Below are 57,671 nucleotides of genomic sequence, written 5' to 3'. Positions count from 1 at the left end.
GCTTTATGAATTATTTCCTCAATACAAATAAGGAACGCTTCCCGAGTGCTCCTGAAACTGCTTTTGCCCACCTGGGTGCAGGAACCAATATGGTGTATGTTGATCCGGAGCATGATTTAGTCATTGTTGCCCGGTGGATTGAAAGCAGCGCGTTGGATGGCCTCATTGCGAGGGTGCTGGAAAGTATGGAAGATTAAGAGGATTCCGCGAGGAAGAGAAGCTGCTGCCAGTAATGCTGTTTGGGTGTACTTGCTATTACCTCAGAGGGCGGTGGCATTGTATTGGCTAAAATATATTCTGGCGGAGCTTCTTCTTCTCAGAGTGCTTCTTCTTTTCATTCAGCCTCTTTTTAACGGAGCTTTTGGTGGGTTTAGTCGCCTTCCGGAATTTTTTACGGGCAAAGGCTTTTCCCATCAGCTGGTTAAACTTAATAATGGCGGCCTCTTTATTCTGGAGTTGTGTCCGTTTGCTTTGAGCATTAATAATAAGGATGCCATCATTACTTATTCTGGAAGAAAGCTTATCGCTAATTTTCTCTTTTTCCTCTTCCGTGAGCAACTGTGAGTTTTTTACATCAAAGCGAAGAGTAATTTTGCTGTTTACTTTATTGACATTCTGCCCGCCAGGCCCGCCACTTTTTGAGGCGTTAAAATCCAGTTCGCTGGTAACATCTTTATTTCTTACTCTGGCTGTTTGTATCATATACTTATATCAACGGGTTTGCTTCGGGAGATGTTGGACTTGGGGTGGGAGACCTGTCCTTGCTGACAGTTAAGTGGCTGTGCTTTGCAGCGCCGGGTTTCTTATGACAGTTGCCATTGGAGATGATTTAATGCTTGATATTTAAAAGCCAATACCCAGTACTAAAAATTATCGGCAACCACCAACTAACAACTAACTCTATATTCTCGCCTGGTAGGTGTACAGCTGGTAATACCTTCCTTTCTTTTCAATGAGCTCCTCGTGTTTGCCTCGTTCGGCAATCTGGCCCTGCTCAATCACCAGTATCTGGTCGGCCTGGCGAATGGTGCTCAGGCGGTGGGCGATAACAAAGGTGGTGCGGCCCTTCATAAGCTCTTTCAGGCTGGCCTGTATGAGGGTTTCACTTTCCGTATCGAGATTGGAGGTGGCTTCGTCCAGAATAAGGATGCGCGGGTCGGCCAGTATAGCCCTGGCAATGGCAATGCGCTGGCGTTGCCCGCCCGATAGTTTGACACCCCGCTCCCCAATGAGCGTATCGAGTCCATCTTCGAAGCGGTCGGTAAATTCCTGCACATGGGCAGCATATACCGCCTGCATGAGCTGCTCCTCACTGGCATTCGGCCGCGGAAAGAGAATATTTTCGCGGATAGTGCCTTCGAACAGAAAATCGTCCTGCAGCACCACACCCAGCTGGCTGCGATAGCTCTGCAGGCTGATTTGGCGGAGGTTATTTCCATCGACGGTAATGGTGCCGCTATTGGGGTTGAGGAAGGAGGCGGCCAGCCCGGCAATAGTGGTTTTGCCGGAGCCCGAAGTGCCAACGAGGGCGGTAACAGAACCGGCAGGAGCTTCAAAGCTTACTTCTTTTACTACCTCCTTTCCTTCTTCATACGCAAAGGATACACGGTCGAAAATTATTTCGCCATGGATTCTCTCTGGTTTGATGGTCCGGGTGGTTTCGTCTTCCTCCAAAGGGGTATTCATGATGTTTTCGGTACGATCGAGTCCTGCAAAGGCCTCTGTAAGCTGGCTGCCAATATTGCTCATCTGCAAAATAGGGGCAATCATAAAGCCGAGGTAAAGGGTAAAGGCCAGGAAGTCGCCAAAGGTCATTTCCCCGTTCATAATCATATACCCGCCAAGGCCCATAATGCCGGCAGAGGCCAGCCCCAGCAGGAGGGTGGCAGAGCTGGTTACCAGGCTGGAAGTGACCAGGCTTTTTTTGATGTTGAGGAACAGGCGGTTTACGCCCTCCTCAAAAGTTTTTGTTTCCTGCTCTTCCGCATTAAAACCTTTTATAACCCGTACTCCACCCAAAGTTTCGGTTAAGCGGCCGGTTACCTGTGCATTAATGACGCCACGTTCCCGAAAAATAGGACGAATTTTGGCAAAAGCTTTAAGCGAGATAAAACCAAAAATGGCTACAGGAATCAGGACGTAAAGCGTCATCCAGGGGCTAATCATTATAAGGAGCACGAGGCAGATGGCAGAGGTGATAAAGCCGCCTACCATTTGGGCAAGGCCGGTGCCCACCAGGTTGCGGACGCCTTCCACATCTATCATAATGCGCGATACGAGCTCCCCGGTTTTGGTATTATCGAAAAAGCGAACGGGCAGCCGAATGATGTGCCGCTGCACCTTCGCTCTTAGCTGAGCAATGAGGTTCTGGGCCTCCACACTCAGAATTTGAGTAAGCGCAAAAGAAGTGACGGACTGGACAACAATGGCGGCCACCACGGCAATAATCAGCCATTTGAGTAATTGTAAGTCATTATTTGGAATCACCTCATCTATCAGGTACTTACTGGCCCCCGGCAGTACCAGCCCGGCCAGCCTGCTGATAATGATGAGGCCCAGCCCGAGAAGCAGGTGCATTCTCCTTGGCCAGATGATGGTCTTAAATACATGGGTAATGGTAACTTTCTTTTCCTTATCTATAGGTTTGGATGCTGACATCGGGTGGTGCTAAAAGGTATGAATTATAAAGTGAAGAGGCACTCGCTGCTTTTTAGCAGGAGTGGAGACCATTTTGGTTCTGGCCCGGCTGGCAAAGGTTAATTTTTATTCTGATAAGAACAGGCTGCAGCACTCTTTAATTGTGGTTGTTGTAGTTAGCAACTTCTAATGCTTCGAGTTTTTGATAGCAGTAAGAATAAGCGCTCATTCGTATGGAACAGGTGCTTTTAATTTTTGCGGCTAGCTTTCAGCGCCCTCTTTGGTTTGCTTTTCTTTCCACTCCAGGTAATCGGCTATGGTTTTTTTGCACTGCTCTGCCTTCCAGCCCGCCGCTTCTTCTACACTTACATTTTTAGGTAAATTGGCAAAGATCTTACCGTCGGTAACATACAGGCCCCATTTGCCATTGTGGATTTGATATTTCTTCCCTATTTGTGCAAGCAGGCTCTTCTTACGTTCTTCCATTTGAGCCCGCTTAGCTTCAATTAAGGCAATAGCTTCTTCAAGAGAAACAGCATCAGGCTCCTTATCTTCTACATTGATATACTTTTTCTCGAAGAGCACATAGGTGCCGAACTTACCCTTCCCTGTCTGCACGGCTTTTCCTTCAAAAATGCCGATTTCGCGGGGCATGGTGGCGCGCTTCTTTTCAATAGCGGCAATGGCATCTTCTACAGTAACGGTCTCCGGTTTTCGGCGGTCATCCACAGGATAGTAGGTGCCTTTATGGCTTACATAAACACCAAATTTGCCCTTGCCGACCAGCAGTGGGTGCTCTTCGTACTGCCCGATTTCGAGTTGGTTTTCGGCGGGGATATCCTGGTAATTTTCATTCACATGTTCCACCCATTTGGCCAGACGGCGGTCGAAGGCAGGAACAATCTGGGCGAAGTTTCTTTTTCCTTCTGCAATTTCGTCGAAGAGGTCCTCACATTTGGCCGTAAACTGGTAATCGACTACCTGGGCGAAGTTGCTCTCCATAAATTCGGTAAGGCGGATGCCTTTTTCCGTAGGAATGAGCTTGTTTTTATCGGAGCCGAGGGTTTCGGTTTTTTCGGAACGGGTAAGCTCGCCATTTTCAAGCGTGAGCAGGGCAGCGGTTAACTGTTTGCCTTCGGCATTGCCGGTTTTTACGTACTGGCGGTACATAATGGTGTTAAGAATGCTGGCATAGGTAGAAGGCCGGCCTATTTGTTTCTTTTCCAGCTCGGCTACCAGGGTGGCCTGATCGAACCGGCGGGGGGGCTTGGCATATACCTGGCGGGCTTCCAGCTTCAGCATTTCCAGTACTTCTCCCACCTCAACCGGCTGTATGGTATCTTCATCCTCTTCCTTATCGTCTTCTTCTTTTTCTTCCTGGTACACCTTCAGGTAACCGTCGTAGGTCATAATTTTAGCCTTGCTGGTGTAGAGGTCGTCGGGCTGTTCAGATTCAATACTGATGATGGTTTCGTCGAAGCGGGCAGCCTTCATTTGGCTGGCAAGTGCCCGGCGGTAAATAAGGTCGTAGAGGCGGCGCTCTTCCTCTGTATCGCCTGCCTGTGCATTATTCCAGTCTGTTGGGCGAATTGCTTCGTGCGCCTCCTGTGAGCCGGCCTTGCTTTTAAACTGGCGCTGTTCGAAGTAGTCGCCGCCGTACTGGTTGGTGATCTGTATTTTGGCCTCGGCAGTGGCCGATTCCGACAGGTTTTGGCTATCGGTACGCATATAAGTAATATGACCACCCTCGAAGAGCTTTTGCGCCACATCCATTACCCGCTTAACATTCATCTTCAGCTTTTTTACCCCATCCTGCTGCAGGGAGGACGTAGAGTAGGGCGGCTGCGGCAGCTTTTCTGCCGGTTTGGTCGTAATGTCGGTAACCCTGAATGTTTTAGAAACAGAGTTTTGCAGGTAGGAGTAAGCATCTTCTTCGGCCTGAAAGTAATCTTTCTTTTTGGCCTTTAGAGTATCGCCTTTAGTGGTTTTAAACCAGCCGTTGAGCTGGTAGTTAAAGCGGTCGGCAAAGGATAAAATCTGCTTTTCGCGCTCTACGCAAAGCCGGAGGGCGACAGACTGTACACGACCTGCTGAAAGGCCGCTTTCGAGCTTGCGCCAGAGTACCGGACTTATTTCGTAGCCCACCAGGCGGTCAATGGCACGGCGGGTTTCCTGTGCCGACACCAGGTTCAGGTCAATAGTACGGGGCGCCTCAATGGCCTTTAGCACCGCCCCCTTTGTAATTTCCTGAAAGCTTACCCGCTTGCTTGTTTTATAATTGAGCCCCAGGGCGGCACATAAATGGAAAGAAATGGCCTCGCCTTCGCGGTCGGGGTCAGTAGCAAGATATACATTTTCTTTGCCGGCTGCCTTTACCTTGTTCTGTAGGGCTGCTACCACTGATTTTTTGTCATCGTTCAGCTGATAGAGCATTTTATAGCCATTGGCTTTATCGATGGACAGGTTTTTGGCCGGCAGGTCGCGGATATGTCCAACGGAAGCCGCCACTTCCCAATCCTTGCCCAGTAAGGATTTTAGTTTTTTAATTTTGTTGGGAGACTCTACAATTAGTAAATTCATACGATAACATCACATAACCCGACTTACAAATATACTGATTTCTGCTCATCCAAGCTCCTGGCCAGAGCCAGTATTGCAGATAAATTACATGTAGTTCACGGGTTTGGCGGAGAGACTGAAATAAAGAGACTACAGGGGCAACAGGTTTTTATTCTTTTACTTCCGGTATTTAATTTTTGTACTTTTAACAGAAGTTTGTCTTCATCATTGGTGGTGCTGTAGGGTAATACTATATTAGTGTCCTGAAATTATTTACCTGAACAGTTCCCCTGCATGACTCTTATACAAGCAATTGTACTGGCTGTGATAGAAGGCCTAACGGAATTCCTGCCTATATCTTCCACCGGCCACATGATTTTAGCCTCGGCGGCTATGAAAATGCATGAGGAACCTTTTGTAAAAACTTTTGAGGTGGCCATTCAGCTTGGGGCTATTATGGCCATTGTGCTCCTCTATGCCAAGCGTTTTCTGCAAAGCTTAACAATTTACTTTAAGCTGAGTGCAGCATTTATTCCTACGGCTATAGCGGGTTTTCTCGCTTATGAGACCATAAAGTCTTATCTCTTCAACCCTACTGTTGTGGCCATTGCCCTTATTGTGGGTGGCATTATCCTGATATGGATTGATCGCAAAGTAGTCGCAAAAGATTCGGAGTATATCGACCTGGAAGATATATCCTATAAAAATGCCCTTTTCATAGGTCTGTTCCAGTGCCTTTCCATGATACCGGGAACTTCCCGCGCGGCTGCTACCATTATTGGAGGGGTTTTCAATGGCCTGGACAAGAAGCAGGCAACGGAATTTTCCTTTTTGCTGGCGGTGCCTACTATGATTGCAGCCACGGGTTATGATTTGTACAAAACACCGGCCGACTTAACCAGCCATGAATTTTTTCTTTTGGGAGTGGGCTTATTAGTGGCTTTCCTCTTTGCATGGCTGGCTGTAAAAATATTTTTAAAACTGGTGGAGAATTATGGATTTAAGCAGTTTGGCTACTATAGAATTATACTTGGAGTAGTATTTCTGCTCTTTATGGAGACATTCTAGGGTTATAGTTCAGAAGAGATTTGGTACACAATAAAAGCCAGCAGGTGTATTCCCGCTGGCTTTTTATTTCCTGCTTACGCAGGTGTTAAACGAGGTTTATTTTTACATATCGTCACCTTCCAGTACCTCATCCTCATCTTCAAGTATCCCTTCTTCTTCAAGGACTCCTTCTTCTTCATCAACACCTTCTTCTACTTCAACATCTTCCTCTTCTTCATTAAAGAGTTCTTCATCGTCGTACCAGGCGTCGTAGTTAGATTTGGTATATTCCCTATCGTTCAGGAATCCATCTTCGTCCTCATCCCAGGTGCTGAAAAGTCCGGTGTTAAATTCATCTTCACTGAATAATTCGTCATCATCAGTATCCCATTCATCATAGATACCGGCATCATCTAAACCTGCATTATACTCTTCAGTATCAATGATGTTATCATCATTGGTGTCCCACTCGCTGAAGTTGTCGCCGAAATCGTCTTCCCAGGCAGAATTACCTGCGGAATATTCATCATAGTCAAGTTCGCCATTCTCGTCTTCATCCCACTGGTCGAAAAGCCCGGTACTAAACTCATCGTTAGAGTAGAATCCGTCATCGTCAGTATCCCAGTCGTTAAAAATACCGTTATCTCCTAGGCTGGAGTCAAATTCGTTTTCATCCCACATTTCGTTTGCATCGGCATCCCATTCCGTAAATTCATCTACTTCTGTATCGGAAACCGGCTCATAGTCCTGTGCAAAGGTGGCGGTACCAAAGCAAAACAGAAAGGCAGTAGCTACTCCACCGAATACTTTCGCGGCAGACCATTTGCTTGTTTTTTGGTTATCTAAATTTTTCATTTCAAAAAAGTTTAAGTTCAATAAAAAAATTAACTACTTATATATACGGTAAAACGCAAGATTGTTACGAAAAGCTGCTGTTATTTGTTGCTTAAGGTATTGGTATGCAGACCGTTAGTTCATGGTTTGTATTCTTAAACAGAAAGTGAATTATTTATTCTAAAAAAGGAAAATCCGCCTCTGAAACACTGTTCAGAGGCGGATTAACTAAGACTTTCTACAAGCAGTGATATTTAAATCTTACTCATCTACTTCATTATATTCATCAAACTCCAGGTAACCATCTCCGTTTTGGTCCCAGCTGTTAAATATTCCCGTGTTTACCTCATCTTCTGTTAAATTGCCATCTCTGTCAACATCCCATTCATCAACAAGACCGGTTTCTCTCATTCCAGCTTCATACTCGGCAAGCTCTAACCTGTTGTCCTGGTTTAGGTCCCATTCAGTGAAGTTTTCAGCATAATCGTCTCTCCAGTCTCTGTAGCCTACGCGGTATTCGTCGCTCTCCAGATAGCCGTCATTATCATCATCCCATTCATCGAAATAGCTGCCATGGAATTCATTTTCGGAGAAAACCTCATCGTTACCCATATTCCACTCCTCGTACAGGCCTACATTTTCTACCCTGGATCTGAATTCCTCCGAATTCCAGCGCCGGTCGTTGTCTTTATCCCACTCATAAAAGGCTTCTTCGGTAACAGGAGTGATAGGATTCCCCTCCACTGCGCCCTCATCGTTCTCTATTTCTCCTTCTTCCACTTCTTCCACGTCATTTCCCAGGTTCTGGACGTCATCCCTTGCCCATTCCGGCTGCTCTTCCAGCCCTTTGTTTATTTCTGCAGTTTCCTCGGCAATGCTGTCGTCCTCATCTACTCCGCTGCCTGCATCGCAGGAAATAGCTCCCCAGGAGAAAAGGAAAATCGTAAAAAGAGTGCCAAGCTTTTGAAGAGAAAAAGGCTTACGGTTTTTTATTTTAAATGTTCTTATTTTCATAGTTTAAAAAGTTAATTCAGAAAATTAGTTTTATGCTATAGTATACGTTTCTGGACTACAGGGTTGCGTTAAAGCTGAAATGATTGAGGTGAAGACACCCTGGGGTAATGGAAGAACAAAAAAAAAGCCCCCATTCAGCTGGAGGCTTTTTTTTTATCTCTTTTCAGAGTTCAGTTAAAGTTCATAAGGATTATATACCCCAGAAGTTATAACCGATTGTGTTATATTCTTCATCGCTCAGGTAGCCATCATCATCGGCGTCCCAGGTTTCGAAAAGGCCACCTTCCAACTCGTCGTCGCTGTAAAGGCCATCACCATCTTCATCCCAGCCTTCGTAGAGGTCAGCTTCGTTAGTGCCTTCAAAGAACTCATCTTCGGCCAGCACACCATCTGCATCGGCATCCCATGCTTCGAATTCCTCTTCGTACTCACCGCCCCAGGCAGTATTCCAGGCAGAGTATTCTTCTTCATCAAGGAAACCATCATCGTTTTCATCATAAACTTCGAAAAGACCTGCGTCTACTTCGTCCTCTGAATATAAGCCGTCTGCATCTTCATCCCAACCTTCGTATAGACCAGCGTCATTGGCTACGGTTTCAAACTCATTATCATCCCAAAGTTCATCATCATTGGTATCCCACTCATTAAAATCACCCTCTGCTAATGCTTCGTCCTCGGCAAATGCCTCATCTTCAGCAAGTGGTTCCTCATATACTTCGTCTTCTGCTACTGCATTTTCTTCATTTGCGGGTCCGCAGGAAGCGGCGCCAAAAAGGAAAAGTCCGGCAGTTAGCAGGCTTCCGATGGTTTTGGTTGGAAGCAGAGAGCTTAATTTTGTTTCATTTGTCAGCTTTTTCATACGATAAAAATTTTGGTTCAACAAAAAAAATGTTTTAGTTATTATACGGCTGATAGCCATACAGTTACTATTAACCCGATAATTATTTTAATGTTTCAGGTGTAACAGTTTTTAGAGGCAGACTTTTAAATTCTAAGGTTTAGGGACTTTTTGGCCGCTTTTTCGCCTTATCACTCCTCTTCAGACTCGTGGCTTGTTTATACCGTTCCTGCGTTTAAGGGTTTCGCTTATCCAAGAAATTATTTGTATTTACCCGTTTGTCTGAGCCGATTTTTGCATGAATATGGGCAGATTATATTTATTAACTCCTCTATTTTTTTATCTTTGGACTTTTCAGTCTCCAATGGCCTCTTCTTCTATCAGAAGAAGGGTTCGATAGGAATAATTTTTAATTTTGGCGATAAACCCCCTGTAGCATGAGCGACGATAAACTGAATGAACGTAAATACACCTTCCCGACGAATAAGGAAAAATACGAACTGCTTAAAAAGAAAAATGAAGAAGCCCTGCAGGGCGGAGGTGCCGAGCGGATAGAAGCCCAGCACAAAAAGAATAAGCTTACGGCAAGGGAGCGAATCCATTTATTAATGGATGAAGGTTCTTTTGAGGAAATAGGCAAATTTGTGATGCACCGGGCCAAGGACTTTGGTTTAGATAAGCAGCACTACCTGGGCGATGGTGTAGTAACCGGCTATGGTACAATAAACGGGCGCCTGGTATATGTATTCTCTCAGGATTTTACTGTTTTCGGAGGCTCTCTTTCTGAAACCCATGCCGAAAAAATTGTTAAAATAATGGACCTGGCCATGAAGAATGGCGCACCGGTAATTGGCTTAAACGATTCCGGCGGAGCCCGTATACAGGAAGGGGTCGTGTCGCTTGGTGGTTATGCCGATATTTTTTACCGCAATACACTTGCCAGCGGTGTTATTCCGCAGATTTCGGCCGTAATGGGGCCCTGTGCAGGTGGAGCCGTATATAGCCCTGCTATTACCGACTTTATCATGATGGTGGAGAACTCTTCCTATATGTTTGTAACAGGGCCTAATGTGGTAAAAACCGTTACGCAGGAAGATGTTACAGCCGAAGAGCTGGGGGGTGCCAGCACGCACAGCAGCAAAAGTGGCGTCACCCATTTCAGCTGTGCCAATGAGGTGGAGTGTATTAATTACCTGAAGAAGCTCCTGAGCTATGTGCCGCAGAACTGCGAGGAAGATGCACCTATGCTGCCATACGAGCCAAAAGCCGACGAAAGCCGCCCGGCGCTGAATGACCTTATACCCGATAATCCTAACCAGCCTTACGACATGCGCGAAGTGGTGGAAGGGGTGGTCGATGAAGGAAGCTTCTTTGAGGTACATAAAAACTTTGCCGAAAATATAGTTGTAGGCTTTGCCCGCCTTGCCGGTCGCAGCATTGGTATTGTTGGGAATAACCCTGCTTCCCTGGCCGGTGTGCTCGATATACAGGCCAGCACTAAAGCAGCCCGCTTTGTACGCTTTTGCGATTGCTTTAATATACCCCTGCTGGTATTTGAAGATGTGCCGGGCTTTTTGCCGGGTACCGACCAGGAGTGGAATGCCATTATTACCAACGGAGCCAAGCTGCTCTATGCCTTTAGCGAAGCAACTGTTCCACGTGTTACTGTTATTACCCGCAAGGCATATGGCGGGGCCTATGATGTAATGAACTCCAAGCACATTGGGGCCGATATGAACTTTGCCTGGCCTATGGCCGAAATTGCCGTAATGGGAGCCAAAGGTGCAGCAGAAATTATTTTCCGTCGCGAGATTGCCGCTGCCGAAGACCCGGAGGCGAAGCTGCAGGAAAAGGTGGATGAGTATACTGTCAAGTTTGCAAATCCTTACAGGGCAGCACATCGTGGTTATGTCGATGAGGTAATTATGCCATCGGAAACCCGCGGCAAACTTATTAAAGCCTTTAAAATGCTGGAAAATAAAGCCGATAAGCTGCCCCGCAAAAAGCACGGCAATATTCCTCTTTAAGGAGATAAGAAACAGGAAAGCCTGGTATACCTATAGGGTGTATCAGGCTTTTTTTATCGCCAGGCTGCCCCGTTTTCTAAAAATGAGGGAGCACAGGATGAGGCTGAGCATGGCTGCTGAAAGTGTGCTGATAATTAGCTGGGCGGGCCCAAAAACGATTGGCAGGAACTCAAAGGAAGCAATGGTGCCGCCTGCCATAAAAATGGAGAGCAGGCTGAAAAACTCTACCTTCTCCCGAAAGCGCAGGATTCTATAGCCTGGCAGCGGAACGTTGGTTCGCAGGAGCAGGTACAAAATAAGTAACATGCCGACGGCTGAAAAAGCTTTTTCCAGTGTGTAGAAAGGGTGTTCTCCGAGTGCTCCCATCATCAGGGGCAAATCCCTCCGGCTCCCCAGTTGTTCAAGCCGTTGAAAGGTATCCATCATAGCAGCCGGACTGGTAACAGTATCAAGTACGAGATGAGAAACGGCTCCAACTATCACCGAAAGGATGTATATCCATGGGTGCCGCTTAAGGTAGTGTAAAAAATCAAAAGTAAGGAAACCCGACAGTCGCCGATCGAAGGGGGAGGGGAGATGGCGGATTAATGGATTCCGCACCAACAGGTGAAAGAGCAGGCCAAGTACAATGGACATGGGTAAGTCGAAAATAAACACCCCTAAAATAGTTTCTCCGATAGGGTTAGCGGTCCCCTGTACCAGCAGGAAGTATTCAAAGTCAGGCGTAATGCTGCCTGTTACCAACCCTGTGAGCGAGAACCAGCGGGCATTCATTTTCTTTAACGGCAGCACAATGGCCGGGTGTGCGAAGGTAAATGGCATAGCTTAAAAAGTGTAAACAATTGCTCCTGATATACATTGACTGTAGTACGGAACTGATAAAATTAAGATATGGAAAAAAACATTGAATTTCTTTATAAATACCTGAACAACACATCTCCTACCGGTTTTGAAAAGTCAGGCCAGCAAATTTGGCTCGACTATTTAAGGCCCCATGTCGATGAGTGGTTTTCTGATACTTACGGTACCGCAGTCGGTGTCATTAACCCACAGGCTAAGTATAAAGTAGTAATCGAGGCCCATGCCGATGAAATCAGCTGGTTTGTAAATTACATTACCGACGATGGCTATATTTATGTCCGGCGTAATGGCGGCTCCGATTACCAGATTGCCCCCTCCAAACGGGTGGATTTCCATACCCGTAAAGGGCTGGTAAAGGGCGTGTTTGGCTGGCCGGCTGTGCATGTTCGCCATGATGAAAAAGACCTTAAACCCACCAGTAAAAATATCTTTATCGATGTTGGCTGCAGCAGCAAAGACGAAGTGGAAGCCCTTGGCATCCATCCCGGTACGGTTGTTACCTTCGACGATGAGCTGATTGAGCTAAACGGTCGCTACTGGTCCGGCAGGGCGCTTGACAACCGCATTGGCGGCTATATGATTGCCGAAGCCACCCGCAGGTTAAAGGAACAAGGGGTAAAGCTGCCCTTTGGCTTATATGTAGTAAATGCGGTGCAGGAAGAAGTAGGTCTTCGCGGAGCGCAGATGATTGCCCAGCGGATTAAGCCTGATGTAGCCATTGTAACCGATGTGTGCCACGATACCAATTCGCCTCTTTACAACAAAGTAGTAAGCGGTAACCAGAAGGCGGGGCTTGGGCCGGTACTTACTTATGGACCGGCAGTGCACAACAACCTGCTCGATATGATTATCGAAAATGCGCAGCGGGCCGAAATTCCTTTTCAGCGGGCATCTGCCAGCCGCGCCACCGGTACCGATACCGATGCTTTTGCCTACAGCAACGAAGGTGTCGCCTCTGCCCTCATTAGCCTGCCACTTAAGTATATGCACACCACAGTGGAAATGGTGCATAAAGAAGATGTGGAGAACGTGATTAAGCTGATGATGGAATTTCTGCAGCACCTGCCCGAAGGACACGATTTCAGATATTTTAAATAAAGCTTTAGATGTGAGAAATGAGACTGGAGACATTAGAAAGAAAGGTTTAGTTTTTTGCGTCTCCTGTCTCAGGTCTCCCATCTCTAATCTAAAAAAAGATGCCCCTCTATACCGACCAGATGCAGCGCAAAGTAGAAGTGCCGGACCGCCCACGGCGTATTATATCGTTGGTGCCCAGCCAAACCGAATTGCTTTATAGCTTTGGACTTGAGCAGGAAGTGGTGGGGCTTACTAAATTTTGTGTACACCCGGCCCACCTGCGCAAGGAAAAACAGGTAATTGGCGGCACTAAAAACTTTCATTTCGACAGAATACGGGCCCTTCGGCCTGATTTGATCATTGGCAATAAAGAAGAAAACTACCAGGAAGGAATAGAAGAACTGGAAAAGGAATTCCCGGTGTGGATGAGCGATATTTTTACCCTTGAAGATGCCCTGCAAATGGTTACTCAGCTAGGGGAGATAACAGGCAGAGCCGAAAGGGGAGCTGCACTGGCACAGGAGGTTAATGATAAATTCAACAACCTCCAGGCGATATCACCCCTTAGCTGCCTGTACTTTATCTGGCGAAAGCCTTATATGGTAGCAGGTGGAAATACCTTTATTGACGAAATGCTGCAGCGTTGCGGCTTTGCCAATGTACTCAAGGAGCAGGAGCGATACCCGGAGCTTTCTGCCGAAGATATCCGACAGCTAAATCCGCGCCTGATCCTGCTTTCCTCCGAACCATACCCTTTCGGAGAGAAGCATGTTCAGGAGTTCAGGGACCTATGTCCGGGTGCCGTAATCATGACAGTCGATGGAGAGATGTTCAGCTGGTATGGCAGCCGCTTATTAAAGGCAGTGCCGTATTTTAAGCAGCTACAGCAGGAGATTTCCTCAGCCCTCCACCTGTAGACTAAAACCGGCCTCTTCCATATTCTGCCAGAAGCGCGGGTATGACTTCCTTACTACATCCGGCTCTTCTATTACCAATGGCAGTTGGGTCGCTAATGGGGCGAAGGCCATGGCCATTCGATGGTCGTCGTAGGTGTGGATACGGATCGCTCCTTCCGGCATTTTATCTGTTGGGTGTAACTCCCATTTACCTTCTTCCGCTTCTATGAGGCGTGCATTTATTTTTGCTAACTCGGTCTGCAGTGCAGCAATACGGTCGGTTTCTTTAATCCGCAGGCTTTCCAGGCCGGTAAAATAGCCTTTGATGCCCTTGGCAGCACAGGCCACTGCCACCGTCTGAGCCAGGTCAGGGCAGTGGGTAAAATCTACTGAAATTTCACCGGCAGCTTCCTTTTTAAACAAATGAAGCATACTGCCTTCCCACCGGTAGCCAACCCCTGCTTTCTCCATGATTTCAAGGATACGGATATCGCCCTGCAGCGAATCGGGACGAAGGCCGAGGAGGCTTATCTCAGCCTCTTCAGCCAGGGCGGTAAAGCTGAGCCAATAGCTCGCACCCGACCAGTCCGATTCAATGGTATAGCTTTCCGTTTTATAGCTCTGGCCGGGTTTTACCCTAATAATGTTACCGTTCCACTCCGCCTCTATACCAAAGCGGGTCATGAGCTGGAGAGTCATGTCTATATAAGGGCGGCTGCCGATTTTTCTTTCCAGCTGCAGCTCGAGGCCTTGGGAGAGAGCAGGGGCTATCATGAGCAGGGCCGAAATGTACTGGCTGCTTACATCGCCTCTTATGCTAAGCCTTTTTATTTTTTGCTCAAAAGGGCCGCTGATATGGAGAGGAGGGTATCCTTCCCTGGCGGTATAGTCTACCTGTGCTCCGAGTAAGCGGAGGGCATCGACCAGCAGGCCTATAGGGCGTTGCTGCATTCGTTCAGTCCCGGTCATGATCTTTTCCTGCCCGTTTACGGCAAAAAAAGCAGTAAGAAAACGCATAGTGGTGCCGGCATCCAATACATCCATTACCCGTTCATCCGATTGCAGGAGCCGCTGCATGGTTTGGGTGTCGCGGGCTTCAGAAATATTGTGGAGTTCGGCGCCACCGGGACAAAGTGCCGCAATAATAAGTGCCCGGTTACTTTCACTTTTAGAGGCCGGTAAAGAAATGGCCGCAGGGCGAATATTTTTTTGCAGGTTAATACGTACTATAGGAGTAAACATGGAGTAATGGTTTAGCAAAGTAAGGAGCTGTGATTTAACTTTTTACTGAATCTTTGAACTTCCTTCTTACTTTTACGTAAATTAAGCGTTGGCAATCCGTCAAAACAAGTTTGCATCCAAACCGTTAAGTAGATTAAATAATTTTTATTCCTTAATCCTCAATTCTTATGAATAATTCAGACAAATCACTTTTTGCCTTTTTAGCTGGTACTGCAGCAGGCATTGCTATTGGAATGCTAATGGCTCCCGACAGCGGACGAATGACCAGAGATAAGCTAAGCCGCCAGGCCGATGCACTGGTAAATGACCTTGAAGACCAGTGGGAAGTGGGCTTTGAAAAGATCAGAGACCTTACCAACAGCGCCCTGGCCGAGGCTGAGAGACTCAGAGAGCGTGGTGAGCGCGAAATAGACGATTTAAAAGGCTAATCTGCTTTAGCACATACTTACCAACTGCTTTAGGCTGGATAATTAATTTATCCAGCCTTTTTTATTGTACCATTGGAAGGCTTCTTCTATATCTTTCCGGCTAATAGCAACATCGTACACTGCTTTCCCTACCTGGCTTAAAAGGGTACAGTGAATAATGCCTCTTTCATTCTTTTTGTCCTGCAGAGCAAGGCTGATCAGCTGCTCAAAAGCGCTTTCGGGAATAGAGGCTAAAGGAAAAATTTCGCTGATATAGCTGCAGCAGTTCTGCAGTTCCTCAGCAGATAGGCCGGTTTTTAAGTAAGAAAGGTATGCTTCGGCCACCATGCCAATGGCCACCGCTTCCCCATGGAGGAGTTTGGGGCCGTTCTCCAGAAAATAGCTTTCGACCGCATGGCCGATGGTATGGCCGAAATTAAGGATTTTGCGCAATCCCTTTTCCCTCGGGTCGGCTAAGGTAATCTGCTGCTTTAAGCCTATGCTGTGCCTGATGATTTGCTGCCAGTCTTGTTGCTGCCAGTCCTTCTCCTGCAGTTGCTGCCAGTGATGGGCATCGGCAATAAGGGCATGTTTTACTACCTCTGCATAGCCAGACCGTAGCTCCTGCAGCGGCAGCGTGCTTAAAAAATCAGCATCGATTAATACCGCCTCTGCTTCCTGGAAAAGCCCGATATGATTTTTGAACCCCATAAAATCAATGCCCAGCTTTCCGCCCACGCTGGCATCGACCTGCGAGAGGAGAGTGGTAGGGATATTGATAAAGCGGATTCCTCTTTTATAGGTAGCTGCACAAAAGCCCCCCATATCGGTTAGCACGCCCCCGCCAAGGTTGATAAGAATGCCTTTCCGGTCGAAGCCGGTACTGGTAAGCGCTTCCCAGATGTGGGAACAGCTTTGCAGGTTTTTATTTTCCTCTCCACTTTGGATTTCAATGGAGGTAAATGACTCTGGTAATGCCCGCTTTATTTTAGGAAGGCAATGTCGGCTGGTATGCTCATCGGTGAGGACAGCCAGTTGCGAAAAGTCCAACTCCAGCAAAAGCTTTTGCAGTGCTTCCGGCGCTGGTAAATGGGTGTGGATGCTCGAAGGAAGATTCAATATTTTTCCTTTTTGTTGTTAAGAATGTTCGTCTGCATTTTAATGGAGGCCTGATGGACCAACTTATACAGTTCTTTTATAAATGATTTCTTCAGGCCAAACTTTTTTCCCCATTGCGGGCGACTTTCAAAAATCTCGTTCCAGCGCTTCAGGTCCAGGATGGCAATATTATGGTTTCGCTTATACTCGCCAATTCGCCCGACCAGTTCCATACGCCGGTGGAGCGCCTCCAGGATTTCCCGGTCAGCCTGGTCAATCTGGTCGCGGATTTCCTCCAGCTTATCAGCAAACTCCGGGTGCTGACTGGCCGGGTCGCGCTTCCGCAGGCGCGATAGAATTTCCTGTAGCTGAGCAGGACTTACCTGCTGTTTGGCGTCGCTCCAGGCTTCAGCAGGAGTCGGGTGCGTTTCAATCATAAGCCCGTCGTAATCCAGGTCCAGGGCCATTTGAGAGATGCCTTCGATCATAAGGCTATCGCCCCCAATATGGCTGGGGTCGCAAATAAGAGGCAGGTCCGGCATAAGCCGTTTGAGTTCAATTGGAATTTGCCAGGCAGGAATGTTGCGGTAGCGGCTTTCAGCAAAAGAAGAGAAACCCCGGTGAATGGCCCCCAGCTTGTCGATGCCTCTGCCTTTTAGCCGCTCAAAGGCACCCATCCAGAGCGAGAGGTCGGGGTTAATGGGGTTCTTAACCAGCACTGGTTTATCAGTTCCCTGCAGGGCATCGGCAATTTCCTGTACGGTAAAAGGGTTAACAGTAGAGCGGGCGCCAATCCAGAGGACGTCTATATCGTACTGAAGGGCAGCTTCTACATGCAGTGGATTGGCCACCTCTATTGCAAAGGCAAGTCCTGTTTCTTTTTTTATCTCCTGTATCCATTTCAGGGCTTCTACGCCTACTCCTTCAAAGCTGTTGGGGCGGGTGCGTGGTTTCCACACTCCTGCCCGCACCAGCTTAATGCCAAGCTGCTGAACAGCCAGGGCAGTCGTGCGAAGCTGCTCCGGCGTTTCGGCACTGCAGGGGCCTGCAATGTACAGCGGCTGCTGACCATAAGCTGTTATCCAGTTCTTATTCATTTTGCTCTATCTGCTTATAAGGGTAAAGGTACACTAAACCACCCGAATTACCACCCTCTGCAAGAGCGGAAACACCCTCTGTTTGCTGTAAAGAGCCAGGGGATAATATTTCCCAGGCAGCAGTTTTAAAATCCAATACTTGTACATATACTTGCCGGAAATTCGCCTGGATTTACACATGTTGTAAATCCTTTGAACGAGCCGGATACAAGACAAGCCCCCGACAAATGTGTCATTAGTTGTGCAGGAACTTATCCGGAAGTGCGCCGTATACACAATCGATTGCATGACTATGGAAGGAACAGTATTGACACATATACCCGAAAAACCGCTGTCTTTCGAAGACACCGCAGTAGCATTTGCCTCACAATCTGACCTGGCTTTGCGCAAGAAATACCTGATTTTTGCTGCCATGAACAGCAATTTGCTGACTAATGTTGGTACTGTTTTGCTGAAGCAGGCGCTTAACCTCCACCTGCCGGTAAAAGGGCTGATAAAGGAAACTATTTTTGAGCAGTTTTGCGGGGGAGAAACCATAGAAGACAGTGAGAAAACCATTCAGGAACTGGCCCAGTCGAATATAGGGACGATACTTGATTATTCGGTGGAGGGAGAGGAGAATGAAAAAGCCTTTGAGGCGACTACCAGGGAAATCCTTCGTACAGTAGAGAAAGCCCGCACCACCCCTACTATTCCTTTTTGTGTTTTTAAAGTCACCGGTATTGCCCGCTTTAGTTTATTAGAAAAAGTGCAGCGGGGCGATAAGCTATCGGAAACCGAACAGCAAAGTTTTGATCAGGTAAAAGAAAGGGTAGATCGTATCTGCAAAGCAGCCCACGATGCCAATACCAGAGTTTTTATTGACGGGGAAGAAACCTGGATTCAGGACGTAATCGATCAGCTGGCCCTGGAGATGATGAAAAGGTATAATGGAGAACGGCCGGTGGTGTACAATACTTACCAGATGTACCGGGTAGATGGTCTGCAGCTCCTCCGGAATGCCCTCCACTTTGCAGTTACCCACCAGGTATGGCTGGGTGCTAAGCTGGTGCGGGGAGCCTATATGGAAAAGGAGAGAGATCGGGCGGAAGAAAAAGGTTATCCGGATCCGATCAATCCGAATAAAGAAATGACCGACGACCTCTTTAACCAGGGCTTAAAATTTTGCCTCGACCATAAGCAGCGAATCGGCATGTGCTGCGGTTCGCACAACGACTACAGCAATTATTACCTTACCATGCTCATGGAGAAGCATGGTGTGCATAAAGAAGATCCCCGCTTTTTCTTCGCCCAGCTTTACGGTATGAGCGATAATATGTCCTATGCCCTTGCTGCTCACGGGTACAATGTGGCTAAGTATGTTCCTTATGGTCCTGTAAAGCATGTAATGCCCTACCTGATTCGCCGTGCGCAGGAAAATACAGCTATGGCAGGCCAAAGCAGCCGGGAGTTTAACCTGGTGAGGCGCGAAATGAACCGCAGAGGAATAAAACTCCTGTAAAGGAATAAAGGTATCTTTTTAGTGCGCCTCCTTTTCTTTTTATAGAAGAAGATGAGGCGCTTTATTTTGTCCATTCCGCAATTAGCCGTTCCCCTGCATAAAATTACCATGATTAATTACTAAATTTGCACCAAATTTTATTTGCAGGTAATTTGCCTGTACGACTCTAATAACAGAAGACGGTCTTATGCAGCATTTAAGCGAACAGGAACTCAGGCGGCGCGAAGAAATGGAAGCGCTTCGTGAGCTGGGGATTAACCCTTATCCTTCCGAAACCTTCGAGGTAAACGTAACGGCGAAGGATATTGAAACCAATTACGAAAAGCGAAAAACAGACTATAAAAACATATCCATTGCCGGCCGTATCATGAGCAAGCGCATTATGGGTTCTGCCTCTTTTGCCGAACTGCAGGACTCCACCGGCCGTATTCAGCTTTATGTTCGCCGCGACGACATTTGCCCTGATGAAGATAAGACGATGTACAATACGGTTTTCAAAAAGCTGTTAGACATTGGCGACTTTATTGGTGTAAAAGGTTACGTATTTACCACCCAAACCGGAGAAATTTCCATCCACGTTACGGAGCTGAAAATACTGAGCAAATCGCTCCGTCCATTGCCTATCGTTAAAGAGCGGGAAGATGAGCAGGGTAATGTTGTGCGCTACGATGCATTCGACGATCCGGAGCAGCGTTACCGCCAGCGCTATGTCGATATGGTTGTGAATCCTCACGTGCGGGAAACCTTCCGGAAGCGCTCTCAGCTGGTGCAGTCGATGCGCTCTTACCTGAATGAGCGCGGGTACCTGGAGGTCGAAACCCCTATTTTGCAGCCACTCTATGGTGGTGCCGCTGCCCGTCCCTTTAAAACCCACCACAATACGCTCGACATGACTCTGTACCTGCGTATTGCCAATGAGCTTTACCTGAAAAGGCTGATTGTAGGCGGATACGATGGTGTATATGAGTTTGCCAAAGACTTCCGTAACGAGGGGATGAGCCGCTTCCACAATCCTGAGTTTACCCAGGTAGAGCTGTATGTAGCCTATAAAGACTATAACTGGATGATGAACCTGGTAGAGGAAATGGTGGAGAAAGTTTCCCTTGACCTGCATGGAACTACTGAGGTAAAGGTTGGTCAGCATACCATCAACTTCCAGCGCCCATGGAAACGCTTTACCATGTTCGAAGCCATTGAGCATTTTACAGGAATCGATATCTCTGAAATGGACGAGGCCCAGCTGCGCGAAACCTGCCAAAAGCTGGATGTACCGGTGGATGAAACCATGGGTAAAGGTAAGCTGATTGACGAAATTTTCGGCGAGAAATGTGAGGCCCAGCTGATTCAGCCAACTTTTATTACCGATTACCCTGTGGAGATGTCGCCGCTTGCCAAGCGCCACCGCAGCAAAGAAGGTCTGGTTGAACGTTTCGAGGCTATCTGTAACGGTAAGGAAATCTGTAATGCCTTCTCTGAGCTGAATGATCCTATCGATCAGCGCAGGCGCTTCGAAGAGCAGCTGGAGCTGGGCAAGCGGGGCGATGAAGAAGCCATGGTGCTCGACGAGGACTTCCTGCGGGCTATTGAATATGGAATGCCGCCAACAGCAGGTTTGGGTATTGGCATCGACCGCCTGAGCATGATCATGACCAACTCCAATTCTATTCAGGATGTGCTCTTCTTCCCGCAGATGCGCCCGGAGAAGAAAGTGAAATATGCCACTGAGCAGGATTATAAAGACCAGGGCATTCGTGAGGAGCTGATTCCGATTCTGCAGGAATTGAAAATCCTGACGATTGAGCAGCTGAAGCACAGCACTCCTACGAAACTTTTCAATGATATTTGCGGCACCCGCAAAAAGATGAAGCTAAAGGAGGTGAAGAACCCTACGCTTGAAGAGGTAGAAAGCTGGATTTACGAAAAAGAGTAGAAGTAACGGTTTTTAACAAAAGAGGCTGCCCGAAAAGGTAGCCTCTTTTATTTTCGTGAGCTGAGACGGACGGTCTATTCTACAGAAAAAGTTTTCTCTCCGGTAATAAATCTGCCATCGGCTGTTATGCCTTCAATCAGCAGGATATACTCTTCTTTTTCATCCGAGGTAAAAAATTTAATCTCAGCCTCTCCATTTTCATCAATAAAGATATCCGGGTTCCAGTAGAGGGTACTGCGGAAATCGGGTTTGGCGTGCGAAGGGTCATCTTTATGGTAATTGGGAGTATAAAATTCCCGTGCCAGGTAATAGCCGGGATACTTAAAGGTAATGATGCCTGGTACATCTTCATTGATAGGCTGTTGGCCTACGCCACGCTTTGTATAAACGGCAATTATCCCATTACTTCCTCTTGAGCCGAAAGCAGCTGTTTTAGCTCCCTTCACTACATCTATATAAGCAATATCATGGCCAAAAATAGTGTTCATCACCTGAGGTTCAACCGGCATACCATCTAACAGGAACAGAGCATCGTTGGCACCAGCGCGAAAGCTTCCGGGGCCTCTTATTACTGCTGTTCTGCCTGCTCCATTTGTTGTTACAAAAACGCCCGGTACCCTTCCCTGAATAATATCGAATACATTCATAGCAGAGAAGCCGGGAGGCATAGAATCCATTAGAAGTCTGCCTGATGGTTCACGATAAAAACTTCCACTATGTTCAAATACGCTCTCTTCGCGCGCTCTTTCCGATTCAACTGAAACCTCATCTAACAGAATTACTCGCCTATCCGGACTATATACAGAGTCGATTTCCTGTATTTTTGCCATTTTCTGCTGGTACTGCTTATATGCAGAATAATTGATGGTTTTTTTTACAGTGTTTACAGAAAGTTTCGGAGGAGCTATATTCAAGTCTTTTCCGGAATCAATTTCTATATGGAAATTATCATTTCCTTCACGATCCTTCTTTCTTATTCTGTCGGCCTGTACAATAAAGGTAACGGTATCTGTAAAATGGAGTTCATTGAAAGAAAATTGTCCATCTTTAGTAGTTGTATCGGTTTTGCTGAAAAGAAAATTCTCCATGGTTCGCAGTTCAACAATTCCTTCCGTTTTCTTGTCCTGCCGGGAATAATTGAACAGCTGACCGTTAACGGTGAAACCTTTTTCAGGAAGGATAGAAGGTGCTTTCAGTTTTTCTTCAAGGACCTCTTTCCATGCGAATCTTCTCCAGCCATGAGTTAGCATAAGGAGGTCCAGGAGATAATGTCTGTCCTTATTTTGAGGGTTAAAATAATAATCAGGATTTTCAATCTTACCTCTTAAGTCAGAAGTTAAAAGAAAGAAGCTTCTGATATTGCCGTTTTTCCTAAATTTTTTCAAGAGGGATTCTTCTACTACTGTGGCCGAAACATTACCAATCGGCGTTTCTCCTCTTTTATTCTGGAGCTTGAGTTGAAAGCCTGCTTCCTCTCGTGTATCGTAGGTTGGCTGGTCTGTGGCTATGCTGAGGGAAAGCTGGTGCAATGGATTATCAATAAAAACCAGCCTTTCTCTCTGCGGGATTCCTTCTTTATTGAAAAGAGTAAAGTGCGCAATACCAGAAGACAGGCTATCTGTTGGAATGGCGGCATAAATTTCTTTTGCACCTTTTTCACCTGTTATGGTAGCAAAGGTATTACCTCTGATATGTCCCAGTACAAACGCACCCTCTAATTCATCCGGGTTTGTATGGGAAGCATTAAGATATATTCTGTTATTGTGGCTACGGATATTTATTCCAAAGCCACTCTCTTTGGTGTTCGGGAGTTGAAAGGAGTAGTCTTTTCCATTGTAGGTAACAATGGCTGAGTAAGGTACTTCTCCCGGAGTGGGTTTGAGCTGAATTTCTCCCAAGCCAAATTTGTAAGTACTGAATTCACCAATAACCTCTCCACTGTTATTAACAATATTCCCTTCCACATCTATTCCCTCTCCACTTTCATTTACTGCTTTTATGGCAATTCTATTTTGCAGGCCGTTTACTACTTCTCCACCCTCGGCAAAAAAGTGAAGGTTCAGTTGAGCAGGCAGGGCCTCAATATTTTCTGAACTTGTAAGAGGTGGAAGCTTTTTCGTTGCAGGTTGAGAGGGAAGGGCTTTAATAATTGTAATATCTTTCGTGTATGGGTGAGGAAGACCTTCATTTAGCATATAGCGGGTATAGGCTCTTATGGAATAAGATCCGGCAGCTAAAGAATCCGGGAGAGCAATATCGCCCTTACCTACTCCCTCGGCAACGAAAATATTGCGCTTCGAAATCAGGTTTTGGTCAGGGCCAAGCAGCTCTACATAAAGAATTGTGCTTAGCGAGCCGGGAAGAAGGGTGCTGCCATCGGTTAAATAGGCCTTGAACCAAATTGTTTCTCCAGGACTGTAAATACTTTTATCGGTATGGAGGTAAGCTTTTTCTGTAGGCCGCGCCTGCTGGTAAGACAGGAGCTTTTCATGAACCTCATCAGCAACAGGAGGTGTGTTTTGGCCAAAAAGTGAAAAACTGGAAAATGCCAGGAAAAAGTAAAGGGGGAAGAGCTGTTTCATAATTTTATAATTTTGATGTTAAAATTATAACAAAAGCAATAACCATGCCCCTTCACTTCCTTCACATGGATTTTTTGTTATTTTATATCCAATAAATACAAAATCCATTGATTGTCAGTTGGTTATTGTTTTTGTAATTATTTAAAAGAAGAGTATAAATAGGAAGGGTTGTTTAGAGTTATCAGCTTTTCCGTTAAGAGTATCTATTTACAATAATCTTTTGGACTGTACAATATTCCAAAGCATAAACTATGCTAATAATGACTTGTATTGCTCCAATAAACAGGTTCAGACGGTGAAGCTTCTGCTGGAATGGGCAGGTTGAGGAGTTATTTTACCTGAAAGCTTTTCTCTCCGGTAATAAATCTGCCATCGGCTGTTATGCCTTCAATCAGCAGGATGTACTCTTCTTTTTCATCCGAGGTAAAAAATTTAATCTCAGCCTCTCCATCCTCATCAATAAAGATATCCGGGTTCCAGTAGAGGGTACTGCGGAAATCGGGCTTGGCGTGCGAAGGGTCATCTTTATGGTAATTGGGAGTATAAAATTCCCGTGCCAGGTAATAGCCAGGGTGCTTAAAATTAATAATTCCGGGCACCTCTTTTTTGACATTTACATCATCGGAATGCCTGCGGGTATATACAGCAATGACTGTATTATTTCCCCTAAGCCCATATATGGCAGTTTTTCCTTCTCTTACTATATCCACAAACGCAATATAAGAGGGAGGAATCATGCTGATGATAGAATGATCCACAAGCATTCCATCCAGCACAAATACAGGTACAGTATTTCTAATAAGTACAGACTTCTGGAGCCCTGTTCCTACTATTTTGACTCCCGGCATACTGCCCTGAAGCATATCAAATACATCACGAAAGGCGGTGGAGGAGGATATTGAATCAGGGATTAATCTTTTGGTGGGGTGGTGGTACATCATACCGGGTCGGTCGAAAGGATCATCCTTCTTCTCTTTTTTAGCGTCAACAGCTACTTCTTCCAGTAATACGGTTCCTTCTTCCAAAGCATAGGCAGCATCAATTTCTTTTATCTTGCTGATTTTATCCTGGTATTCTCCTGCTACTGGACTTTCCTGTAAGGAAGGATTTCTGGTGGGGATGGAGGAGGTGCGTTCCTTCCTGAGAGGATGGATACCTGCTGAATCTACAGCAATATAGATCGCATCATTTCCTTTATTGTTCTTTTTTCCTGCCTTATCTGCCTGCAGGATAACAGTAACGGTATCCATGAAGTGCAGTCCTTGAAAAGAAAATTTCCCATCTTCTGAAGTAGTATCTGACTTGCTGAAAAGTAAATCCTCCATGGGCCGGAGCTGTACAATTCCTTCCTGTTCCTTTTCCCGGCGGTAATATTTAAACAGTTGCCCATTAATGGTAAAGCCGACTTCCGGCAGGATGGCAGGGGAGGTAGCCGGAGCTTCCAGTACCTCTTTCCAGGTGAATTTTCTCCAGCCATGGGTAAGCATCAGCAGGTCGAGGAGGTATAGCCTGTCTTTATTTGCCGGGTTAAAATAATAAGCAGGGTTTTCAATGGTCCCCTTCATGTCAGAAGAGAGCAGAAAGAAACTCCTGATGTTATCGGGCTTGTTCCCTCCCTCTTCCAGCAGGGATTTATCAATTATTGTAGCCGAAACATTTCCACTGATGGCCTCACCCCTATGGTCGCGGAGGTGGAGCTGAAAGTTTGCTTCTTCACGGGTATCATAGCTTTGCTGGTCTGTTTTGACAGATAGCCTTGTACGCTTATCTGGGTGGCTGATAAAAACCAGCCTTTCCCTCTGGGGAATGCCTTCTTTATTAAAGAGTGTAAAATGGGCAATGCCAGGCGGGAGGCTGTCGGTAGGGAGGGCGGCATAAATTTCTTTCGCCCCCGGCTCAGCTTCTATGGTAGTAAAAACCCTTCCCCTGATGTGTCCAAGAATATAAGCTCCCTTGATATCTTCCGGATCTGTATGCACCGCTTTAATATAAATTTTATTGCTGTGAGTACGGGCACTCAATGTAGAACCACTGTCTTTTACTTCCGGGAGCATAAAGTAGAAGTTTGTTCCCTTATAATTAACAACTGCAGAATAGGGGGCGTCGGCCAAGGAAGGTTGTAGCAACACATCCCCTAAGCCAAACTTATAGGTATTGAACCAGCTGGTGGTATCACCCCTGTTATTGATGATTTTGCCTTTTATATCAAGACTTTCACCAGCTCCACTCCCTGCTTTAATTCCCATGCGGTTTTGTAGTCCGTTTACCAGCTCACCACCTTCAGGGAAAAATTGAAGCTGTAGGGGCGAAGGCAGTGCAGGAGTTGTAGTGGTATTTTGTTGAAGCTGGATTGTTTCCACTGCTGCCAGGGCAGGAGGTTCATTTTCTCCTACAATATGGATGGGCTCATTAAAAATAAAGGCGGTGTCATTATTCAACATATAGCGGGTGTATGCCTTTATGTGATAAACACCTGTTGCCAGGGAATCAGGAAGTTCAATATCTCCTTTCCCTACTCCTCCGGCAACAAAAATATTACGTTTTGCAATCAGAGTTTGCAGAGGGCTCCATAGTTCAACATATAGAAGGGTGCTTAGGGAGCCGGGGAGGTGAATGCTCCCATCGACCATGTATGCTTTAAACCAAATGGTTTCTGAAGGAGCATAAATATTTTTATCAAGGTGGAGATAAACTTTCTCCGACGGATGGTGCTGTTGGTATGTCTGGAGCTTCTTAGATGCGGTATCTGGCGGGGAAGAGTGTGATTGTGCAGAAATATTAGGGGTAAAAAGAATAAGTAGAAGGCAGAAGAGATAAAAGAATTTCATGTTCCCGGCTTTAACGATAAAAGCATAAAAGTAACAATAATCATGCCTTTTTCATTATATTATTCTCTAATTTATTGTTTTAAGCCAACTTTTAGATTTTAAAACAGCTAAGGTTTAACATAAAGAAGAGAACACTGTCTCCTTTGGCATCAGACTCTTCCTTCAATCAGCTTTTTATATTAAGGGCGAAGATATTTATCCGCCACCACTGATAGCTGTTCTTGCCATTATTTCAAATTGCTCCTTTAATCTCCCTTCCTATGCCCCAGCAGCCAGCTGTAAATATCCGGGTTTGTATAAGTGGGGGTCCAGGAGTCGTGGAAAGCGTCGGGATAGATGGTGACTTTAGGATGTCCTCCGGCTGCTCTTATCGCCTCCACCATCTGCAGGGTTTCTTCTACCGGAACAATATTATCTTTCTGTCCATGGAAGGCCCAGGTAGGCATTTTAATCAGGTTTTTTGCTTTTGAAGGCTCCCCGCCCCCACAAACAGGAATAATGGCTGCGAATTTCTCCGGGTGAGCCGCTGCCCAGTACCAGGTTCCGTAGCCTCCCATGCTCAGGCCTGTCAGGTATACTCTTGATTCATCGGCATCTACCTCTGCAAGTACTTTTTCGTACCAATCATTGAGTAAAGGGATGGTCCAGTATTCCCCGGCTGGGCATTGCGGATACGCCACGATAAAAGGAAAGTCTTTCCTGCCTCTTAAAAAGTCCGGAATGCCCTGGAGTCGAACATTGGACATATTGCTGCCTCTTTCTCCTGCACCATGCAAGAAGAGAATGAGGGGCCACTTTTTACCTGGCTGAAGGTGGTAGTTTCCGGGATAAAATATTTCGTAAGGATAGCCTGCCATATTCGTTTCGCTTTTGTTAGTACCTTACCATACGCGCATATGTGCGCCAGGTTCTATGGTATAATGAGAGGCAACTGAAGAGGCAGTTTAGCCTAAGGAAGATAGTGGCAAAAAAAAGAGGCGGCCCAAAGTTGAATCCGGCTGCCTCTTTAATGGTTAATTTGAATCTGGTTTTTCAAGCTACGAGTAATCCTCTTACCTGTTTATTCACCAGTGAAGCATAGTAGCCATTGCTCATCATAAGCTCCTGATGCCTGCCTGCTTCCAGAATGTTTCCATCCTTCAGCACAATGATTCGATCGGCTTTAACAATGGTGGAGAGCCTGTGGGCGATTATGAAAGAAGTACGGCCTTTCATCAGGTGTTCCAGTGCCTCCTGTACCAATGCTTCCAGCTCCACATCCATGGCCGAAGTGGCCTCATCGAGAATGAGGATGGGCGGGTTTTTAAGAATAGCCCTGGCAATGGCAATACGCTGTCGTTCTCCTACCGAAAGGCGGCTGCCCCTTTCTCCAACAATTGTATCATAGCCTTCTTCCAGCTTGCTAATAAATTCATGCGCATTGGCTGCACGGGCAGCGGCTTCAATTTCCCTGAAGGTTGCCTCTGGTTTTCCATAGGCAATATTATCGCGTATGCTTTCATTAAAGAGAAGCGCATCCTGCAGTACCACGCCAATATTACGGCGAATAGATTGCTGCTTCAGTGAAAGGATATTTTGTCCGTCGATGGAGACACTGCCGCTAACGGGGTCGTAAAAGCGCTGCAAAAGGGCGGTTAGCGTAGATTTTCCTGTGCCGCTGGGGCCAACAAGTGCAATTGTTTGTCCTGCCGGAACATGAAGGTTAATCCCCTTCAGGATGGGGCGGTTGGTGGCGTTATAATGAAAATAAACCTGATCGAAATTAATCTCGCCCTTTACATTTTTAAGCTCAATAGCATCCGGAGCATCGCCCAGTGAATCCTGAGTATCAAGAATTGAGAATATATGGCCTAAGGAGGCACTGGCGGTGCGGATAATTCGGTATATACCTGTTAAATTCTGTACCGGACCAAAGAGGCCTCCCACATAGGCAAGGAAGGCCACCAGGGTACCTAAAGTCATTTCTCCTCTTATTACCAGCCAGCTTCCGAAGGTAACAGCTGTAACGGTTGCGATAGCGATGCTTAGGTTTTGTGCCGCTTTTATCCTGGAGTCGAATGCGACTCCTTTGGTTACGGTTGCGTTTGCTTCATTTACATTGGTGAGAAAGCGCTGCTTTTCATAATCTTCCATGGCAAAGCTGCGAACGGTAACGATACCCGAAAGCACTTCGTTGAAGCGGGAATAGATTTTTCCCCACTTCTGTAGCAGAAATTCTTCGCGCTTACTTTGGGAAGGGGCTGCCCAGGTGGCAATAATGGCAGGCAGTGGCGCGAAGAGAAGGACCAGCAGGGTCATTCGCCAGTCAAGCTGGAGCATAATACTTACGGCCAGCAGCAGGTAGCCTATGGCAGGAATTAAGTTAAACACCACCTCGCTCAGCGCATTTAAGAAGCCCTGTATGCCCTTATCGAGCTTGGTCATAATTGCACCAATACCTTCTTTCCGCTGATTATCCAGCGGAAGGCGGTGCAGGCGCTCAATGGTAGAGCTTAAAAGCGTATGGTGGATGGAGAGGCGGGTGCGCCAGCTCAAATAATTAGAACGGGCGGCAATTGCCTCTTTAGCAAAGGCCAGTCCCAGCATGGCTGCCGCAGTCATTAGCACTTCCTCTATGGAGCCGTTTCCACTAAGGCTGTCGAATATATGTCGCATTAGCAGGGGCTCGCTAACCCCAATGACAGCAATGGTAAGTGTACAGGCAAGAACCACCAGTATGTATCGGGTGTTTGATCTGGTATATTCCAGTGCCCTTTTAATTAGTTTCCAGTGTGAACCGGTATTGGGTTTCCAGTTGGGTAATGTACTCATCAGGCTTCTCTTGGTGCCGGAGGCGAATGGGGTTATTGTGCTGATGTTCAAAGTTATATATTAAATATCAACAAGAAAGAGATGACAAGTGCTGTGCCTGATTAGCGGAGAAAAGAAGTGTAAGATTAGGGGGGAATAATGGTGCAGGGGAGATTTTGATGGAGGAGGAAAAGCCTGGACAAAACAGGAAGCCTTTTCCGGAGTGCCCTGGAAAATATCAGAGCCCGAATTTATGAGGGCTGTAAACTCCCCTATTTGGCTAAAATTTAAAATTGCTGAAAAGGATACAGTCAGGTCAGGGTGTAATATTTTTATGGCTTTTTCTGCTATTCGTGGTAGTGTCTGCCGGGCCTCTTTAAGCTTATAGCAGACAAGTTTCCACAATCGGTACAGGGGCCAATGGAAGAGGATACGTTTTAAAAGTAAAACCCTTTACAGGAGGAACGGTGTGAATAAAGGGCCTGTTCTTAATTCTTAAAAGAATCCGGCTCAGGTGATAGGAGACCGTCATTCCTTAGATGATGGGAAAAAAAGAGCCCGGGGTGCGGGCTCTTCAAGAATAAGATTAAGGCTTAAATATTTCGGCAAGCATACAGCGAATACTGCCTCCCCCGCATTTTTCTATCATATGAATGGGGATAGGAAGCAGGTGGTCGTTATGCATATTCAGCTTGTTCAGTTGGTTCTCTGTAAGAGAATCAAAAGCTGTTTTGGAAAGGACTAGTATTTTTTCTCCCTGCTGATTTTGTACCTGCAGCATATTGCCTGCAAAGCAGTGGTGTACCTGTTGCTGGCTCAGTTCAATAATTTCTTTACCACTGTCCTGGAGAGCGTCAATTACTTTGCCTCTGTCTTGTTCATCTATAATTTCAAGACCTACTGCAGCAAAGGTTTCGCCTACGCACATCATTACATTGGTATGATAAATAAGCTCTCCGGTAGGCCCGTAGGCACGGAAGGTGAGGGGAGAATACTGAAGGCGGTTGTAAAAGCCTGTCAGGGGCTGTTCCATTGTTCTTGGGGAAAGCGCTGCATAGGCAATTCTGTTCTGGCGGTCCAGAACAAGGCTGCCGGTTCCTTCCAGGAAGTGCGGAGGGTTTTGTAATTCGAAATCCTCCAGTTTTATATGTTCTTTATACCTGTAGGTTTCGTTCAGGAACGAAATAATATCTTCCCGTCTTTCCTTCCGGCGGTTCATGGGAGCCATCGGGTAGGTAAAGAGGGGCCCTTCTATATGAGTGGAAAACCAGTTATTAGGGAAGATCGAGTCGGGAGTACCGGAGCCTGGGGTATCCTTCATAACCACTACTTCCACTCCATGCTCTCTCAAAGCATTTACAGCATTACGGAATTCCAGCAGGGCAATATCCTGCACCTGCGAGGGGGTGAACTCCTTCAGCGCCTGCTGAAATGAATTAGTGAGCGAGGCATCCAGGTTAAATCCAAAGCTGCTGGGCTCAATCATTAAAAGAGTATCCGTTATCTGTTTCATTGTTCTGAAGGCATTTTGCTCAATCATTCACTATTTTTTAAAGGTTTGAAAATTGCTCCGATACAGGCGGAACAATAGAATATAACTGAAAATTCCTGTTTTGTCAATTTGGTGAAAGAAAAAGGAAAAGCAGCAGGAGAGTAGTGGTATAGTGCCGCGGAGACCACTGTTTTAGGCAATGGCCTCATTCAGGTCGGGCAATTTCCCAAATCGCTGCAGGGTAGCAATATGCGATTGTACGGCCTGAAAAAAGGTTTCATTTTCCATATACGGAATACCAAATTCTTCGGCCGTCTGCTTTACAATGGGGGCAATGGCAGGGTAATGCACATGGCAAACACGGGGGAAGAGGTGATGTTCTACCTGGAAATTTAAACCGCCTACATACCAGGAGATCCACTTATTATGACGGGAAAAGTTGACGGTGGTATTAAGCTGGTGAATGGCCCAGTCGTTTTCGATGGCTCCGCTCTCGTTAGGTCTTGGGTGGGAGGTCCCTTCAACAGTATGCGCCAGCTGGAAAATGACAGTCAGGATTAGGCCTGCGATAAAGTGCATCAGCAGGAAGCCTGCCAGTACCTCAGAAAACGGAATACCGAAAAAGAGCACCGGAGCAGCCAGTAACACGAAGAAATAAACAACCTTCAGAAGAATGATTTTTGTCAGTGTAACTGCATTTTTAGCAGCCGAATCATTATTAACACCATTACTTGTAAACTTAAAGAACTGTACAAAGTCTTTGAGGAGTACCCAGTAAAGCGTTAATATACCATAGAAAAAGAAGGCATATACCCACTGTAGCTGGTGGAACCGCTTTACCTTTCCATGCGGGTTAAAACGGAGTACCAGTTTGTCCTGTATGTCCTCATCCATTTCTACCACATTGGTATAGGTATGGTGTAATACATTGTGCTGCAGCCTCCAGTTAAAAACAGAGCCACCAAGCAGGTTCAGTGAATAGCCCAGCCATTCGTTGGTAGATTTTTTGGAGGAGTAGGCGCCATGAATCGCATCGTGCATCACACTCATACCAATTCCGGCTACCCCTACACCCATTACAAACCACAGGAGCATACTTAAACCAAATGAAGGCTGGAAAATGAGCAGCAGAATAAAAGGAACGATATAGGCCAGTAGAAGGGTAATGGTTTTAACAATCATGCTGCTGTTAGCGTGCTTCGAGCATTTATTTTCTTTGAAATAAACATCTACTCGTTTTTTGAGGGTAGCAAAGAATTCGCTGCGGTCTTTGTTTACAAATTTTATTCTGGCCTGATGCATAATGAGAACCAATTTTATTAAATAAGATTATTTTTAAGGAAAAAGCCCTGAACCTGTCTGCGAACAAGATAATAAAAGAAACTAAAATTGTAAAATGCGGCTACAGGGCTGTTTCTGGTTTCAGCAGTAGTACAAACAATTGTATCTTTTAATTCAGCAGCAGTCTTTTAATTTCTGTCGAATTATTTCAAATCTTGTATAATTCTGGGTTGGAGAGGAGAGCTTGCTCCTTCTGCAAAGTGTTATGGGGAGAAAGGAAATGGTTCAGAGGAACTTGCCATACTCGCCGGTTGGGCTTTTAATGGCCAGTACATCGCGTCCAAACACTTTAATTTCGTATTCTTTCCGGTGGAGGAGGTCGAAGCAGCTTTGCCTGTCCTCTTCTGATAAAAGAAAATGCTCAAAAACAATTACCGTTGGTTTTGTGGTGCCGATGTCGAACATCTTAATTATCTCAAAGTCGAAACCTTCAGTATCGATCTGGAGCCAGTCTATGTGCTGAATATGGTATTGCTGTAAAAGGCTTTGCGGACTGATGGCTTTAATCTTTTCTGCTTTAATTCTATCCTCTACGCGTTCGGGTATTTCAACACCCTCTTTGCGGGCACAGGAAGCTACGTGCTCCGACTGCACCGCTTTTTCAAGCACTGAACGGTCAAAACTGGTTAAGCCTGTGGCCCAGCGGGCATTACTGAAAGCTACTTTGTAGATGGTACTCTCTCCATCTTTATAATCCAGTGCGGCATTAATGGTGTGAATGCCTTCTGACTTCCGGTACAGCCTTTCCAGGTACTGGTGGTAAACATCGCTCTGGGGCTCCAGGAGTACGCCCTTCCACTTGTCGCGTTTAATAAACTTATGGATAGGATCATGATTAAACCCATCATTGGCCCCTACCTGAATAACGGTCAGATTCCTGTTTCTCCTGGAGAAGTAGTCTGCGAATTCGGCTATGGTTCCCTGCTTTGGCTTATAAAACTGCTGGTAATAAGCCATAAAGAGAGGGCTGTTACTGGCGCTAAGATTAAAAGTTAAATCTTTATAAAAAGCTCGGGCCTTGTTCTTGACGGTATATTTAAGCGAAGGCATTTAAAGTAATTAGAGTGAATAAATTGTTTTGCGGAGCTGCTGTAAGGAAGAGATTCCTTAATTAAGCATTCATCGCCTGCCGGATATCCGCAATAATATCTTCAGCGGCTTCAATTCCTACTGAAAGCCTTAGGAGAGTATCGGAAACGCCGGCGGCTGCACGCTCTTCGGGCGACATTTTCACATGTGAGGTTTTGGCAGAGGCGCAAATAAGGCTTTCCACTCCCCCCAGGCTCAGGGCGGGCAGAATCATCTGGAGGCGGTCCAGGAATCTTTCTGTACTGGCGGCATCGCCTTCCAGCTCAAATGAGAGCATGGCACCAAAGCCTTTCATTTGCCGACGTGCCAGCTCGTGTTGCGGATGGGTGGGAAGGCCAGGATAATTCACCTTCCGAATTCCTTCCTGCTTCTCCAGCCATTCTGCTACCTCCAGGGCATTTTGAGTCTGGCGCTCCACCCGCAGCGAGAGCGTCTTCATGCTTCTTTCAATAAGCGCACAGGTTTCAGCATTTAAGCTGCCGCCCAGGTTGATGGCATGCTTGCGCAGTGGCTTCATTAATTCGCTACTGCCCACCACGGCTCCAAAGCAGAGGTCGGAATGGCCTCCCAGATATTTAGTGCCGCTGTGCATAATGAGGTCAATACCAAATTCCGCCGGCTTTTGGTTTATGGGAGAGGCAAAGGTGTTGTCAATGGCGGTAACAATTCCCCTTTCTTTTGCCAGCCTGGTCACAGCGGCTACATCTGTGAGGCGGAGAAGGGGGTTTGAAGGAGTTTCAAGATAAATAAGGCGGGTATTGTCCTGCAGGGCAGCGGCAAAGCTTTCGGGTTCAGTAGTGTCGGTAAAAGTATAGCTTATGCCAAAGCGGGGAAGCTCATTAGTGATGAAGGCATAGGTGCCCCCGTAAATTTCTTTCGATAGCACCAGGTGGTCGCCCTGCCGGAGGAGGCCAAAAATAATAGCACTGATGGCTGCCATGCCGGAGCTAAAGAGCAGGCCTTCTTCCACCTGTTCCAGCGCACAGAGCTTTTGTACAATGGCCTTCTGGTTAGGCGTATTGTAATAGCGGGGATACTGATTTTCCGGGGTGCCCCGGTAGCCAAAGGCCGAGGAGGTATGTATGGGTGTGTTAGCGCCTTGGATGGCCGGGTCTATCTGGGTGCCGGTATGTACGCAAATGGTAGCGGCAGTAGTGGCTTGTTTTTTCATCTTTTTGCAATAAGTGCATCAAATTACAAAAGATGCTCCGAAATCCCACCAGGCGGCAGGCATTTCCTCTTATATTTGACAAGTATATTTGTATAAATAGTTTGGTGAAAAGGAAGAAGGCCTGCGGACTCCAGTACCAGTATAAGATTGGAATCCTACCTCTTTTACCTGAAAAACGTATAACAGCAAAAGTTAATAACCCCATGAGCATTACCGAATCATCCTCCAATTATAATAACCTTGATAAAATGAGCGTGCGTGAGCTGCTCGACCATATTAACCGCGAAGATCAGAGTGTGCCGCTGGCTGTGCAAAAGGCCCTTCCGCAAATAGAAGCGCTGGTAAAGGAAGTGGTTGAGCGGATGCGGCAGGGCGGGCGGCTGTTTTACATCGGTGCCGGCACCAGCGGGCGGCTGGGTATTGTCGATGCTTCGGAATGTCCACCTACATATGGTGTGCCGCACGACTGGGTTATCGGGCTGATTGCCGGGGGAGATGCCGCTATTCGCAAGGCAGTGGAATTTGCCGAGGATGATGAAGAAGGTGCGTGGCGTGATATGGAGCCCTACAAACCTGTACCATTAGATACCGTAGTGGGCATTGCCGCCTCCGGCCGGACTCCTTACGTCATCGGGGGTCTCCGGAAGGCACGGGAGGCTGGCCTGTTAACTGGCTCCATTACCTGCAATCCTGGTTCTGCGGTGGCTGCTGAAGCGGAATATCCTGTAGAAGTAATTACGGGACCGGAATTTGTAACAGGTAGTACCCGCATGAAGGCCGGGACTGCTCAAAAGCTGGTGCTGAATATGCTCTCTACCTCGGTAATGGTACAACTGGGGCGTGTGCGGGGCAATAAAATGGTTGATATGCAATTAAGTAACCATAAACTGGTAGAGCGCGGAACCCGGATGATTATGGATGAGTTAGGAGTCGAAGAGGAGGAAGCCGCCAGGCTGTTGCAGGCCCATGGCTCTGTCCGCAAAGCAGTAGATTATTACCAGAAGAGAGATGCACGAGATTGAGCCATTTTATAGCTGGCTGAAATACTACCAGGTAGATGAAGACCAGTATTCCCCCTATTTCGGTAAAGAATATAATTATGAACTTTATACCGATACCATCTACAATTACTATATCGATCCTGCCTGGGACTTCCTCGGCTCGGAAACGCTCTATTTTAAAATACTATTTGCCGATTACGAGCGTGGCTTTGTGGTGATGGAGTTTATAGGGGAGTGGAACGATGCCATTAATAATGATATAATGCACCTGAAACGTAATATCGTCGACCATTTTACCCGTTACGGAATTAACAAATATATTCTGATAGGCGAGAACATCTTGAACTTCCATGGCTCCGACGACTGCTATTACGAGGAGTGGTTCGAAGATGTGGAAGATGGGTGGATTGCAGCCGTAAACTTCCGCGACTTTGTACAGCACGAAATGAAGGTGTACAATGTCGACAACTATATTAACCTTGGCGGCAGCCTGAATATTGAAAACTGGCGAACCTTAAAACCCCAGCATTTCTGCGACCTTGTGAGTCAGTTGATTGTACGCCGACTGGGTTAGCTAAAGAATAAAAGAGGAGGGAGCTATTGGCAGGTATATAAAGAAACCTGCTCTACTCTCCCTGTCTGTCCTGCTTCCTATCCTCCAGCTCGTCTACTTCGAAGGTCTTGTTCACGATTCGGTGAATTACTTTATCGAGCTGCTGGCTTACATTGAGGAGGTGCTGGAGAATTTCCTTGTTAAAAGACGCTTCAGGGAAGCCGTGGTCGTAGAGGCTAATAAGGCCTAGAATGGAAGCAACGGGGCCTCTTATTTCGTGAGAGCTGATCCAGGCAATTTCTTTTAACTGCTCGTTCTGTTGCTGTAGTCTTTGTTCGAACTTTTTCCTCTCTGTTATATCGGTTTCTATCGCTATAAATTTAATGAGCTTACCATCTTCGTCGAGCACAGGCGAAATATCCATTCGTACCCAGTAGGGTGTTCCATCTTTGCTGTAGTTTATTATTTCTTCCGAGAATTCCACTTTCTGCTCCAGCAGGCGGCGAATTCGAGTAATGGCTTCGGGATCGGTTTGTGGGCCCTGCAAAAAGTTACCCGGTCTCTTTCCTTTTACCTCTTCAAGCGTATAGCCGCAAAGCTGGCTAAAAGATTCGTTTACCCATTCTATGTAGCCATCTTTGTCGGTGATGATGACGCTGTTTTGGGTTTTCCTTGCTACGAGTGAAAGTTTTTTAATCTCTTCCTGGTACTCCCGTTCCTGGTGAATATCCTGTATGGCACCTATCATTAGCACCGGCATTTCATTCTCGTTGTAAATAACGTAGCCCCTGTCCAGTACAAATCGATAACTACCATCGGCAGCCTGAAAGCGGTATTCAGCTGTCCATGCTCCTTTTTTCTGCTCTATATGGTTGTGGATGCCATTTACAACGCTGTCGAAATCATCGGGATGAATTTTACTCTTCCGCCATTCAGGTGTATCCTGTACCTCCATTGTAGAATAGCCGAAATTGCGGAATAGTCCATCGTTCCAGCGGACCTTCTGCTTCAAAAGATCCCACTCCCATATGGTGTCGTAGGTTGCTTTGGTTAAAGTATCGAAGCGAAGCAGGGCCTGCTTTACTTCCAGTTCAGTCTTTTTCTTCTTGCTTACATCCCTAAAATAGCCGGAGAGGCCATCCTGGTAAGGGAAAAGATTCACTTCCAGCCATTTATTAAGCTGGGTGGAGTACTCTTCGAAACGCATGGGAACCCCCTCTTCCAGGGCAGCTTCCAGGTAGGGGTAAAATGGACTGTCGGTCATAAATGGAAGCACTTCGAGCAGGTACAGCCCCTGTACCTCATTTCTTTTTTTACCTGTTAATCGCTCAAATTCCTTATTTACCTTCAGCAGTTTCCAGTTCAGGTCCATATTAAAAAAGCCTTCGCCAATGCTGTCGAGTACAAGGTCGAGGCGGCGGGTATACTTCTGGAGGTCGAGTTCAGCTCTCTTTTGCGGGCTGATGTCGCGGCCTAAGCCCTGGATAACGCTTGTTGTGCCCTCTTTGCCGGCAATTCCAACGAACTCCCAGCTGCTCCAGTTAATATTCCCTTCTTTGTCTGGCATGGGTATTTCCAGTACAACAATCTGCTCAGGGTTTTCCCGGCAAAAGCGCGCTGCCTTTTGGTATTCCGCAAGATCTTCGGGTAAAACCATTTGCTCAAAGGTGGTGGCCTTGAGCTCCTCCATTGTAAAACCGAATTTTTGAAGAAAGCGTGGATTGGCATAGGTATAACCTCCTTCCGGCTCTATTCTTACAAGGTAGCTGCTGTAGGAATCGATTAGCGAACGGAAAAGCTGCTCACGTTGGATAAGCGCCTCCTCTGTCTTCTTTTTATCGCTTATATCATAACCAATCACAAAAAACTCTTCAATTATCTGCTGGTCATTCTTTACCGGAATTATTTTGGTGTCAATCCAAAAAGCTTTTTGTGCTCTGTTAGCAACCTTTATTTCGCCCTGCCAGATGCGCCCCTGCTGAACAGTGTGTACAATACGTGCTTTTCGAATGGGTGAAAACTCGTTCCAGATGTCTTCATGAATTTTTGGCTGATAAAAATCCTCTTCGCCAATCTGAAAAATGCTGATGAACTTTCCATTCATAAACTGTACTTCCCCCTCACGATTAAGTCTTAGTACAATGGAAGAGGCAGAAAGCGCCTTGCGGATGTTCTTTAACTTATGGTTAAGATCTTTGATTTTAAGATGAGCCCTGTGCTGTACGTCGATATTAAGAGCCAGTACCAGCCGGTCCGCTACACCATTAAAAGTAATTTGTCGGGAGGAAATTTGCGTGTAGAACAACTCACCATCTTTCTTTTTATGGCGGATTACCAGCTTATCTTTAAAGGTTCGAAGAGGAGGAGCCTGGAGGAGCGCCTGCTCCAGTTGAGGAACATCTTCGTCTGCTATGAGCTCTTTTAGATTCATGCCAGTAAACTCTTCCCGGCTATAGCCATATATTTCCATGGCAGCTGTATTGACGGCCAGTATCTCGAGGTCCTGCTGCTTAAAAATCCACATGGGCTGTGGATTGTCTTCGAATAGCTGGTGGTACTGAGCTTCAGAATATTTTACCTTGGCAGGTCTTCCCCGGGCGATAAAATAGAGCAATAAGCTGCTGAGAATGATGAGTAGAAGGATGTTGAGCAGGTGCGGGAAGTCAGTTTCTTCAGCAACAGGGCCATACAGGGAAGCCTGGTAAGTGAAAATAAACCAGGTGATAGCAATTAAAAAATAGGCAACACTGATAACGAAAGGTAATCTTTTCATAAAAATGCTCATACTCCGGGTTCTTTTAGCCTATTGCCTGTGCGCTCACTACCGGCTGAAGGAGGAGGTGAGCGGAGCAGAAACCGGGTTTAAGTAAATATATTCTTTTTCATATTGATTCTGAATAAGTTAATGAAAATACCTGTTTTATCTGTATAAAACAAAAAAGCCGGCTACATAAGCCGGCTCTTGATATACTAGAATCAGGGTTTATTATTGGGCGGGTTCTCCGTAAAGGTCAAACTCCGTTGCCTCTGTAATGGTAATCTGGGCGAAGTCGCCAACGCGCAGGTAATGCTGACTGGCATCTATCAGCACTTCATTATCTACCTCGGGCGAATCAAATTCCGTGCGGCCTATATAGTTGCCGCTTTCCTTGCGATCGATGAGCACTTTAAAAGTTTTTCCAAGCTTTTCCTGGTTTAACTCAAAGCTAATGCCTTCCTGCAACTCCATAATCTCATTGGCGCGGGCCTGCTTTTCCTCCTCCGGCACATTGTCTTCCATGCTGTGGGCATGGGTATTTTCTTCGTGCGAATAGGTGAAGATTCCAAGACGTTCAAAGCGCATCCTTTCCACAAAATCGGCCATTTCCTGGAACTCGGCTTCTGTTTCGCCGGGGTGGCCGGCAATTAAGGTGGTGCGCAGGGCAATACCCGGTACTTTTTCGCGAATGGTATGGATAAGCTCCTCCTGCTTTTCGCGGGTGGTACCGCGGCGCATCTTTTTGAGTACACTGGTGCTGCCATGCTGCAGCGGAATGTCGAGATAGTTGCAAATATTGGGGTGCTCTCGCATTACATCAAGTATATCGAGCGGAAAGCCTGTGGGGAAGGCGTAGTGCAGGCGTACCCAGTCAATGCCGTCCACATCGGCCAACTGCTGCATCAGTTCTGCCAGGTTGCGTTTTTTGTATAAATCCAGGCCGTAATAGGTGGAGTCCTGTGCAATGAGCAGTAGTTCTTTGGTGCCATTTTTTGCCAGATTTTGTGCTTCCTTTACCAGCTCTTCAATCGGCCGGCTTACATGGCCACCCCGCATCAGCGGAATAGCGCAAAAAGAACAGGGGCGGTCGCAGCCCTCGCTTATCTTCATATAAGCATAGTGGCTGTGGGTAGTAAGAATTCGTTCCCCCACCAGTTCATGCTTATAATTGGCTTTAAGCGTTTTCAGGAGGCGGGGAAGATCGCGGGTACCGAAGTAGGCATCGACCTGTGGAATTTCCCTTTCCAGGTCATCTTTATAGCGCTGGCTCAGGCAGCCCGTTACATATACTTTTTCTACCACCCCGGCTTCCTTTGCATCTACATACCGAAGAATGGTGTCGATGCTTTCCTGCTTGGCATTATCTATAAAACCACAGGTATTGATAACTACAATATTGGCTTCGTCATTTTCAGCTTCGTGGGTGGCCTCAATCTGGTTTCCTTTGAGCTGTGTCAATAGCACCTCAGAGTCGACCAGGTTTTTGGAACAACCCATGGTAATGATATTGACTTTATTTTTTCTTAAGGTTTTTGTTTTCAAAGCTTTCCTCTTCTAAATCCGGCAAAACGCAAAAATAACATAAAAATAGGTAAGAATGGTTTCCGGTATCGTTCCATACTAAAATATTCCTTTAAATTTGTACGCTGTATGCAAGAGCTATCAATTAAAATCAGTTGCCGAATCCGTTCCCTTTTGTCGGTTATTCTGCTGGCAGTTGGCTTGCTGGCCTGTGAAGCAGAAGAATCCTGCGTTTCCTTGTCGACGAACCGCCTCAGGCCCGGCTTTTTTATGCTGAACGAGCGTGGCGAAGCAGTAGCGGGTGCTTATAATTTTGAAGAAGTACGAGCCATTGGCAGCGACAGCATTTTTTACCGAATAAACCTTGGTGAACTGCAGGATGGGCAGGAGGTGAATGCTTTTGGTATTCAGGGGCTGGACCTTTCTTTGAACCCTAAATCGGATTCTACTATTTTCGTCTTTGGGTATGGAGCGCTTAGCGATACACTTGCCGTAAAGTATGAAAGAGCTTTCCGGATGATATCTCCGGATTGTGGTCTTGAAATTATGTACAGCGGCCTGGAAGTATACCGCCACACCTTCGATAGTGTGCAGGTGCTAAATGAGAAACTGGAGGTCGCCGCCACCTCAGTTGATATCGCCATTTACAGCGACAATCCCTGCGAAACATTTTCTACCAATCAGCTCGAATCCGGCTTTTTTAATCTGGAAGAAGGGGAGCTTGTTCCGGCAAGAGTGGCATTTGAAGAAATTAGCACGGTGGAGACAGACAGTGTATTTACCATTGGCCCGGATGGAGGGCTTCCTCTGCTCCTGAACCCTCTTGGAAACAGAACCACCTTTATTTTTGAAGGCTCCCGGGAAAATGATACTGATACTCTGCAGCTCACCTATACACGTACCGGCAGTATACTTTCGCCGGAATGCGGACTGGATATCCGCTATTCGCAGCTGGAAATAGCCAAAAGCACTTTTGATAGTGTGAGTATTTTAAATACAGAACTTAAATCTACCGAAGGTCTTGATGTGCAAATATTTAAGTAGTTTACTAACTATCTGTTTTCTGAGCCTTATGCCCGTTCTGGCATTTGGGCAGGAGGAGCCACTGCTGGAAAAGGATAGCCTGGAGGTGCCTGAGGTGCCGGCAGCTGCCGGAGATGTTGAGGTGCCCGAAGACAGTACGTTTGACTTGCGACCGCAGGGGCTTCGTATAGGAGTAGATGTTTCTCATCTGGTAGGGCAGTTAGTGGACCAGGATGGGCGGTTTTATGAACTGAAGGCCGATGTTATCTTTGGTCGTTATCTTCTTTCTGCTGATTGGGGAACCGGCAGGCGGTACAGGTCTGAAGACGGGCTGGACTACCGAAGCTCAGGAAGCTACTTCAGAATTGGGCCGGATGTAAACTTTGTTGCCGACAACGATGACCTTAATGCCCTTTTTATCGGGCTGCGCTATGGGCAAAGCTTTTACGAGGAAAGGCTGGTAACTTCTTTTTCAGATCCCACCTGGGGATCTTTTCCGGTTACACCTGAGCGACAAACAAGTGCCTTCTGGTTTGAGGGGGTGGCTGGCCTGAAGGCCAGGATCTGGAAGGGCCTTTTTATGGGCTATACCCTGCGGTACAAATTTGGCTTAAATGTACAGGAGCAGAACTCCTTTATCTCCTATGAGGTGCCGGGTTTTGGTAAGGTTGGCGACGGCGCTAACTTTTCTTTCAGCTATCACCTGTCTTACCTGATTCCACTGGGCTTTTAAGCAGTTGGGGACCTGTTTGGTCACTTTATGCTGTCTTGTTTTCAAAAGATTACATCCTTTAAAAGGTGATGCATTGCTTATCAACTGCCTTCAACTGTTTTCCCACCTAGTGTCGAATGTCCCTTGTATGTCGGGATGTTTTAGATAAAAAAAAGCCGGCTTTTAAACCGGCTGCGTATTCTTTCTTGGTTTGGAACCTTTATCTTTTAAAGAGGGAGTCAACAAAATCTCTTCGGTTAAAAACCTGCAGGTCACCTACCTTTTCACCCACCCCAATATATTTTACCGGTATTTTAAACTCGTCGGATATACCAATCACCACTCCACCTTTAGCGGTGCCATCGAGTTTGGTAATGGCAAGGGAGCTAACTTCTGTCGCTTTGGTAAACTCGCGGGCCTGGTTCACTGCATTCTGTCCTGTGCTGCCATCGAGCACCAGCAGTACTTCGTGTGGTGCTTCGGGCACAAATTTCTGAATAACGCGCTTAATCTTTGAAAGCTCGTTCATCAGGTTCACCTTATTGTGTAAGCGGCCGGCGGTGTCGATAATAACCACATCGGCATTATCGTCCATTCCCTGCTTAACGGCATCGAAAGCAACGGAAGCAGGGTCGGTATTCATACCATGCGATACCACGGGCACGCCTACCCGCTCTCCCCACAGGATGAGCTGGTCCACAGCGGCAGCACGAAAGGTATCGGCAGCCCCCAGTACTACTTTCTTATCGCGGGCTTTAAACTGAGCGGCTAACTTACCAATGGTCGTGGTTTTTCCTACGCCATTTACGCCTACCACCAGAATTACGTAAGGTCTTTTAATGCCGGCAGGGATGCCAAAGTCATCAAGATCTTCGGTATTATTTTCTGCGAGTAGATCGGTTACTTCCTCCCGAAGAATTTCATCGAGCTCAGCGGTGCTTACGTATTTGTCGCGTGCTACCCGCTCTTCTATTCGCTCAATTATTTTGATGGTAGTGCCAACGCCCACATCCGAAGAAATAAGAATTTCTTCCAGCTCGTCGAGCACTTCCTCATCGACCTTGGCTTTGCCGGCAACTGCCTTGCTAAGTTTGGAAAAAAAGTTGTCTTTGGTCTTTTCCAGCCCCTTATCTAAGGTTTCCTTTTTTTCTTTCGGACTTTCCTTAGAGAAAAAATCAAACAGGCCCATAGTTGTATAAATTAAACCTAAACTGCCTTAATATAACAAAAAAGTCCCGAATAGGCGGGACTTCTTAACTAATTTATATGCTTTTGCAGAATGCTTATTTTAAAGCTTCTTTCACGTCGTCAACCGGCACAATCTCTTCTTTGAATGTGTATGCTCCGGTTTTAGGAGACTTAACCGCCTTAATCACTTTGGCGAATCCTTTAGCCTCTTTGTTCTTTAGTGTTGCTACTACCTTCTTAGCCATGATTATTTAATTTCTTTGTGAACAGTCATCTTCTTCAGATTTGGGTTGTATTTCTTCAACTCAATTCTTTCAGGAGTGTTTTTTCTGTTTTTAGTAGTGATGTAGCGGGAAGTTCCTGGTACATCAGTAGTTTTCTGTTCGGTGCACTCAAGGATTACCTGAACTCTGTTACCTTTCTTAGCCATTATTCTTTTGTTTTATCAGCTTTCCTGAGAAGTTAGACCAGTACGTTGCCGTTTTCGGCAGCTTTTTTCAATACAGCCTGCAGGCCATTTTTGTTAATAGTCCGCAGTGCAGAAGTCGACACTTTAAGAGTGATCCAGCGGTCTTCTTCCGCCAGGTAAAAGCGCTTTTTCTGAAGGTTAGGGTAAAACCTTCTTTTTGTCTTGTTATTCGCGTGCGATACGTTGTTACCTACTCGAGGTCTTTTTCCTGTAATTTGACAAACTCTGGCCATGACTTATATCTTAATCCAATTCGTAAATACTATTTCTTCAAATTAGTCTGCAAATATCGGAAATGTTTTTATAAAAGCAAAGCTTGCAGGAGAATTTAGATGGAAGATTTGAGTCATGGACAAGGGCTAACAGAGCAATAGGGGGTGAGGAGGCTAAGTGGGATGGCTGGCGGCTTCAGTTTCTGAATCTAAGGGTATCTAAATTTCCGGCTTCCAATTTCCTGTTTCATTTCTTCTTAAACCCCCAGGGGCAGTGCCGGCAACCGCTCCGGCAGCAGTAGCCCCTGCGGAGGTGGTACTGTTCGGTAAAGACCATTAGTCCCTGCTCATTAAAATAAAAATCTCCCTCCTGCAGAGCTGGTAACGATTGCGGTTTGCTTTTTTTGCTCATCTGTTCTTTTTGTACTACGGTGCAGTTTTTACTATCTTTACCGCTCCTCAAAAATACAAATATAAAAAAAACCAGTGCGACTTTTTGCTGGCATAGCCGGCGCCTGGATATACATTTCTAAATATTTTAAATTTACCAGTATGCAAACAACCATTAATTCGAGCAAGCAAGCCATGGAGCTTGAAGACCAGTACGGCGCCCACAATTACCATCCATTGCCGGTTGTGCTGGCCAAAGGCGAAGGGGTATATGTGTGGGATGTGGAAGGAAAGCGTTACTACGACTTTCTCTCGGCCTACTCTGCCGTTAACCAGGGGCATTGCAACCCTCGTATTGTAAATGCACTGAAGGAGCAGGCTGAAACGCTGACTCTTACCTCGCGTGCTTTTTATAATGATGTGCTGGGAGCATACGAAAAATATGTAACAGAATACTTCCACTTCGACAAGGTGCTGCCTATGAATACCGGGGCCGAGGCGGTGGAGACAGCGATAAAGGTTTGCCGTAAGTGGGCTTATGAAAAAAGAGGTGTTCCTGAAAATGAGGCCAAGATAATTGTTTGCCAGAATAACTTTCACGGACGCACCACCACGGTAATTTCATTTTCGAACGATGAGGTGGCCCGTAAAAACTTCGGGCCTTATACCCCCGGCTTTATTAAAATTCCTTACGACGATATTGAAGCGCTTGAAAAGGTGCTGAAGGAAGAGAAAAATGTAGTTGGCCTGCTTGTGGAGCCCATTCAGGGTGAAGCAGGGGTATACACGCCTGCCAATGATTTTGTGCGTCGTGCCAAGGAGGCCTGCCATCGGCATAATGCTTTATTTATCGCCGATGAGGTGCAGACGGGGATTGCCCGTACCGGAAGCCTTTTGGCTGTTTGTGGAGACTGTAGCTGCGAAAATAAGTGTGAGCGCCAGCCTACCTATACTAAGCCCGACATCCTCATTCTAGGAAAAGCGCTTTCCGGAGGTGTTTACCCGGTTTCAGCTGTGCTGGCCGATAATGAGGTAATGGAGGTGATTCAGCCGGGGCAGCATGGTTCTACCTTTGGTGGTAACCCGCTTGGCTGTAAAGTAGCCATGGCTGCGCTGGATGTAGTGCAGGACGAAAAGCTAATGGTAAATGCTCGTAAACTTGGTAAGCTATTCCGCGAGCGTATGCAGGAGCTGGTCGAAAAATCCGACCTGGTTAAACTGGTGCGTGGCAAAGGCCTGCTGAATGCAGTGGTAATAAACGATTCGGAAGACAGCTCTACCGCCTGGGATTTGTGTGTGGCTCTGAAGGAAAACGGATTGCTGGCAAAACCAACCCATGGAAATATCATTCGCTTTGCCCCTCCACTGGTGATGACGGAGGAGCAGCTCCATGAGTGTTGCGATATTATTGAAAAAACGATTAACGAGTTTAAGAAGTAAGCAACACTTAAAACTTGTGTAAAAACAGAAAGGCCAGTCCATGAAATAAGGGACTGGCCATTTTTGTGTTATAAAAAAGTGTTGATGGAATTTATTTAAATCTTCTCGAAACCGCAGTAAGGGCGCAGTACCTTTGGTATGTTTATACCGTCTTCCGTTTGGTTATTTTCCAGAATAGCGGCCAGTATGCGCGGCAGGGCGAGTGCGCTTCCGTTGAGGGTATGGGCCAGCTGAGTGCCTTTGCCTTCTGTTGGCTTGTAGCGGAGCTTCAGACGGTTGCTCTGGTAGGTTTCGAAATTCGAAACAGAGCTTACTTCCAGCCAGCGTTCCTGAGCTGCGCTCCACACTTCCATGTCGTAGGTAAGGGCGGCGGTAAAGCCGAGGTCACCTCCGCAAAGGTTTAAGATACGGTAAGGGAGTTCCAGTTTTTCAAGCAGACCGATAATGTGTCTCCGCATTTCTTCCAGTACTTCGTAAGACCGATCCGGGTGGGCAATCTGCACAATCTCTACCTTATCGAACTGGTGCAGGCGGTTAAGGCCGCGAACATGCGCACCCCATGAGCCTGCCTCGCGACGGAAACAGGGCGTATAGCCGGCGCATTTTACCGGAAAGTCATCTTCCTTTAAAATTACATCGCGGAAAATATTGGTAATAGGTACCTCCGCCGTAGGAATCAGGTAAAGGTTGTCTTCGGTAGCGTGGTACATTTGCCCGTCCTTATCGGGGAGCTGACCGGTGCCGTAGCCGCTGTCTTCATTTACCAGCAGGGGTGGCTGAATTTCGGTATAGCCGGCGGCAATGGCCTCGTCGAGAAAATAATTGATGAGGGCACGCTGCAGGCGGGCTCCTTTGCCTTTATAAACAGGAAAGCCGGCGCCGGAAATTTTATTGCCAAGCTCAAAGTCAATAATATCGTATGTTTTAATAAGCTCCCAGTGAGGCTGAGCCGTAGCAGGCAGGAAAGGCTTTTCGCCCGCTTCCACCACCACCTCATTGTCGTCGGCGCCACTGCCTTCGGGTACGCGCGGGTGGGGAACATTAGGGATGGTGTAGAGTAAACGTGTGAGTTCCTCTTCGGTGGCAGAAAGTTTATCGCTGAGTTCCTTGCTCTGGCTTTTAGATTGTGCAGCCTCAGATTTGGCTTTTTCGGCTTCCTCTTTTTTGCCCTCTTTCATGAGCTGTCCTATCTGGCGGGCCGTATTATTGGCTTCTGCCAGTATTTTGTCCAGTTGCTGCTGTGTATGGCGACGCTCTTCATCGAGCGACAAAACTTTTTCAATGGTTTCTTCGGCTCTGGCAAACTTTTTTTTCTTCAGGCCGGTTAAGACAGTATCCTTATTATCTTTAATGTAAATAAGTTGTAACATACTAAGTTATTGATTACCTTGCAAAAGGTTGTAAAATTAGCGTATTTTTTCAGCAATTGAGACTTAATGGAAGGTTTTTTAGGCGTGCTTAAATAAAAATTGGAAAGCTTGCTTATTGTCCGTCATCTGCATATAATTGCACTTTCTTTAACGCACTTTGCTTCCAGAGCACACGTAGAAATCATTTCTTAGAAAACACTTAGTCATTCTTTTTAGATTAATTATTAATCACCTTTATCCAATCGAGGTCGTTCCTGACTTTATGTCTAACACCCTATTATGTACAAAATTGAAGAACTAAATCTTAGGCTTCTTTCCGAGTTGAAAGAAATTGCGGAGGAGATGGGCGTACAAAATTATAAGAAACTGCCCAAGAAAGAATTGATTTACAAGATTCTGGACCACCAGGCAGTAAACCCCGAATCTGCCCTCCCTAAAAAGAAATCAGCCCCGCAAGATACCCCAGCAGCTGATAATGCCCCCGAGAAGGAATCTGCGCAGAACCAGGACAGGAAAGAAAATAACCAGCGTGGTGACGCCCAGCGTGGTGACGCTCAGCGTGGTGACGCTCAGCGGGATGCCGCACAACGCCCTGCCGCCCAAAGAGGCAAAGACGAGCGGGCTACTGAAGCCCGCCCGGCCGAACAGCGTACCCCTGCCCAGCAGCAGGAGAGAAACCGGATTATGAAGCGGGAAAATGTGGCCCCGGTAGTGGAAGAGGAAGAAGGCACTGCAGTAGCAGAGGAAGAGCAGCCACAGCAGGACCGAAGCAGCGGCGGCGGACGCAACAATGATTCTAATCGCCGTAGTAACGACAAAGATAAAGGTCGTCGCCCGCGGAAACCGGATAACAACAGCAATAACAATTACCAGGACAAGCGGGATTCCAGTGATGGAGAAGACAAAAATCAGTCTAACCAGGACCGTAATCAACCGAACAACAATCAACCTCAGTCTCAGAAGCCCCAGCATAGTAAGCAGCAAAATGCTCCGCAGAAACGCGACCAGCCAGCCGCTAACATCAAGGATTTCGATGGCCTGATTGAGAACGAAGGGGTGCTTGAGATTATGCAGGATGGCTACGGCTTCCTTCGCTCCTCCGATTACCATTACCTTGCCTCTCCCGACGATATTTACGTTTCTCCTTCCCAGATAAAGCTCTTTAACCTTAAAACCGGCGATACGGTGCGTGGCTCAATCCGCCCGCCGAAAGAAGGAGAAAAGTATTTTGCCCTGCTGCGTGTGGAGACCGTAAACGGGAAAACAACAGAAGAGATACGCGATCGAATTGCGTTTGAGCACCTAACACCCCTGTTTCCGCAGGAAAAACTAAACCTCAGTACTGCCCCTAATAACTATTCTACCCGAATACTAGACCTTTTCTCTCCAATAGGAAAAGGCCAGCGTGGTATGATTGTGGCGCAGCCAAAAACAGGTAAAACCGTTCTGCTGAAGCAAATAGCCAATGCCATTGCCGAAAATCATCCGGAATGTTACCTGATGATTCTGCTGATTGACGAACGCCCTGAGGAAGTAACGGATATGGCCCGCAGTGTAAAGGCAGAAGTAATTGCCTCTACCTTCGACGAGCAGGCCGAGCGTCATGTTAAAGTTTCGAGTATTGTATTACAGAAGGCCAAGCGTATGGTTGAATGCGGGCACGATGTGGTAATTCTGCTCGACTCTATTACCCGCCTTGCCCGTGCGTACAACACCGTAGTGCCTTCGTCCGGTAAAATCCTTTCAGGTGGTGTGGACGCCAATGCACTTCATAAGCCTAAGCGTTTCTTTGGTGCGGCCCGTAATGTGGAAAATGGTGGTTCCCTTACTATTATCGCAACGGCGCTCATTGAAACAGGCTCTAAAATGGATGAGGTAATCTTCGAAGAGTTTAAGGGTACCGGTAACATGGAGCTTCAGCTCGATCGGAAACTGGCTAACAAAAGGGTATATCCTGCTATTGATGTTCCGGCTTCCGGCACCCGCCGCGAAGACCTGCTCATGGATAAGGATGTGCTGTCGAAGGTATGGATACTCCGTAAGTTTATGGCCGATATGAATTCGAATGAAGCCATGGAGTTCCTGCTCGAAAAAATGAAGCATACCCGCGACAATGAAGAGTTCCTGGTGTCCATGAACGGATAAGAAGAAATAAAAATAATTTAAAAAAGCAGCTATTGTGAGATGGCTGCTTTTTTTGTTAAGTTTCATTTAGCGATAGTTACACCTATGTCAGGAAGGATCACGGGCAAAAATATCTGAAAATGAAGAACAGGAAACTAATTGTGTATATAGCCACCTCCTTAGATGGGTACATAGCAAAGCCAGGTAATGATCTGAGCTTCTTAGACCGCGTTCAGAAAAAAGGAGAGGATTATGGGTACAATAACTTTATATCTACAGTTGACTGTGTCATTCTCGGAAGAAAAACATATGACTGGGTGATGGGCCAGGTTCCTGAGTTTCCCCATACCAGCAAGGAAATATATGTTATTACCCGTACCGACAGGCCTAAAGAAGGAAACATCAATTTCTATTCAGGCAGTTTAAAGGAGCTGGTAAACCGGCTTAAAAAAGAGCAGGGGAAGAATATATTCTGCGACGGTGGGGCAGAGGTGATAAATGAACTCCTGAGGCTCGAGCTGATTGACGAATTTATCATTTCCATTATTCCTGTTTTAGTCGGCAATGGAATAAAGCTATTCCAGGATGGGCGTCCCGAGCAAGGTGTAGAGCTTATTTCTGTAAAACAATTTGATACAGGACTTATTCAACTTCATTATAAAACAACTAAAAAAAAGAGGTGAAGAAGCGCCATCAGATGCCTTATGCTTTTTAAATTCATTGAAATGAATAAAAAGCCCACCTCCATAATTCAATACTATTACTGAATGTCTAAGCCCAAGCAAAAGAAAAGTGCCGCCAAAAAGGCTATACACACCGCCCGCCATATGGGGCGCTTCTTTAAAAACAGCTCTAAAAAGGTAGGGATGCCGCCCGGCTCCCTTTATTATACAGGAACCAGAACAGTTGAGCCGGTAAATATTAGTCTCTTTAATTACGATGGCGAAGGGTTAGAAGAGGTCGAGCTGCAAACTGCCGAAGAAACTTTCTCCTACCGGGATGCCACCAAAACCAGCTGGATCAATATTAACGGGGTGCATGATGTAGAACTGGTAGAAAAGGTGTGTAAGCATTATGGCATTCATCCTTTAACTATCGAAGATATTGTCAGTACCGATCAGCGACCTAAAATAGAAGAGGCCGAAGGATATATTTATGTGGTGCTGAAAATGATGGAATATGATACAGAAAAGGAACGGGTACAGATGGAGCAGGTAAGCCTGCTGCTGGGTAAAAACTTTGTCCTTTCTTTCCAGGAGCGGGAAGGCGACACCTTTACGCCTGTGCGGGAACGCCTGCGGGCCGGGAAGGGCCGTATAAGAACCCGTGGGGCCGACTACCTGCTCTATGCCCTCCTCGATACAGTGGTTGATAACTATTTCGTAATAATGGAAAAAGTAGGAGACTCCATGGCCGAACTGGAAGAACGCCTGCTTGTGAATGCCACGAAAGATAATTTCGATGCAGTTTATAACCTAAAGCGCGAAATGCTGGCAGTGCGACGCTCTACCTGGCCCCTGCGGGAGGTGATTTACAAACTGGAGCGGGAAGATTTTGCCATCATTCAGAAGGAAACGCAACTATTTGTACGCGATGTATATGACCATATGATACAGGTTATTGATACAGTCGAAACGTACCGCGACCTGCTCTCCGGCATGGTCGACCTCTATCACTCTACCGTTAGCACCCGCACCAATGATGTAATGAAGGTGCTCACTATTATCTCCACCATCTTTATTCCGCTTACTTTTATTGTAGGGGTATACGGGATGAACTTTGAGTATATGCCGGAACTCCAGTGGAAATACGGCTACCTTTCTGTCTGGATACTGATGCTGCTGCTGCTGGGAGGAATGGTGTATACTTTCAGAAAGAAATCATGGTTGTAAGGAGCCTGCGGGGCAGAGAAAAGAACAGGCAAGGCAGCAGGAGACATGACAGGATAAGCAGGGGAATCAATTCTGCCTCACACTATATTTTAATCCTGTTCATTTACATAAGATTGCAGGTACTCGTAGCCGGGGCATAGTTTTCCATTATCTGTTATAGTAGCGCGTTTAATAATATTGCGGCTGTCTTCTCCCAGCAGGTAAGGGAGGACGTGTTCCATTAACTGTTTGCCAAAGTTCTCCGATGCGTCGCGGGGAAGCTCGCAGGGAAGATTATCGATGGCCATTATGGTTAAGTTGGCCGGGTCGGATAAGGGAGTGGTAACAGCCTCTTTTGCTGGATCATAATCGTAGAGCGGCTCGGCTATGGTGCTTGCTTTAAGGGTACAAGGCACGGAGCCTTCTATGTCGCAGGTAACATCAGCAATAACTTTAATTTTGAAGTCTTCTTTTTTAATTTCTTCTCTGGAGAAAAGAACGGGTGCTTTAGGGTTCCAGTAAGCGGCGGCAATGAGCAGGTCGGTTACCCGGGTGTACTTGGCAAAATCAGCATCATAAAGCCATGGATTCTGGTGATATTCCTCTCTGTTATAATCCCCGCCATCGCGGCGAAGGTGATAGTCCTGGCTGCGGAGCTGGGTAAATACAGCTTCCTGGAACTCATTATCGATAAACGCTGCCGGTTCTACCTGGCGGATTTTCATTCCTTTCAGCACTTCAATGGCTCCGCCCGCTACTCTTCCGGCGCCGGTCACAGCGATTTTAATTGGCGGAAGCTTTACTTTAGAATATTCTTTCTGTAGCTCCTCCAGATTGAAGCAGTTACTGGCCCTGTGGAGATCGAACAGGTTAAACCGCTTGCCCCAGGCCCAAATACCATTGTAGGCTCCCACAATGCCTGCCCAGCGGCCAAAGCCAACCAGTCGGTTCCCGTTTTCATCTGTTAACTTTTCATAATCAATCAGCCGGATGTTCTTTTTCAGGATCTCCTGCAGCATTTTGCGGTTATAGGGCTGCTTTTTAATGGTGTGAGAGAAGAAAAGATAGGTTTTACCGTCTATCAGCTGTTGTACGGGTACCTCTTTAATACCCAACAGTATGTCGCAGTCATTTACCTGTTCCTGCACGGCAATGCCAGCCTCGGAATATTCGTGGTCAGGATAGCAGCGGGCAGCACTTTTCTGGACTACAACCTGTACCTGAGCATATGCATGGCTGAGCTTCTTTGCCTGGGCAGGAGTTAGCGCCACGCGGCGGTCGTTAGGCTGCTTTCCTTCTCTAATTAGGGCTAATTTTAGCATACAGTTGGGTAGCGGGTTAAAAAGGTTTGTACCTTTAGGCAGGTACATATTCTAAAAACTGAACAGGAGCAGCATTTGGCTGTCCCTTTATGGGCGCATCAAATATAATAATTTCGAATGAAGGCAGCATATTTCCTATTGGCAATTCTCTGGCTAGGCTACTTTTCTTTGCACAGTCTGCTGGCACGCCAATGGGTCAAATCAATTATGAAGCAGCGGCTCAATATGTCCGCCACCAATTACCGACTTGCCTACTCTTCGCTGGCGTTTCTGGGGCTTATCGGTATACTGTACTATAACTTTCTGATTTCAGGTGAGAGGTGGTTCCCGCCCTACACACTCACTCGTTTTGGAGCGCTTGTGCTGGCAAGCTGGGGAGTAATCGTTATTCGCTTAAGCTTCAGGCAATATAAGCTAAAGGCTTTTCTTGGGCTTGAGCCTGAGGAAAGAGGTGAACAGCTACAAACAGAAGGATTGCTGGCTTATGTCCGGCACCCGATGTATGCCGGGACTATTTTAGTTGCCCTGGGGTTCTGGCTTTATGTGCCGACTACCGCCAACCTTATCACCAGCCTTTCTATTGTGGTGTATATCCTGATAGGCATTCAGTTGGAGGAAAGGAGCCTGGAAGAAAAGTTTGGTACGGAATACCTGGAGTATAAAAAAAGGGTACCAATGCTGATACCCTTTTCAAAGAGGCCAAAAGGCCATATTTAGTTTTCTGATAAGCAGTTTTGTAGCGCTTCTTTACAGTAGAATGGTTTGAAGATCAAATCTACTCCTCAAACAAGCCGCCCAGAATAGAGCTGCTTCCTTTGTCGCTGTTTTTGCCGTGTGGCAATAAGACGTCAATTAGTTTACGGATAGGCATAGACTGCAGCCATACTTTTCCGGTACCGCGGAGGGTTGCCAGAAAGAGGCCTTCGCCGCCGAACACCATACTTCTGAGGCCGCCGGTTCGCTGAATGTCGAAGTCGATTGTGGGCTCAAAAGCGACTACGCAGCCGGTATCTACCCGCAGGGTTTCATTATTGAGCTGTCTTTCAATAATGGTACCGCCGGCATGCACAAAGGCTTTACCGTCGCCCTTTAACTTCTGCAGAATAAAACCTTCGCCACCGAAGAAGGTGCTGGTAAGTTTTTTATTGAAAGCAATGGATACTTTGGTGCCATAAGCTGCACACAAAAATCCATCCTTTTGTACCAGAACCTCATTGTTATGCATGTTGCGCAGGTCAATCGGAATAATGGTGCCCGGGTAGGGGGCTGAGAATGCCACCTTTGCCTTACCATTAGCCGAGCGGCCGCCTTCATTGGTAAAGTGAGTCATAAACAGCGATTCACCGCTTACCATACGCGTGCCGGCCTTAAAGATTTTCCCCAGGAGGCTGTCATTCGCTTCGGAACCATCGCCCATCTTTGTTTTAAAATTAATGCCTTCTTCCATGTACAACATGGCGCCGGCTTCGGCAATAACTGTTTCCTGTGGATCCAGCTCAACTTCTACCACCTGAATGCTCTCGCCCAGGATGCGGTAATCGATTTCGTGCGACTGCATATGGTTTATTGCTAGCGATTAAGGATTTTGATCTTCGTCATCCTCCTCCTGCTGCTCATCTTTCGTTTTATTCTTCTTCTTTCGTGCTTCTTTTTCCTTAATGAACTCAAGATCTGCCCGGTCGCGCAGCTTTTTATCATCTACACTGCGGTTCAGGAACTCATTGATTTTATCGATATTCAGGTTCGATTTTATTTCGCCGAAAGAATCAATCCGTACGTCGAAACCCTCCAGTTCAGGATTTACTTTAGGGTCTTTCTTTTTTTTATCTGGTTTATCTGATTTTCGTGCCATGGCCTTTTTATTTTACTTGCAGTTGTTGCAAGGCTTGCTCCAGGCGGGCTACGGTTTCGTCTTTTCCGATAATTTCGATAATATTCATCAGGTCGGGGCCGGAACCCACGCCGGTTAAAGCAAGCCTTAGTGCCTGCATAACACGACCAATCTTTACATTGTTTCTTTCCAGCACTTCGTTAAGGGTGTTTTTGGCTGTTTCAGCATCGAGTGTCTCAACCTCCTGCAGCGAATCTTTGAACTGGCCGATAATGGTAGCCGCCTCTTCATTCCATTTCTTTTCAGCTACTTTTTCATCGTAAGTAGCCGGGCGGACAAAGAACAGGGCGCCTTCCTGCCACAGGTCGGCCGGGAATACGGCTCTCTCCTTTACCTCCACCGCTACTTTGGTAGCTTTTTCCATATCGGCGTCTATACCATTTTGCTTCAGCTGCTCCAGCAGCATTTTCCCGAGCTCCTCATCGGGCTTCTGGCGGAGGTACTGCTGGTTAAACCATTTGGCTTTGTCGATATCGAACTTGGTGCCCGATTTACCGATGCGCTCAATACTGAAGGCCTGAATGAGTTCATTCAGGGTAAATAACTCCTCATTAGTGCCGGGGCTCCAGCCAAGAAAGGCAAGGAAGTTTACAAAGGCATCGGGCAGATAGCCATCTTCGCGGAAACCGGCCACTTTTTCGTTTGATACCGGGTCGACCCATTCCAGCGGGAAAATGGGAAAGCCATGTTTTTCGGCATCGCGCTTGCTAAGCTTGCCGTTGCCATCGGGCTTCAGGAGCAGGGGTAGGTGGGCAAAGCGTGGCATACTGTCTTCCCAGCCAAAGTACTGGTACAGCAGCACGTGCAGGGGAGCCGATGGTAACCATTCTTCGCCTCTAATTACATGCGTAATTTTCATGAGGTGGTCGTCGACGATATTGGCCAGGTGGTAGGTTGGCATGCCGTCGGACTTCATCAGTACCTTGTCGTCGAGGGTAGAGGAGTGTACCATTACCCAGCCGCGAATCATATCGTTGAGGCGAATTTCTTCCTTGCGTGGTATCTTAATGCGGATAACATAGGGCTCACCGCTTTCCAGCCTTGCCTTTACTTCATCTTCGGGCAGGGTAAGGCTGTTTTTCATTTGCATGCGTGTAATGGCATTATACTGCGGGGTAGCTACCCGGGCAGCTTTCAGGCGCTCACGCATGGCATCCAGCTCTTCCGGAGTATCGAAGGCATAGTAGGCTTTCCCTTCCTCAACCAGCCGAATGGCATATTGCATATAGTCGGGCTTGCGCTCGCTCTGGCGATAAGGGCCGTAGGGGCCGCCAGTCCAGGGGCTTTCGTCCAGCTCAATACCGGCCCATTTTAAGGCATCCTGTATATACTGTTCGGCGCCGGGTACAAAGCGGGTCTGGTCGGTATCTTCTATCCGGAGAATCATTTTACCGCCGGTCTTACGGGCAAATAAATAGTTGTAGAGAGCGGTTCTTACGCCGCCAATATGTAAAGGCCCGGTAGGGCTTGGTGCAAATCGTACTCTTACCTCTTGTTCCATAAAAAATATCTGTTTGCTGCAAAATTATAAAAAATCGGTTAAGGTTAAAGGTTTAGAGGAGAGATATGAGACTTGAGACAGGAGATGAGAGACGATGGACAATAGACGTAAGACTTTAGAACCAGGAACCAAGCGTCAAGAGCCAGGGCAGGAGGTAATTCACCACTACACTCTATCGCAAAGGCAAACTCATGAGCAATAAACGGTAGCGTCTTTATCCTTAATACTGACTACTTAATACTAAAAGCAGCCACTAAGCACGAGCCACGAAAAACCATCAACCAAACCTACCCGTTCAGCGCCTTGTCCAGTGCCTTTTGGCTGCTTCGGACCTGCAGAAAAAAGTTCTTGGTGGAAATTACATAATTTATCACGCCTAATCCAAAGGAAAGGAGGGCGTAGAGGGTTTCCTGATGAACAAGCAGGAAGAAGAGGCTCAGCAACAGGCAGATGAGCGACCAGAAGATCAGGAACATGACTACACTGGAAAACATCCGGTAGCGAACGAAGAGAATACTGCCCACGGAGGTGCCTTCGATGCGCCCCGACATCAGGGGCAGGAAGTTTTCCGGGTGGCTGACCTTCCGGCTTATCCGGAAGCGGCCTTCTTTTAGCCAGCCATTGAACAGGAACTTATTTTCATTCTCCTCTGCATACTCAACCCCTTTTTCCAGCGGACGAATGGTCCTTTGAAGGCGCCGTACTGTTTCCGGGGCTTCGTATGGAAGCACAATAGTCTGCTGGTAAAAGGGGAGCAGGTGCATCAGGCCACCGCGATACAGGATATCTCTACATTTACATTTTTGGGCAGTCGGCTTACCTCCACCGTTTCGCGGGCAGGGGCATCGTCGCCAAAGTAAAGGCTGTAAGCCTCGTTAATCAGCGGGAAATCTTCGAGGTTACGGCAGAAAATGGAGCATTTAACCACATGCTCGAAAGTGAGGTCCGCCGCATCCAGCACCGCCTGAATGTTCTTCATTACCTGATGTGTTTCGAGGCTGATGTTCCCGGTAACCAGTTCTCCTGAACTGGAGTTAAGGGCAATCTGGCCTGAAACATAGAGGGTTCCGTTTTTATAAATAGCCTGGCTGTACGGGCCAATAGGTTCCGGCGCTTTTGGGGTGTGGATGATTGTTTTATTCATTTTCCTTCGTTAATTAGCGAAAAGCCTTAGTTTTACAGCCAAAATTAAGAAAAATATGAAAATACTTGCGGTAGGGAACGAACGAATATTGGCCAAGTTCAGAGAAAAGTTTGCCGGCTCATCGCAGGATGCTCCACTAGACTATCATTTTTTTTCTGAAACTGCTGATATTGCAGAGGAGCTGACTTCCGCAGAAGTGGTATTTGATTTTACCCTCGATGAGGAGCCTGAAAATATTGAACTGTACCTTGAGCATGACCATTTGCTGGTTTTTTGCAATATGCCAAAAATGAGTCTGGCTGAGGTGCAGTATTATAATCCTGAAATTGCCTGCATGCTGGTTCGCTTTAATGGCCTTCCCACCTTTTTAAACCGACCGCTCCTGGAGGTAAGCCTGCTGGAGGAATCAGCCAGGGAAAGAGTGGAAGCAGTAGGTAAGGTCCTGGGAACAGAAATAGCAGTTGTGGCCGACAGGGTAGGGATGGCTACGCCCCGGGTGATCTGCATGATTATTAATGAGGCTTTTTACACTGTACAGGAAGGAACTGCTTCACGGGAAGATATAGACCTGGGAATGAAACTTGGTACCAATTATCCTTACGGACCTTTTGAATGGTGTGAGCGGATAGGAGTAGGACAGGTATATGAGTTATTGGAGGCGATGTATGAAGATACCAAGGATGAGCGTTATAAAATCTGTCCATTACTAAAACATGAATACCTGAAAGCTCAAAAATTTGAAGCATAAAAAAGGCGGCCTATTCATGACAGGAGTGGTCGGAAGATTTTTTCTTCCGACCTTTTTATTTTTAGTGGTAACAAT

At 46.6% G+C, this 57,671-nt stretch carries 50 protein-coding genes (1 of these 50 running past the window's edge); 18 read left to right on the top strand and 32 right to left on the bottom strand.

What is annotated here, in order from left to right; genetic code table 11:
* Positions 1-197, top strand: the end of a protein-coding gene (locus F752_RS0107985; protein WP_017731208.1) for a serine hydrolase domain-containing protein. The gene continues 1,051 nt to the left of window position 1, outside the view; 197 of the gene's 1,248 nt are visible here — the last part of the coding sequence; its start codon lies beyond the left edge, outside the window; it ends in the stop codon at positions 195-197.
* Positions 198-285: 88 nt separating this feature from the next.
* On the opposite strand, the gene arfB is transcribed toward F752_RS0107985, so the two are convergent.
* The 3 genes from arfB to topA form a co-directional block, all read right to left on the bottom strand.
* Entirely contained in the window at positions 286-702 is a 417-nt protein-coding gene (gene arfB / locus F752_RS0107980) for an alternative ribosome rescue aminoacyl-tRNA hydrolase ArfB (RefSeq protein WP_017731207.1), read from the bottom strand.
* Positions 703-900: 198 nt separating this feature from the next.
* Positions 901-2,658, bottom strand: coding sequence for an ABC transporter ATP-binding protein (locus F752_RS0107975; protein ID WP_017731206.1), 1,758 nt, complete (start codon positions 2,656-2,658; stop codon positions 901-903).
* Positions 2,659-2,898: 240 nt separating this feature from the next.
* Positions 2,899-5,217: a type I DNA topoisomerase gene (gene topA, locus F752_RS0107965; protein WP_017731204.1), complete on the bottom strand. Its 2,319-nt coding sequence runs from the start codon at positions 5,215-5,217 to the stop codon at positions 2,899-2,901.
* A gap of 273 nt (positions 5,218-5,490) precedes the next feature.
* Between topA and F752_RS0107960 the strand changes: the two genes are divergently transcribed.
* Positions 5,491-6,264: an undecaprenyl-diphosphate phosphatase gene (locus F752_RS0107960; RefSeq protein WP_017731203.1), complete on the top strand. Its 774-nt coding sequence runs from the start codon at positions 5,491-5,493 to the stop codon at positions 6,262-6,264.
* A gap of 102 nt (positions 6,265-6,366) precedes the next feature.
* Here the strand turns inward: F752_RS0107960 and F752_RS26230 are convergent, their stop codons facing one another.
* The 3 genes from F752_RS26230 to F752_RS0107945 all read right to left on the bottom strand — a co-directional run bounded on the left by F752_RS26230 (position 6,367) and on the right by F752_RS0107945 (position 8,950).
* Entirely contained in the window at positions 6,367-7,098 is a 732-nt protein-coding gene (locus F752_RS26230; RefSeq protein ID WP_017731202.1) for a hypothetical protein, read from the bottom strand.
* A gap of 240 nt (positions 7,099-7,338) precedes the next feature.
* A complete protein-coding gene (locus F752_RS0107950; protein WP_017731201.1) occupies positions 7,339-8,091 on the bottom strand; it encodes an EF-hand domain-containing protein in 753 nt (250 codons plus the stop codon).
* 190 nt (positions 8,092-8,281) lie between these two features.
* Positions 8,282-8,950, bottom strand: a complete 669-nt coding sequence (locus F752_RS0107945) for an EF-hand domain-containing protein (protein ID WP_152425069.1) — start codon at positions 8,948-8,950, stop codon at positions 8,282-8,284.
* Positions 8,951-9,366: 416 nt separating this feature from the next.
* Between F752_RS0107945 and F752_RS0107940 the strand changes: the two genes are divergently transcribed.
* The gene (locus tag F752_RS0107940; protein WP_017731199.1) at positions 9,367-10,956 is read left to right on the top strand and encodes an acyl-CoA carboxylase subunit beta; all 1,590 of its coding nucleotides are present in this window, start codon (positions 9,367-9,369) and stop codon (positions 10,954-10,956) included.
* A gap of 42 nt (positions 10,957-10,998) precedes the next feature.
* Here the strand turns inward: F752_RS0107940 and F752_RS25265 are convergent, their stop codons facing one another.
* Positions 10,999-11,778 carry a DUF4184 family protein gene (locus F752_RS25265; RefSeq protein ID WP_017731198.1) on the bottom strand — a complete coding sequence of 260 codons (780 nt, stop codon included), beginning with the start codon at positions 11,776-11,778 and terminating at the stop codon, positions 10,999-11,001.
* 69 nt (positions 11,779-11,847) lie between these two features.
* Between F752_RS25265 and F752_RS0107930 the strand changes: the two genes are divergently transcribed.
* The gene (locus F752_RS0107930; protein WP_017731197.1) at positions 11,848-12,915 is read left to right on the top strand and encodes a M42 family metallopeptidase; all 1,068 of its coding nucleotides are present in this window, start codon (positions 11,848-11,850) and stop codon (positions 12,913-12,915) included.
* A 98-nt stretch (positions 12,916-13,013) separates the two neighbouring features.
* The gene (locus F752_RS0107925) at positions 13,014-13,811 is read left to right on the top strand and encodes a helical backbone metal receptor (RefSeq protein ID WP_017731196.1); all 798 of its coding nucleotides are present in this window, start codon (positions 13,014-13,016) and stop codon (positions 13,809-13,811) included.
* Here F752_RS0107925 and F752_RS0107920 read toward each other — a convergent pair.
* Positions 13,794-15,032: a 3-phosphoshikimate 1-carboxyvinyltransferase gene (locus F752_RS0107920; protein WP_017731195.1), complete on the bottom strand. Its 1,239-nt coding sequence runs from the start codon at positions 15,030-15,032 to the stop codon at positions 13,794-13,796. The two genes, F752_RS0107925 and F752_RS0107920, sit on opposite strands and share 18 nt — an antisense overlap.
* Before the next feature lie 167 nt (positions 15,033-15,199).
* Here F752_RS0107920 and F752_RS0107915 point away from each other — a divergent pair, with 167 nt between their 5' ends.
* On the top strand, positions 15,200-15,460 hold the full coding sequence (locus F752_RS0107915) for a YtxH domain-containing protein (protein WP_017731194.1): 261 nt from the start codon (positions 15,200-15,202) through the stop codon (positions 15,458-15,460).
* Positions 15,461-15,502: 42 nt separating this feature from the next.
* Here the strand turns inward: F752_RS0107915 and aroB are convergent, their stop codons facing one another.
* A complete protein-coding gene (aroB, locus tag F752_RS0107910; RefSeq protein ID WP_017731193.1) occupies positions 15,503-16,558 on the bottom strand; it encodes a 3-dehydroquinate synthase in 1,056 nt (351 codons plus the stop codon).
* Complete coding sequence (locus F752_RS0107905) at positions 16,555-17,634, bottom strand: bifunctional 3-deoxy-7-phosphoheptulonate synthase/chorismate mutase type II (RefSeq protein WP_017731192.1); 1,080 nt, start codon at positions 17,632-17,634, stop codon at positions 16,555-16,557. The genes aroB and F752_RS0107905 overlap by 4 nt, the downstream gene beginning before the upstream one ends.
* A 292-nt stretch (positions 17,635-17,926) precedes the next feature.
* Between F752_RS0107905 and F752_RS0107895 the strand changes: the two genes are divergently transcribed.
* Both F752_RS0107895 and lysS read left to right on the top strand, forming a co-directional pair.
* Positions 17,927-19,135 carry a proline dehydrogenase family protein gene (locus F752_RS0107895; RefSeq protein WP_017731190.1) on the top strand — a complete coding sequence of 403 codons (1,209 nt, stop codon included), beginning with the start codon at positions 17,927-17,929 and terminating at the stop codon, positions 19,133-19,135.
* Positions 19,136-19,322: 187 nt separating this feature from the next.
* Positions 19,323-21,065, top strand: a complete 1,743-nt coding sequence (gene lysS / locus F752_RS0107890; RefSeq protein WP_017731189.1) for a lysine--tRNA ligase — start codon at positions 19,323-19,325, stop codon at positions 21,063-21,065.
* A gap of 74 nt (positions 21,066-21,139) precedes the next feature.
* Here lysS and F752_RS0107885 read toward each other — a convergent pair whose 3' ends face one another.
* The 8 genes from F752_RS0107885 to F752_RS0107845 form a co-directional block, all read right to left on the bottom strand.
* Positions 21,140-23,647 (bottom strand): TonB-dependent receptor plug domain-containing protein, encoded by a 2,508-nt coding sequence (locus F752_RS0107885; RefSeq protein WP_017731188.1) that lies wholly within the window; start codon positions 23,645-23,647, stop codon positions 21,140-21,142.
* Positions 23,648-23,976: 329 nt separating this feature from the next.
* Complete coding sequence (locus tag F752_RS0107880) at positions 23,977-26,475, bottom strand: TonB-dependent receptor plug domain-containing protein (protein ID WP_017731187.1); 2,499 nt, start codon at positions 26,473-26,475, stop codon at positions 23,977-23,979.
* A gap of 245 nt (positions 26,476-26,720) precedes the next feature.
* Entirely contained in the window at positions 26,721-27,332 is a 612-nt protein-coding gene (locus tag F752_RS0107875; RefSeq protein ID WP_017731186.1) for a carboxylesterase family protein, read from the bottom strand.
* A gap of 175 nt (positions 27,333-27,507) precedes the next feature.
* A complete protein-coding gene (locus F752_RS0107870) occupies positions 27,508-29,286 on the bottom strand; it encodes an ABC transporter ATP-binding protein (RefSeq protein ID WP_051049880.1) in 1,779 nt (592 codons plus the stop codon).
* A 565-nt stretch (positions 29,287-29,851) separates the two neighbouring features.
* Positions 29,852-30,778: a citrulline utilization hydrolase CtlX gene (gene ctlX, locus F752_RS0107860; RefSeq protein WP_026135597.1), complete on the bottom strand. Its 927-nt coding sequence runs from the start codon at positions 30,776-30,778 to the stop codon at positions 29,852-29,854.
* Positions 30,779-30,949: 171 nt separating this feature from the next.
* Complete coding sequence (locus tag F752_RS0107855; protein ID WP_017731181.1) at positions 30,950-32,059, bottom strand: fatty acid desaturase family protein; 1,110 nt, start codon at positions 32,057-32,059, stop codon at positions 30,950-30,952.
* A 264-nt stretch (positions 32,060-32,323) separates the two neighbouring features.
* Entirely contained in the window at positions 32,324-33,148 is an 825-nt protein-coding gene (locus F752_RS0107850) for an FkbM family methyltransferase (protein WP_017731180.1), read from the bottom strand.
* 61 nt (positions 33,149-33,209) lie between these two features.
* Positions 33,210-34,358, bottom strand: a complete 1,149-nt coding sequence (locus F752_RS0107845; protein WP_017731179.1) for a trans-sulfuration enzyme family protein — start codon at positions 34,356-34,358, stop codon at positions 33,210-33,212.
* A 203-nt stretch (positions 34,359-34,561) separates the two neighbouring features.
* Here F752_RS0107845 and murQ point away from each other — a divergent pair, with 203 nt between their 5' ends.
* Positions 34,562-35,380 carry an N-acetylmuramic acid 6-phosphate etherase gene (gene murQ / locus F752_RS0107840; RefSeq protein WP_026135596.1) on the top strand — a complete coding sequence of 273 codons (819 nt, stop codon included), beginning with the start codon at positions 34,562-34,564 and terminating at the stop codon, positions 35,378-35,380.
* Entirely contained in the window at positions 35,367-35,933 is a 567-nt protein-coding gene (locus F752_RS0107835) for a hypothetical protein (protein ID WP_017731177.1), read from the top strand. The genes murQ and F752_RS0107835 overlap by 14 nt, the downstream gene beginning before the upstream one ends.
* A gap of 52 nt (positions 35,934-35,985) precedes the next feature.
* Here F752_RS0107835 and F752_RS0107830 read toward each other — a convergent pair whose 3' ends face one another.
* Positions 35,986-38,685: a PAS domain S-box protein gene (locus F752_RS0107830; RefSeq protein WP_160164092.1), complete on the bottom strand. Its 2,700-nt coding sequence runs from the start codon at positions 38,683-38,685 to the stop codon at positions 35,986-35,988.
* 213 nt (positions 38,686-38,898) lie between these two features.
* Complete coding sequence (gene rimO, locus F752_RS0107825) at positions 38,899-40,212, bottom strand: 30S ribosomal protein S12 methylthiotransferase RimO (RefSeq protein WP_017731175.1); 1,314 nt, start codon at positions 40,210-40,212, stop codon at positions 38,899-38,901.
* 108 nt (positions 40,213-40,320) lie between these two features.
* On the opposite strand from rimO, the gene F752_RS0107820 reads away from it, so the two are divergent.
* Together F752_RS0107820 and F752_RS0107815 are read left to right on the top strand one after the other, a co-directional pair.
* Positions 40,321-41,235: a DUF6452 family protein gene (locus F752_RS0107820; protein ID WP_152425068.1), complete on the top strand. Its 915-nt coding sequence runs from the start codon at positions 40,321-40,323 to the stop codon at positions 41,233-41,235.
* Between the two features lie 28 nt (positions 41,236-41,263).
* Positions 41,264-41,947, top strand: coding sequence for a DUF6048 family protein (locus tag F752_RS0107815; protein ID WP_017731173.1), 684 nt, complete (start codon positions 41,264-41,266; stop codon positions 41,945-41,947).
* Positions 41,948-42,146: 199 nt separating this feature from the next.
* On the opposite strand, the gene ftsY is transcribed toward F752_RS0107815, so the two are convergent.
* The 5 genes from ftsY to F752_RS26225 form a co-directional block, all read right to left on the bottom strand.
* A complete protein-coding gene (gene ftsY, locus F752_RS0107810; protein ID WP_017731172.1) occupies positions 42,147-43,115 on the bottom strand; it encodes a signal recognition particle-docking protein FtsY in 969 nt (322 codons plus the stop codon).
* Positions 43,116-43,209: 94 nt separating this feature from the next.
* Positions 43,210-43,359: a DUF4295 domain-containing protein gene (locus F752_RS25760; RefSeq protein WP_017731171.1), complete on the bottom strand. Its 150-nt coding sequence runs from the start codon at positions 43,357-43,359 to the stop codon at positions 43,210-43,212.
* A 2-nt stretch (positions 43,360-43,361) separates the two neighbouring features.
* A complete protein-coding gene (gene rpmG / locus F752_RS0107800) occupies positions 43,362-43,544 on the bottom strand; it encodes a 50S ribosomal protein L33 (protein WP_017731170.1) in 183 nt (60 codons plus the stop codon).
* Positions 43,545-43,576: 32 nt separating this feature from the next.
* Complete coding sequence (gene rpmB, locus F752_RS0107795; protein WP_017731169.1) at positions 43,577-43,816, bottom strand: 50S ribosomal protein L28; 240 nt, start codon at positions 43,814-43,816, stop codon at positions 43,577-43,579.
* Positions 43,817-44,042: 226 nt separating this feature from the next.
* On the bottom strand, positions 44,043-44,207 hold the full coding sequence (locus F752_RS26225; protein WP_160164091.1) for a DUF5522 domain-containing protein: 165 nt from the start codon (positions 44,205-44,207) through the stop codon (positions 44,043-44,045).
* A gap of 140 nt (positions 44,208-44,347) precedes the next feature.
* Between F752_RS26225 and rocD the strand changes: the two genes are divergently transcribed.
* Positions 44,348-45,625 (top strand): ornithine--oxo-acid transaminase, encoded by a 1,278-nt coding sequence (rocD, locus tag F752_RS0107785; protein ID WP_026135595.1) that lies wholly within the window; start codon positions 44,348-44,350, stop codon positions 45,623-45,625.
* Between the two features lie 95 nt (positions 45,626-45,720).
* Here rocD and serS read toward each other — a convergent pair whose 3' ends face one another.
* Positions 45,721-46,995, bottom strand: coding sequence for a serine--tRNA ligase (gene serS / locus F752_RS0107780; RefSeq protein ID WP_017731166.1), 1,275 nt, complete (start codon positions 46,993-46,995; stop codon positions 45,721-45,723).
* A 279-nt stretch (positions 46,996-47,274) separates the two neighbouring features.
* On the opposite strand from serS, the gene rho reads away from it, so the two are divergent.
* The 3 genes from rho to corA all read left to right on the top strand — a co-directional run bounded on the left by rho (position 47,275) and on the right by corA (position 51,011).
* On the top strand, positions 47,275-49,140 hold the full coding sequence (gene rho, locus F752_RS0107775; RefSeq protein WP_017731165.1) for a transcription termination factor Rho: 1,866 nt from the start codon (positions 47,275-47,277) through the stop codon (positions 49,138-49,140).
* Between the two features lie 119 nt (positions 49,141-49,259).
* Complete coding sequence (locus F752_RS0107770) at positions 49,260-49,802, top strand: dihydrofolate reductase family protein (protein ID WP_017731164.1); 543 nt, start codon at positions 49,260-49,262, stop codon at positions 49,800-49,802.
* Between the two features lie 84 nt (positions 49,803-49,886).
* The gene (corA, locus tag F752_RS0107765; RefSeq protein WP_017731163.1) at positions 49,887-51,011 is read left to right on the top strand and encodes a magnesium/cobalt transporter CorA; all 1,125 of its coding nucleotides are present in this window, start codon (positions 49,887-49,889) and stop codon (positions 51,009-51,011) included.
* 89 nt (positions 51,012-51,100) lie between these two features.
* On the opposite strand, the gene F752_RS0107760 is transcribed toward corA, so the two are convergent.
* Positions 51,101-52,312, bottom strand: a complete 1,212-nt coding sequence (locus F752_RS0107760) for an NAD(P)-dependent oxidoreductase (RefSeq protein WP_026135593.1) — start codon at positions 52,310-52,312, stop codon at positions 51,101-51,103.
* A 117-nt stretch (positions 52,313-52,429) separates the two neighbouring features.
* Between F752_RS0107760 and F752_RS0107750 the strand changes: the two genes are divergently transcribed.
* Complete coding sequence (locus tag F752_RS0107750) at positions 52,430-53,029, top strand: methyltransferase family protein (RefSeq protein WP_026135592.1); 600 nt, start codon at positions 52,430-52,432, stop codon at positions 53,027-53,029.
* A gap of 58 nt (positions 53,030-53,087) precedes the next feature.
* On the opposite strand, the gene F752_RS0107745 is transcribed toward F752_RS0107750, so the two are convergent.
* From F752_RS0107745 to F752_RS0107725, 5 genes are all read right to left on the bottom strand, one after another.
* The gene (locus tag F752_RS0107745) at positions 53,088-53,870 is read right to left on the bottom strand and encodes a TIGR00266 family protein (RefSeq protein WP_017731159.1); all 783 of its coding nucleotides are present in this window, start codon (positions 53,868-53,870) and stop codon (positions 53,088-53,090) included.
* An 18-nt stretch (positions 53,871-53,888) separates the two neighbouring features.
* Positions 53,889-54,164 carry a hypothetical protein gene (locus F752_RS0107740; RefSeq protein ID WP_017731158.1) on the bottom strand — a complete coding sequence of 92 codons (276 nt, stop codon included), beginning with the start codon at positions 54,162-54,164 and terminating at the stop codon, positions 53,889-53,891.
* 7 nt (positions 54,165-54,171) lie between these two features.
* Positions 54,172-55,704, bottom strand: coding sequence for a glutamate--tRNA ligase (gene gltX, locus F752_RS0107735; RefSeq protein ID WP_017731157.1), 1,533 nt, complete (start codon positions 55,702-55,704; stop codon positions 54,172-54,174).
* 287 nt (positions 55,705-55,991) lie between these two features.
* Positions 55,992-56,468: a hypothetical protein gene (locus tag F752_RS0107730; protein WP_017731156.1), complete on the bottom strand. Its 477-nt coding sequence runs from the start codon at positions 56,466-56,468 to the stop codon at positions 55,992-55,994.
* Positions 56,468-56,848, bottom strand: coding sequence for a RidA family protein (locus F752_RS0107725; protein ID WP_017731155.1), 381 nt, complete (start codon positions 56,846-56,848; stop codon positions 56,468-56,470). The genes F752_RS0107730 and F752_RS0107725 overlap by 1 nt, the downstream gene beginning before the upstream one ends.
* 55 nt (positions 56,849-56,903) lie before the next feature.
* Here F752_RS0107725 and F752_RS0107720 point away from each other — a divergent pair, with 55 nt between their 5' ends.
* The gene (locus F752_RS0107720; protein WP_017731154.1) at positions 56,904-57,596 is read left to right on the top strand and encodes a 3-hydroxyacyl-CoA dehydrogenase family protein; all 693 of its coding nucleotides are present in this window, start codon (positions 56,904-56,906) and stop codon (positions 57,594-57,596) included.
* The last annotated feature ends 75 nt before the right edge of the window (positions 57,597-57,671 follow it).

It is taken from the genome of Nafulsella turpanensis ZLM-10 (genome assembly GCF_000346615.1).
Classification (GTDB): domain Bacteria; phylum Bacteroidota; class Bacteroidia; order Cytophagales; family Cyclobacteriaceae; genus Nafulsella; species Nafulsella turpanensis.
The sequence above is the reverse complement of the archived record's forward strand: the minus strand, read 5'-3'. Positions and strand labels throughout refer to the sequence as shown.

Excerpts from the sequence above, each read along its gene's own strand:
- arfB (WP_017731207.1), bottom strand. The coding sequence starts at position 702 with ATGATACAAACAGCCAGAGTAAGAAATAAAGATGTTACCAGCGAACTG.
- F752_RS0107975 (WP_017731206.1), bottom strand. The coding sequence starts at position 2,658 with ATGTCAGCATCCAAACCTATAGATAAGGAAAAGAAAGTTACCATTACC.
- topA (WP_017731204.1), bottom strand. The coding sequence starts at position 5,217 with ATGAATTTACTAATTGTAGAGTCTCCCAACAAAATTAAAAAACTAAAA.
- F752_RS0107960 (WP_017731203.1), top strand. The coding sequence starts at position 5,491 with ATGACTCTTATACAAGCAATTGTACTGGCTGTGATAGAAGGCCTAACG.
- F752_RS26230 (WP_017731202.1), bottom strand. The coding sequence starts at position 7,098 with ATGAAAAATTTAGATAACCAAAAAACAAGCAAATGGTCTGCCGCGAAA.
- F752_RS0107950 (WP_017731201.1), bottom strand. The coding sequence starts at position 8,091 with ATGAAAATAAGAACATTTAAAATAAAAAACCGTAAGCCTTTTTCTCTT.
- F752_RS0107945 (WP_152425069.1), bottom strand. The coding sequence starts at position 8,950 with ATGAAAAAGCTGACAAATGAAACAAAATTAAGCTCTCTGCTTCCAACC.
- F752_RS0107940 (WP_017731199.1), top strand. The coding sequence starts at position 9,367 with ATGAGCGACGATAAACTGAATGAACGTAAATACACCTTCCCGACGAAT.
- F752_RS25265 (WP_017731198.1), bottom strand. The coding sequence starts at position 11,778 with ATGCCATTTACCTTCGCACACCCGGCCATTGTGCTGCCGTTAAAGAAA.
- F752_RS0107930 (WP_017731197.1), top strand. The coding sequence starts at position 11,848 with ATGGAAAAAAACATTGAATTTCTTTATAAATACCTGAACAACACATCT.
- F752_RS0107925 (WP_017731196.1), top strand. The coding sequence starts at position 13,014 with ATGCCCCTCTATACCGACCAGATGCAGCGCAAAGTAGAAGTGCCGGAC.
- F752_RS0107920 (WP_017731195.1), bottom strand. The coding sequence starts at position 15,032 with ATGTTTACTCCTATAGTACGTATTAACCTGCAAAAAAATATTCGCCCT.
- F752_RS0107915 (WP_017731194.1), top strand. The coding sequence starts at position 15,200 with ATGAATAATTCAGACAAATCACTTTTTGCCTTTTTAGCTGGTACTGCA.
- F752_RS0107905 (WP_017731192.1), bottom strand. The coding sequence starts at position 17,634 with ATGAATAAGAACTGGATAACAGCTTATGGTCAGCAGCCGCTGTACATT.
- F752_RS0107895 (WP_017731190.1), top strand. The coding sequence starts at position 17,927 with ATGGAAGGAACAGTATTGACACATATACCCGAAAAACCGCTGTCTTTC.
- lysS (WP_017731189.1), top strand. The coding sequence starts at position 19,323 with ATGCAGCATTTAAGCGAACAGGAACTCAGGCGGCGCGAAGAAATGGAA.
- F752_RS0107885 (WP_017731188.1), bottom strand. The coding sequence starts at position 23,647 with ATGAAACAGCTCTTCCCCCTTTACTTTTTCCTGGCATTTTCCAGTTTT.
- F752_RS0107880 (WP_017731187.1), bottom strand. The coding sequence starts at position 26,475 with ATGAAATTCTTTTATCTCTTCTGCCTTCTACTTATTCTTTTTACCCCT.
- F752_RS0107875 (WP_017731186.1), bottom strand. The coding sequence starts at position 27,332 with ATGGCAGGCTATCCTTACGAAATATTTTATCCCGGAAACTACCACCTT.
- F752_RS0107870 (WP_051049880.1), bottom strand. The coding sequence starts at position 29,286 with ATGAGTACATTACCCAACTGGAAACCCAATACCGGTTCACACTGGAAA.
- ctlX (WP_026135597.1), bottom strand. The coding sequence starts at position 30,778 with ATGAAACAGATAACGGATACTCTTTTAATGATTGAGCCCAGCAGCTTT.
- F752_RS0107855 (WP_017731181.1), bottom strand. The coding sequence starts at position 32,059 with ATGCATCAGGCCAGAATAAAATTTGTAAACAAAGACCGCAGCGAATTC.
- F752_RS0107850 (WP_017731180.1), bottom strand. The coding sequence starts at position 33,148 with ATGCCTTCGCTTAAATATACCGTCAAGAACAAGGCCCGAGCTTTTTAT.
- F752_RS0107845 (WP_017731179.1), bottom strand. The coding sequence starts at position 34,358 with ATGAAAAAACAAGCCACTACTGCCGCTACCATTTGCGTACATACCGGC.
- murQ (WP_026135596.1), top strand. The coding sequence starts at position 34,562 with ATGAGCATTACCGAATCATCCTCCAATTATAATAACCTTGATAAAATG.
- F752_RS0107835 (WP_017731177.1), top strand. The coding sequence starts at position 35,367 with ATGCACGAGATTGAGCCATTTTATAGCTGGCTGAAATACTACCAGGTA.
- F752_RS0107830 (WP_160164092.1), bottom strand. The coding sequence starts at position 38,685 with ATGAAAAGATTACCTTTCGTTATCAGTGTTGCCTATTTTTTAATTGCT.
- F752_RS0107820 (WP_152425068.1), top strand. The coding sequence starts at position 40,321 with ATGCAAGAGCTATCAATTAAAATCAGTTGCCGAATCCGTTCCCTTTTG.
- F752_RS0107815 (WP_017731173.1), top strand. The coding sequence starts at position 41,264 with ATGCCCGTTCTGGCATTTGGGCAGGAGGAGCCACTGCTGGAAAAGGAT.
- ftsY (WP_017731172.1), bottom strand. The coding sequence starts at position 43,115 with ATGGGCCTGTTTGATTTTTTCTCTAAGGAAAGTCCGAAAGAAAAAAAG.
- F752_RS25760 (WP_017731171.1), bottom strand. The coding sequence starts at position 43,359 with ATGGCTAAGAAGGTAGTAGCAACACTAAAGAACAAAGAGGCTAAAGGA.
- rpmG (WP_017731170.1), bottom strand. The coding sequence starts at position 43,544 with ATGGCTAAGAAAGGTAACAGAGTTCAGGTAATCCTTGAGTGCACCGAA.
- rpmB (WP_017731169.1), bottom strand. The coding sequence starts at position 43,816 with ATGGCCAGAGTTTGTCAAATTACAGGAAAAAGACCTCGAGTAGGTAAC.
- F752_RS26225 (WP_160164091.1), bottom strand. The coding sequence starts at position 44,207 with ATGAGCAAAAAAAGCAAACCGCAATCGTTACCAGCTCTGCAGGAGGGA.
- rocD (WP_026135595.1), top strand. The coding sequence starts at position 44,348 with ATGCAAACAACCATTAATTCGAGCAAGCAAGCCATGGAGCTTGAAGAC.
- serS (WP_017731166.1), bottom strand. The coding sequence starts at position 46,995 with ATGTTACAACTTATTTACATTAAAGATAATAAGGATACTGTCTTAACC.
- rho (WP_017731165.1), top strand. The coding sequence starts at position 47,275 with ATGTACAAAATTGAAGAACTAAATCTTAGGCTTCTTTCCGAGTTGAAA.
- F752_RS0107770 (WP_017731164.1), top strand. The coding sequence starts at position 49,260 with ATGAAGAACAGGAAACTAATTGTGTATATAGCCACCTCCTTAGATGGG.
- corA (WP_017731163.1), top strand. The coding sequence starts at position 49,887 with ATGTCTAAGCCCAAGCAAAAGAAAAGTGCCGCCAAAAAGGCTATACAC.
- F752_RS0107760 (WP_026135593.1), bottom strand. The coding sequence starts at position 52,312 with ATGCTAAAATTAGCCCTAATTAGAGAAGGAAAGCAGCCTAACGACCGC.
- F752_RS0107750 (WP_026135592.1), top strand. The coding sequence starts at position 52,430 with ATGAAGGCAGCATATTTCCTATTGGCAATTCTCTGGCTAGGCTACTTT.
- F752_RS0107745 (WP_017731159.1), bottom strand. The coding sequence starts at position 53,870 with ATGCAGTCGCACGAAATCGATTACCGCATCCTGGGCGAGAGCATTCAG.
- F752_RS0107740 (WP_017731158.1), bottom strand. The coding sequence starts at position 54,164 with ATGGCACGAAAATCAGATAAACCAGATAAAAAAAAGAAAGACCCTAAA.
- gltX (WP_017731157.1), bottom strand. The coding sequence starts at position 55,704 with ATGGAACAAGAGGTAAGAGTACGATTTGCACCAAGCCCTACCGGGCCT.
- F752_RS0107730 (WP_017731156.1), bottom strand. The coding sequence starts at position 56,468 with ATGCACCTGCTCCCCTTTTACCAGCAGACTATTGTGCTTCCATACGAA.
- F752_RS0107725 (WP_017731155.1), bottom strand. The coding sequence starts at position 56,848 with ATGAATAAAACAATCATCCACACCCCAAAAGCGCCGGAACCTATTGGC.
- F752_RS0107720 (WP_017731154.1), top strand. The coding sequence starts at position 56,904 with ATGAAAATACTTGCGGTAGGGAACGAACGAATATTGGCCAAGTTCAGA.